This window comes from Desulfobacula sp. (genome assembly GCF_014237455.1).
Taxonomy (GTDB): Bacteria; Desulfobacterota; Desulfobacteria; order Desulfobacterales; family Desulfobacteraceae; genus Desulfobacula.
Window position 1 is genome coordinate 1 of the sequence record NZ_JABZFL010000029.1, and the last position, 57,671, is coordinate 57,671.

Annotated in this window: 50 protein-coding genes (1 of these 50 running past the window's edge); 23 read left to right on the top strand and 27 right to left on the bottom strand. The window is 42.0% G+C overall.

What is annotated here, in order from left to right:
- The first annotated feature begins 180 nt into the window (after positions 1 to 180).
- Together HGJ91_RS04030 and HGJ91_RS04035 are read left to right on the top strand one after the other, a co-directional pair.
- Complete coding sequence (locus HGJ91_RS04030; RefSeq protein ID WP_291346415.1) at positions 181 to 582, top strand: hypothetical protein; 402 nt, start codon at positions 181 to 183, stop codon at positions 580 to 582.
- Between the two features lie 13 nt (positions 583 to 595).
- Positions 596 to 769, top strand: coding sequence for a hypothetical protein (locus HGJ91_RS04035; RefSeq protein ID WP_291346416.1), 174 nt, complete (start codon positions 596 to 598; stop codon positions 767 to 769).
- Positions 770 to 866: 97 nt separating this feature from the next.
- On the opposite strand, the gene HGJ91_RS04040 is transcribed toward HGJ91_RS04035, so the two are convergent.
- Both HGJ91_RS04040 and HGJ91_RS04045 read right to left on the bottom strand, forming a co-directional pair.
- Entirely contained in the window at positions 867 to 1,217 is a 351-nt protein-coding gene (locus HGJ91_RS04040) for an AzlD domain-containing protein (RefSeq protein WP_291346417.1), read from the bottom strand.
- Between the two features lie 2 nt (positions 1,218 to 1,219).
- Positions 1,220 to 1,981, bottom strand: coding sequence for an AzlC family ABC transporter permease (locus tag HGJ91_RS04045; RefSeq protein WP_291346418.1), 762 nt, complete (start codon positions 1,979 to 1,981; stop codon positions 1,220 to 1,222).
- Positions 1,982 to 2,165: 184 nt separating this feature from the next.
- Between HGJ91_RS04045 and HGJ91_RS04050 the strand changes: the two genes are divergently transcribed.
- The 11 genes from HGJ91_RS04050 to HGJ91_RS04100 all read left to right on the top strand — a co-directional run bounded on the left by HGJ91_RS04050 (position 2,166) and on the right by HGJ91_RS04100 (position 14,299).
- Positions 2,166 to 2,720 carry an XRE family transcriptional regulator gene (locus HGJ91_RS04050; protein WP_291346419.1) on the top strand — a complete coding sequence of 185 codons (555 nt, stop codon included), beginning with the start codon at positions 2,166 to 2,168 and terminating at the stop codon, positions 2,718 to 2,720.
- Entirely contained in the window at positions 2,656 to 3,441 is a 786-nt protein-coding gene (locus HGJ91_RS04055) for an SDR family oxidoreductase (protein WP_291346420.1), read from the top strand. The genes HGJ91_RS04050 and HGJ91_RS04055 overlap by 65 nt, the downstream gene beginning before the upstream one ends.
- Positions 3,442 to 3,510: 69 nt before the next feature.
- Positions 3,511 to 4,764: a cysteine desulfurase-like protein gene (locus HGJ91_RS04060; RefSeq protein ID WP_291346421.1), complete on the top strand. Its 1,254-nt coding sequence runs from the start codon at positions 3,511 to 3,513 to the stop codon at positions 4,762 to 4,764.
- Positions 4,765 to 4,871: 107 nt separating this feature from the next.
- Positions 4,872 to 5,090, top strand: a complete 219-nt coding sequence (locus tag HGJ91_RS04065) for a cupin domain-containing protein (protein ID WP_291346422.1) — start codon at positions 4,872 to 4,874, stop codon at positions 5,088 to 5,090.
- A gap of 117 nt (positions 5,091 to 5,207) precedes the next feature.
- A complete protein-coding gene (locus HGJ91_RS04070) occupies positions 5,208 to 7,160 on the top strand; it encodes an aldehyde ferredoxin oxidoreductase N-terminal domain-containing protein (protein WP_291346423.1) in 1,953 nt (650 codons plus the stop codon).
- 81 nt (positions 7,161 to 7,241) lie between these two features.
- Positions 7,242 to 7,919, top strand: a complete 678-nt coding sequence (locus tag HGJ91_RS04075; RefSeq protein WP_291346424.1) for a YkgJ family cysteine cluster protein — start codon at positions 7,242 to 7,244, stop codon at positions 7,917 to 7,919.
- Between the two features lie 163 nt (positions 7,920 to 8,082).
- Positions 8,083 to 11,286: a carbamoyl-phosphate synthase large subunit gene (gene carB / locus HGJ91_RS04080; protein WP_291346425.1), complete on the top strand. Its 3,204-nt coding sequence runs from the start codon at positions 8,083 to 8,085 to the stop codon at positions 11,284 to 11,286.
- Between the two features lie 94 nt (positions 11,287 to 11,380).
- Positions 11,381 to 12,385: an MDR family oxidoreductase gene (locus tag HGJ91_RS04085; protein ID WP_291346426.1), complete on the top strand. Its 1,005-nt coding sequence runs from the start codon at positions 11,381 to 11,383 to the stop codon at positions 12,383 to 12,385.
- A gap of 86 nt (positions 12,386 to 12,471) precedes the next feature.
- Complete coding sequence (locus HGJ91_RS04090) at positions 12,472 to 12,927, top strand: MaoC/PaaZ C-terminal domain-containing protein (RefSeq protein WP_291346427.1); 456 nt, start codon at positions 12,472 to 12,474, stop codon at positions 12,925 to 12,927.
- 174 nt (positions 12,928 to 13,101) lie between these two features.
- The gene (locus HGJ91_RS04095; RefSeq protein ID WP_291346428.1) at positions 13,102 to 13,761 is read left to right on the top strand and encodes a phenylalanine--tRNA ligase beta subunit-related protein; all 660 of its coding nucleotides are present in this window, start codon (positions 13,102 to 13,104) and stop codon (positions 13,759 to 13,761) included.
- On the top strand, positions 13,754 to 14,299 hold the full coding sequence (locus HGJ91_RS04100; RefSeq protein WP_291346466.1) for a YkgJ family cysteine cluster protein: 546 nt from the start codon (positions 13,754 to 13,756) through the stop codon (positions 14,297 to 14,299). The genes HGJ91_RS04095 and HGJ91_RS04100 overlap by 8 nt, the downstream gene beginning before the upstream one ends.
- Positions 14,300 to 14,354: 55 nt before the next feature.
- Here HGJ91_RS04100 and HGJ91_RS04105 read toward each other — a convergent pair whose 3' ends face one another.
- Together HGJ91_RS04105 and HGJ91_RS04110 are read right to left on the bottom strand one after the other, a co-directional pair.
- Complete coding sequence (locus tag HGJ91_RS04105; RefSeq protein ID WP_291346429.1) at positions 14,355 to 16,007, bottom strand: AMP-binding protein; 1,653 nt, start codon at positions 16,005 to 16,007, stop codon at positions 14,355 to 14,357.
- A 15-nt stretch (positions 16,008 to 16,022) separates the two neighbouring features.
- Positions 16,023 to 16,592 carry a cupin domain-containing protein gene (locus tag HGJ91_RS04110; protein WP_291346430.1) on the bottom strand — a complete coding sequence of 190 codons (570 nt, stop codon included), beginning with the start codon at positions 16,590 to 16,592 and terminating at the stop codon, positions 16,023 to 16,025.
- 106 nt (positions 16,593 to 16,698) lie between these two features.
- Here HGJ91_RS04110 and HGJ91_RS04115 point away from each other — a divergent pair, with 106 nt between their 5' ends.
- Complete coding sequence (locus HGJ91_RS04115; RefSeq protein ID WP_291346431.1) at positions 16,699 to 17,445, top strand: Mut7-C RNAse domain-containing protein; 747 nt, start codon at positions 16,699 to 16,701, stop codon at positions 17,443 to 17,445.
- A gap of 63 nt (positions 17,446 to 17,508) precedes the next feature.
- Here the strand turns inward: HGJ91_RS04115 and HGJ91_RS04120 are convergent, their stop codons facing one another.
- On the bottom strand, positions 17,509 to 18,597 hold the full coding sequence (locus HGJ91_RS04120) for a hypothetical protein (RefSeq protein WP_291346432.1): 1,089 nt from the start codon (positions 18,595 to 18,597) through the stop codon (positions 17,509 to 17,511).
- A gap of 121 nt (positions 18,598 to 18,718) precedes the next feature.
- Between HGJ91_RS04120 and nfo the strand changes: the two genes are divergently transcribed.
- From nfo to HGJ91_RS04160, 8 genes are all read left to right on the top strand, one after another.
- Positions 18,719 to 19,561 carry a deoxyribonuclease IV gene (gene nfo / locus HGJ91_RS04125; protein WP_291346433.1) on the top strand — a complete coding sequence of 281 codons (843 nt, stop codon included), beginning with the start codon at positions 18,719 to 18,721 and terminating at the stop codon, positions 19,559 to 19,561.
- Between the two features lie 296 nt (positions 19,562 to 19,857).
- Positions 19,858 to 19,992, top strand: coding sequence for a hypothetical protein (locus HGJ91_RS04130; protein WP_291346434.1), 135 nt, complete (start codon positions 19,858 to 19,860; stop codon positions 19,990 to 19,992).
- A 15-nt stretch (positions 19,993 to 20,007) separates the two neighbouring features.
- Positions 20,008 to 21,204: an FAD-dependent oxidoreductase gene (locus tag HGJ91_RS04135; RefSeq protein WP_291346435.1), complete on the top strand. Its 1,197-nt coding sequence runs from the start codon at positions 20,008 to 20,010 to the stop codon at positions 21,202 to 21,204.
- A 119-nt stretch (positions 21,205 to 21,323) separates the two neighbouring features.
- Positions 21,324 to 22,229 carry a dihydroorotate dehydrogenase gene (locus tag HGJ91_RS04140; RefSeq protein WP_291346436.1) on the top strand — a complete coding sequence of 302 codons (906 nt, stop codon included), beginning with the start codon at positions 21,324 to 21,326 and terminating at the stop codon, positions 22,227 to 22,229.
- On the top strand, positions 22,229 to 23,041 hold the full coding sequence (locus HGJ91_RS04145) for a dihydroorotate dehydrogenase electron transfer subunit (protein ID WP_291346437.1): 813 nt from the start codon (positions 22,229 to 22,231) through the stop codon (positions 23,039 to 23,041). The genes HGJ91_RS04140 and HGJ91_RS04145 overlap by 1 nt, the downstream gene beginning before the upstream one ends.
- A 24-nt stretch (positions 23,042 to 23,065) precedes the next feature.
- Complete coding sequence (gene pyrE / locus HGJ91_RS04150; RefSeq protein WP_291346438.1) at positions 23,066 to 23,734, top strand: orotate phosphoribosyltransferase; 669 nt, start codon at positions 23,066 to 23,068, stop codon at positions 23,732 to 23,734.
- Positions 23,735 to 23,736: 2 nt separating this feature from the next.
- Positions 23,737 to 25,608: an SLC13 family permease gene (locus tag HGJ91_RS04155; RefSeq protein ID WP_291346439.1), complete on the top strand. Its 1,872-nt coding sequence runs from the start codon at positions 23,737 to 23,739 to the stop codon at positions 25,606 to 25,608.
- Positions 25,609 to 25,636: 28 nt separating this feature from the next.
- Entirely contained in the window at positions 25,637 to 26,782 is a 1,146-nt protein-coding gene (locus HGJ91_RS04160; protein WP_291346440.1) for a M20 family metallopeptidase, read from the top strand.
- A gap of 33 nt (positions 26,783 to 26,815) precedes the next feature.
- Here HGJ91_RS04160 and HGJ91_RS04165 read toward each other — a convergent pair whose 3' ends face one another.
- The 8 genes from HGJ91_RS04165 to ilvY all read right to left on the bottom strand — a co-directional run bounded on the left by HGJ91_RS04165 (position 26,816) and on the right by ilvY (position 35,833).
- The gene (locus HGJ91_RS04165; RefSeq protein WP_291346441.1) at positions 26,816 to 27,397 is read right to left on the bottom strand and encodes a hypothetical protein; all 582 of its coding nucleotides are present in this window, start codon (positions 27,395 to 27,397) and stop codon (positions 26,816 to 26,818) included.
- Positions 27,398 to 27,525: 128 nt separating this feature from the next.
- Entirely contained in the window at positions 27,526 to 29,115 is a 1,590-nt protein-coding gene (locus HGJ91_RS04170; protein ID WP_291346442.1) for a multiheme c-type cytochrome, read from the bottom strand.
- A 96-nt stretch (positions 29,116 to 29,211) separates the two neighbouring features.
- Positions 29,212 to 30,402 (bottom strand): NrfD/PsrC family molybdoenzyme membrane anchor subunit, encoded by a 1,191-nt coding sequence (gene nrfD, locus HGJ91_RS04175; protein WP_291346443.1) that lies wholly within the window; start codon positions 30,400 to 30,402, stop codon positions 29,212 to 29,214.
- A complete protein-coding gene (locus tag HGJ91_RS04180; protein ID WP_291346444.1) occupies positions 30,402 to 31,178 on the bottom strand; it encodes a 4Fe-4S dicluster domain-containing protein in 777 nt (258 codons plus the stop codon). The genes nrfD and HGJ91_RS04180 overlap by 1 nt, the downstream gene beginning before the upstream one ends.
- Positions 31,175 to 31,711 carry a hypothetical protein gene (locus tag HGJ91_RS04185; RefSeq protein WP_291346445.1) on the bottom strand — a complete coding sequence of 179 codons (537 nt, stop codon included), beginning with the start codon at positions 31,709 to 31,711 and terminating at the stop codon, positions 31,175 to 31,177. The genes HGJ91_RS04180 and HGJ91_RS04185 overlap by 4 nt, the downstream gene beginning before the upstream one ends.
- Before the next feature lie 178 nt (positions 31,712 to 31,889).
- On the bottom strand, positions 31,890 to 32,414 hold the full coding sequence (locus HGJ91_RS04190; protein ID WP_291346446.1) for an NUDIX hydrolase: 525 nt from the start codon (positions 32,412 to 32,414) through the stop codon (positions 31,890 to 31,892).
- Positions 32,415 to 32,420: 6 nt separating this feature from the next.
- Positions 32,421 to 34,961 (bottom strand): ATP-dependent helicase HrpB, encoded by a 2,541-nt coding sequence (gene hrpB, locus HGJ91_RS04195; protein ID WP_291346447.1) that lies wholly within the window; start codon positions 34,959 to 34,961, stop codon positions 32,421 to 32,423.
- Complete coding sequence (gene ilvY, locus HGJ91_RS04200) at positions 34,958 to 35,833, bottom strand: HTH-type transcriptional activator IlvY (protein ID WP_291346448.1); 876 nt, start codon at positions 35,831 to 35,833, stop codon at positions 34,958 to 34,960. The genes hrpB and ilvY overlap by 4 nt, the downstream gene beginning before the upstream one ends.
- Before the next feature lie 143 nt (positions 35,834 to 35,976).
- Between ilvY and ilvC the strand changes: the two genes are divergently transcribed.
- Positions 35,977 to 37,449: a ketol-acid reductoisomerase gene (gene ilvC, locus HGJ91_RS04205; RefSeq protein ID WP_291346449.1), complete on the top strand. Its 1,473-nt coding sequence runs from the start codon at positions 35,977 to 35,979 to the stop codon at positions 37,447 to 37,449.
- A 41-nt stretch (positions 37,450 to 37,490) separates the two neighbouring features.
- On the opposite strand, the gene HGJ91_RS04210 is transcribed toward ilvC, so the two are convergent.
- From HGJ91_RS04210 to HGJ91_RS04275, 14 genes are all read right to left on the bottom strand, one after another.
- Entirely contained in the window at positions 37,491 to 38,732 is a 1,242-nt protein-coding gene (locus HGJ91_RS04210) for an MFS transporter (protein WP_291346450.1), read from the bottom strand.
- Positions 38,733 to 38,778: 46 nt separating this feature from the next.
- Positions 38,779 to 39,846, bottom strand: coding sequence for a DUF362 domain-containing protein (locus HGJ91_RS04215; protein WP_291346451.1), 1,068 nt, complete (start codon positions 39,844 to 39,846; stop codon positions 38,779 to 38,781).
- Positions 39,847 to 39,861: 15 nt separating this feature from the next.
- Positions 39,862 to 40,065, bottom strand: coding sequence for a hypothetical protein (locus HGJ91_RS04220; protein ID WP_291346452.1), 204 nt, complete (start codon positions 40,063 to 40,065; stop codon positions 39,862 to 39,864).
- A 15-nt stretch (positions 40,066 to 40,080) separates the two neighbouring features.
- On the bottom strand, positions 40,081 to 40,383 hold the full coding sequence (locus HGJ91_RS04225) for a type II toxin-antitoxin system ParD family antitoxin (RefSeq protein WP_291346453.1): 303 nt from the start codon (positions 40,381 to 40,383) through the stop codon (positions 40,081 to 40,083).
- A gap of 93 nt (positions 40,384 to 40,476) precedes the next feature.
- Positions 40,477 to 41,859: a hypothetical protein gene (locus HGJ91_RS04230; RefSeq protein ID WP_291346454.1), complete on the bottom strand. Its 1,383-nt coding sequence runs from the start codon at positions 41,857 to 41,859 to the stop codon at positions 40,477 to 40,479.
- Positions 41,856 to 45,746, bottom strand: coding sequence for an N-6 DNA methylase (locus HGJ91_RS04235; RefSeq protein WP_291346455.1), 3,891 nt, complete (start codon positions 45,744 to 45,746; stop codon positions 41,856 to 41,858). The genes HGJ91_RS04230 and HGJ91_RS04235 overlap by 4 nt, the downstream gene beginning before the upstream one ends.
- Positions 45,747 to 45,767: 21 nt before the next feature.
- The gene (locus HGJ91_RS04240; protein WP_291346456.1) at positions 45,768 to 49,184 is read right to left on the bottom strand and encodes a helicase-related protein; all 3,417 of its coding nucleotides are present in this window, start codon (positions 49,182 to 49,184) and stop codon (positions 45,768 to 45,770) included.
- Positions 49,185 to 49,386: 202 nt separating this feature from the next.
- A complete protein-coding gene (locus HGJ91_RS04245) occupies positions 49,387 to 50,934 on the bottom strand; it encodes a UvrD-helicase domain-containing protein (protein ID WP_291346457.1) in 1,548 nt (515 codons plus the stop codon).
- Positions 50,921 to 52,804: an AAA family ATPase gene (locus HGJ91_RS04250; RefSeq protein WP_291346458.1), complete on the bottom strand. Its 1,884-nt coding sequence runs from the start codon at positions 52,802 to 52,804 to the stop codon at positions 50,921 to 50,923. The genes HGJ91_RS04245 and HGJ91_RS04250 overlap by 14 nt, the downstream gene beginning before the upstream one ends.
- A gap of 44 nt (positions 52,805 to 52,848) precedes the next feature.
- Positions 52,849 to 53,217 carry a hypothetical protein gene (locus HGJ91_RS04255; RefSeq protein WP_291346459.1) on the bottom strand — a complete coding sequence of 123 codons (369 nt, stop codon included), beginning with the start codon at positions 53,215 to 53,217 and terminating at the stop codon, positions 52,849 to 52,851.
- Positions 53,218 to 53,250: 33 nt separating this feature from the next.
- The gene (locus HGJ91_RS04260; RefSeq protein WP_291346460.1) at positions 53,251 to 53,916 is read right to left on the bottom strand and encodes a competence protein CoiA family protein; all 666 of its coding nucleotides are present in this window, start codon (positions 53,914 to 53,916) and stop codon (positions 53,251 to 53,253) included.
- Between the two features lie 211 nt (positions 53,917 to 54,127).
- Positions 54,128 to 56,236 (bottom strand): (Fe-S)-binding protein, encoded by a 2,109-nt coding sequence (locus HGJ91_RS04265; RefSeq protein ID WP_291346461.1) that lies wholly within the window; start codon positions 56,234 to 56,236, stop codon positions 54,128 to 54,130.
- 12 nt (positions 56,237 to 56,248) lie between these two features.
- Positions 56,249 to 57,208: an electron transfer flavoprotein subunit alpha/FixB family protein gene (locus HGJ91_RS04270; RefSeq protein ID WP_291346462.1), complete on the bottom strand. Its 960-nt coding sequence runs from the start codon at positions 57,206 to 57,208 to the stop codon at positions 56,249 to 56,251.
- 44 nt (positions 57,209 to 57,252) lie between these two features.
- On the bottom strand, positions 57,253 to 57,671 hold the 3' portion of the coding sequence (locus HGJ91_RS04275) for an electron transfer flavoprotein subunit beta/FixA family protein (RefSeq protein WP_291346463.1). It continues 364 nt past the right edge of the window; only the last 419 of its 783 coding nucleotides appear in the window; its start codon lies off the right edge, out of view; it ends in the stop codon at positions 57,253 to 57,255.

Here is a 57,671-nt window from a genome sequence, read left to right on the forward strand (position 1 = left end):
TCGGAAGATGCTCAAATCGGAATCAAGGCTTTTTTAGAAAAGGAACCATCAGTGAAATGGAAAGACCGATAACTAGATTCAGGAAACAGCACCGGGAATAGAACACAATGAGTCGAATGAACCGGCCAAAGCGGTTATCTGGAGAGAAATACTGGAGAATTACAAGCAGTGTGAGTTGAGATGAGAAGAAATTTTTTTTTAATTATTACCTTGGTAATTACTGCAATAATTACTCTTGTTGACAGTCATGCAAAGGAAATCCAAAATAAAGGGTTTGATCGTGTCAGAATTGAGTTACTGAGGGCGCGCATTATGGATCAGACCTTTAAAGATATCAATAGTATCCTTGTTACTAAAAAGGGAAAAATCCTTATCGAGGAATATTTCAACGGAGAAGGCCCTGACACCTTGCACGACATAAGGTCGGCAGGCAAGAGCATAACCTCTGCTCTGGTTGGCATTGCAATCGACAAAGGTTTTATCCCAGGCGTTGATGAAAAACTTCTTTCCTATTTTCCCGGGATCGAGTGCCAAAACGGTTGGAAATACTCAGTGGCAACCGAAAAGGGCAACACAGTATAGAATTGCTAAAGATATGGGGTTTACGCTTGAGGCTATGCGCCTTCCTCTTGAAGCGCTGGGGTATGAGGTAATTGGAGAATTGCCTGTTTTCAGTATTTTTGACAGAGCGAAAGTAAAAGATGATAACGAGATTTTGATTAAAGCCACAAAATTGGGTTCAGAACTTGCTGAAGCTCTTTTGCGATAATTTTATTTTAATATTAATTAAATTTTTCAAAATATTACAGCTAACAAATCAACGGCTTTGGGGTCGCCAGGACCGGATAGCCTGGACAATTATCCAATTACCAGCCCATGGCAAAGGCCCATTGAGCCCCCAGAAAAACAGCCATGCTCACCACGATGGTCAACAACAAATTTTTAAACAGCCCGCCAACGGCACAAGCCGTAATCGCACCAATGAGATAGGGATTGTTCAGTTTAAGATTGAGCGTTTCTCCGGTTGGCATGAGCACAGAGGGAACAATAATGGCTGTCAGCACCACTGGTGGAACATATCTTAACCCCCGTTCAAACAGTTCAGGGAATCGCAATCGCCCGGAAAGCGGAAACATGATATAGCGTATGCCAAAGGTCACCAGCGCCATCCCTGCAACCATGTAAATTTCATACAGTTGAATACCTGTTTCAAACATCTTTAAATCCGCTCCTTTTTTTCTGAGAATACTTTTTCACAAATAACTCCTGCTGCAACCCCGGCAAGGGCAGCCATCATCAACCCAAGTTTATGGGGAAGTCCTCCGGCCAGGATGGAAACTGTTCCCGCCGTAATCACAGACGCCCACATGGGTTTTGAAACAAGATATGGGATGACAATGCCGATAAAGGTGGCGGGCATGGCAAAGTCAAGCCCCCACTGGGATATCCCTGGGAATGCCTTGCCGGCCGTAAGCCCGATAAAGGTGCATAAATTCCAATTGCCATACATAAACACCATGGAACCCAGGTTGTAGTAATGCTTGCCTGGGACCCCATCATTTTTGCTGTATCGGCTGACGGCCACGGCAAAGGTTTCATCTGTCAAGCCAAAGGCCAGCACCATCTTCCAGAGCGGGTTCAAATTTTTGTAAAAGAAAACCATGGTGGCGCCATAGAGCATATGGCGCAGGTTCACCACAAAGGTGGTCAGCACAATCATGGGCCATGCCACGCCCGCAGTCACCAGGCTGACACAGACAAACTGTGAGGCCCCGGCAAAAACGAACAGGGACATTCCCATGGTGGCACCAAAGGAAAGTCCGGCCGTGGCCGCCAATGTGCCAAAGATGATGCCAAAGGGGATGGCGCCGACAATTAAAGGAAAGGTATCCTTTGCCCCTTCAAAGAACAGGGACACCGGGGAATTATTTTTTGGGGAGATTGCAATTCCTCTTTTCTGTCTGGAATGATTAACTGGCATTTAATAAAACCCCTGATAAATCCATGGCCGTATAAACAAGCAGCAAGAATAAAAACAGATTGATACCCTTTCTGAAGGGTTCATTTTTCACCTCTTGAATAAATTACATACTTGTTGTACTGTTTAACAAACTTTTGGTCGCTATGATAACTATTGTGCAATATATTGTCAAGGAGCTTATTATATGGAACAGTCGATTGATGTTGTTGCAAGTAATCTGAAAACCATCAGAGAGTCCAGGAAAATTAGTCTGGACAGGCTATCAGAGCTGACAGGGGTCAGTAAAAGCATGCTTAGACAGATTGAGATCGGCAAATCAAGCCCAACCATCGGAACCATCTGGAAAATTGCCAACGGACTTAAGGTTTCTTTTACAAGCCTGCTTAGAAAACCGGTGGTAGAGGCAAAAGTACGATCATTCAGGGAAGGAAAGCCCCTGACAGCTGAGTCGGAACATTACCGGGTTTATCCTTTAATCCCATTTGAACCCGAACAATCCTATGAAACCTATTTTTTTGAAATGGACCCGGACACTGTTTTTTCAGGAGAGCCCCATGAAGGCAATGTTTATGAATATGTCTTTGTGATAAAAGGTCAGCTTGAAATTAATGTTGATGGTAAAACTTTTAGCATCAATGAAAATGAGTTCCTCCAATTTCAGGCGAATTGCCCCCATGACTATAAATGTATCGGCAAAAAAATGGTGTCCGCCATCATGCAGATCAGTTATCTTTCTTAACCCCTTAATCATGCCTTGTTTGTCTGCAAGGCATCTTTATGAGAAGTTTGGGTTTAATCTGGTTAAAGAACACCCTGGTGAACAATGGGGTACAACGGTTACGAAACAATGGAAGGAAAACGATTTTGATGCAGATGGAAGTGTCTGCAATGTCACCCATCTTGCCGATATGGAAACCCTCCTGGAAACGGTTAAAAAAAAATGGTCGTCCCTTGATATTTTAATCAATAATGCAGGAACAAATATCAGAAAAAAGTTTCATGAATACACACCGGAAGAATTCAATTTGATCCTTACCCTGAATATGAATTCAGCCTTCCATTTGTGCCGCTTGTTTTATGAGCTTTTAAAAAAGTCAGAAGCGGCTTCGGTTGTTAATATTATATCGGTTGCCGGTTTATCCCATTTAAGAACGGGTGCGCCCTATGGAATGAGCAAGGCGGCTTTAAATCAGATGACGCGCAACCTGGCCTGCGAATGGGCAAAAAATCAGATCCGGGTCAATGCCGTTGCACCGTGGTATACAAGAACACCTCTGGCAGAACAGGTGTTGAGTGATGCCGCGTATCTGGAATCTGTTTTAAGCAGAACCCCCATGGGAAGAATCGCAGAACCCGCTGAAATTGCAGCGTCTGCAGCATTTTTGTGTATGGAAGCCTCTTCTTATATTACAGGTCAGTGCCTTGCTGTTGATGGTGGTTTTTCTGTTTATGGTTTTTGACATTATTTTTATGGTGTAAAACAGGTTTGTACAATTATAGAGTAACTGATAAAAAAATGGAGGAGCGTGATGAACAGGTTGTTTGAAAAGATGCTCAGTCGAAGAGATGATTTTCCATCATTGAAACAAGAGATTAATGGATACCCTCTGGCATACTTTGACGGTCCCGGCGGCACCCAGGTTCCGCAATCCGTGATTAATGCCGTTTCAGACTATTATTATACCAGTAACGCCAATTTTCATGGGAACTTTATCACGTCCCGGCGCACCGACCAAGTCGTGGAAGGTACCCGGAAAAAAATAGCAGCCTTTCTGGGTGCAGACGGCCCGGAAAATATCTCCTATGGCCATAATATGACCACTCTGAATTTCTCCTTAAGCCGGGCGTTTGGGAGCTGGTTAAACCCAGGAGATGAAATTGTCATTACCCAGCTGGATCATGAAGCAAACCGGGGTCCCTGGCTGGCGTTACGCGAAAATGGAATTGTTGTCAGAGAGGTCGCTTTATTGCCGGACGGGTTGCTGGATTATAATGATTTTGAAAACAAAATAAATGAGAAAACACGGCTGGTCGCCATGGGATACTCTTCCAATGTTACCGGTACGATTAATAATGTGCCGCTGGTTAGAAAAATGACATATAAAACCGGTGCAATGTTATTGGTTGATGCGGTCCATTATGTACCCCATTTCCCATTGGATGTCACCGCACTGGGGGTTGATTTTTTATTATGCTCTGCTTACAAATTTTATGGGCCCCATATTGGAATTCTTTATTCAAATGGAGAAAACCTGAATCGATTGCCAACTTTCAATTTAAGAACACAATTACAGCATGCCCCCTATTGTATCGAAACCGGCACGTTGAATCATGCAGCGATTGCAGGGGTTAATGCTGCCATTGATTATATTGAAACCTTTGGAGAAGGCGACTCAGCCAGAAGCAGAATGGTGAGTGCCATGAAGGAAATAAATCGATATGAAGATGCCGTGTACAAAAATATTTTCAAAAAATTAAAGACCATTGAAACCTTAACCATAATAGGGCCTTCTGATATAAAAGTAAAAAAAGCCCCTACAATCTCTTTTGATATAGCAGGAATAAACCCTTCGGATGTGTGTAACTATTTAGGGGAACAAGGGATTTGTGCCTGGAATGGTCACTTTTACGGTATCCGCCCCACTGAAATCTTCGGGTATCTGGAAAAAGGCGGCCTCACCAGGGTGGGGGTTTCTGTTTACAATACAATGGAGGAAGTTGACCGGTTAATTGCTGCCGTCACAACACTTATCAGTGGAAGACAAGGCCCATTACGTGATTGAGGACAGCCACCAGTCGGAAAACAGATTTTATTTATAAGCTCGAGGCCCAAGCGGCTTAATATGCAAATTCATCGGACAATTTTTAGACGAAGGGGGAGAACCTTATTATGGTTTGCATGCAAATAGATCAGGGAAAGGAAGATACGGGACATGAGCACTCATTTGACCAGTGCGGAATTGTTATGGAAGGCACAATAGAAATGTTTGTAGGCCAGGAGTGCCGATTATTAAAAACAAATGAGTGCTATTTTATACCTGCGGGCAAGCACCATGGTTGGAAAACCTTTGACAAAACAGTCAAGCTTCTGGATATATCCCTGAAATAGCGCAAAGGATAAGATTATAACCCACTATTGATATCATGGCGAGGCATTACCCTATGGCTATTTTTGGAAATAATAATTTTTTAAGGTATTTTACACTCAAATAAATAGGAGGAGAATGTGGCTGACAATTTTAAAAAAGACACTCTGGATTCTCTAAGTCACGGTTGGTTGGGTAAAATTCTAAAGATTGATCTTTCTTTAGAAACCATCACAGAGATTGACACTCAACCGTATGCGAATCGATTTTTAGGGGGGCGAGGAATCGCCACCCGCCTTTACTGGGAATATGTCCCTGTCACTGTCAAGGCTTTTGACCCGGGAAATCATTTGATTTTTATGACAGGTCCATTAACCGCAACAGGTGCTCAAGGCGCATCCCGGTTTGAGGTTGTGGGAAAATCGCCTATGTTGATGCCGGAAGGCTTTTGCTACGGCAATATGGGCGGATATTGGGGGGCTGCATTAAAAAGAGCTGGTTTTGATGGATTAATGGTATCCGGAAAGGCAAATCGACCTGTTTATTTATTCATCTCCGATGGGAATGCAACGCTTCAAGAAGCGGATAAAATTCATCTTGAGGGAGTTACGCAAGTCGGGGAGTACTTACAACAAAAACACGGCAAAAAAACACATTTTATCACAACGGGTCCGGCCGGGATGAATCTATGCCGCAATGCCAACCTGATGACTGATAATGAAGGTAGTTCAACCGGAGGTTTTGGAGCGGTTTTAGGTGCTAAAAATTTAAAAGCCATTGCTGTGAAAGGAACTCAATCTCCTCTGGTAAGTGATCCGGAGGCTTTAAATGAGCTCAATCGTTTAACAATAAGATTGAATAAACGTGACACCTCATTCAATCCATACCCACCGGATCAGATTTCCCGCACAGGCAAGGCATCTTGTTTTCAGTGCGGTTTGGACTGTATCATGCGATCCACCTATAGAACCAAATCGAATAAAGAGGTTGTTAGAAAGTGCCAGGCCATGTTTGTATACTTTCCCTGGGTGATGGGGCGACCGGGGGAACCCGCTGAAACTGCTTCAGATGCAACAGGGCTTTGCAACAATTTATCCTTATGCACCATGGAGATGGCCAATATCGTTCAGTGGATCAGTGCGGGTTATGACGCAGGATATTTGAATGACTCTCAAACCGGCCTTGAAATTGACAAACTGGGGACGTGGGAGTTTTTTGAAGATCTCTGCAATATGATCGCTTATCGTCAGGGATTTGGTAATCTTCTGGCTGAAGGGCTCTTGAGAGTGGGAGAAACCATGGGGCCAGAAGCCAAAAAACTTTTTGCCAATGAAGTCTCCGATGTGGGTGACGGCGCTACCTATTCGGCAAGAGAATATTTGATGAACGGTTTGTTGTATGCCTTTGAACCCCGGCAACCTATTGCCATGTTACATGAGGTCAGCAGAGCTATTGGCATGTGGGTCATGAACCTGCAATATCCTGGAGCAACACCGGTTTCTGCGGATGTATATCGAAAAGCAGTAGCCAAATTCTGGGGTCATGATAAGGCCTGGGATCTGAATACTCATGAAGGCAAAGCCATGGCAGCCTCACGCATCATAGACCGCACCTATGTTAAGGACAGTCTGGGGCTGTGTGATTCCTGCTGGCCATTGATGTTTTCGCACCATACGGAAGATAAGGTGGGTGATTCAACCTTAGAGTCCCGCACATTCAATGCAGTAACCGGAAAAGAGCTGGATGAGAATGCGCTTCTTAAATTCGGTGAAATCATTTTCAATCAACAACGTGCCATCCTGTTTCGCGAAGGTTGGAACCCCGAAAAAGATGACACCGTTGCAGAATTCAATTTCACTGATCCGGTTCAAAGCGTTTTTATGAACACAGATGTGCTTGTGCCCGGTAAAGGGGATACCGTTTTAAACCGTAAAGGCCAAACCCTGGACCGTGAAGTCTTCAAAAAAATGCGGGATGAGTTCTATCAAATAAGAGGGTGGAATCCTGAAACCGGTTATCCCAGGACGGAAAAACTTCATGAACTTGGACTTTCAGATCTGTTGAATGTGAGCGGATTACTAAAAAAAGGGTGAGGAAAAAACTCTATACAGGAATAAAGAATAGAGATATAATTATTATTTTTGAAAATTATTCTTCACCGGAAAATGGATCATATGACGCGTCAAAATGAATGTAAGCGGTGCGGCACCTGCTGCGAAAAGGGCGGTCCTGCATTACACACCCAGGACTTACCCTTAATAGAAAAAGGGGTTCTATCCTTTGAAAAATTCATTACCATCAGGAAAGGTGAACTTATCCATGATCCGGTCTCAAATTCCATTGAGCCTGTAAAAACAGAGTTCTTAAAAATCCGCGGGATAAAGGATTCATGGACCTGTATCTTTTACGATAAAACCCGGAATGGATGCACCATATACGATCATCGCCCCCTTGCCTGCAAGATTCTTAAGTGCTGGGATACAGATGATATTCTCGGACTTGCCGGCAGAGATCTCCTTTCAAGGCTTGATATTGTAAAAAAAGGCAATCCGTTGAGAGAACGACTAATTGAGCATGAAGAGCTATTTCCATGCCCCGACCTAAAAACAATCTCCCGGACAATTTCCCGTTCATCCAAGAAAACAGTCAAAAAGCTTGAACGAATCATCAATAAAGATCTTGCCTATCGTATCCGGGCAATCGATGAATTTAATCTTTCGGTTTCACAAGAGCTGTTCTATTTTGGTCGACCACTTTTCCAGCTGCTTACACACCTTGGGTTTACCGCCAGAGAAACTTCCTCAGGAATCAAACTGCGGTTTCCCCAAGCCCCTTCCAGTTCTGCAAAGTGACTTTATAAAGGAGCAACAAATCAGTTGGCCTATGTTTTAAAGATTTGAAGAAAAGGGGTCAAATCTTATTACATTTACTAAGTTTTAATATTTTGCTAATGTGCCGCCAGCTATCACAGATGAACCGTGAAAAAGATTTAAAAAAGGAAAGGAAAACAGGAGTATGCCAAAACGAAGCGATTTTAAAAAAGTGCTGATCATTGGTTCAGGCCCCATTGTTATCGGGCAGGCCGGGGAATTTGATTATTCCGGGTCCCAGGCATGTAAGGCGTTGAGAAGTCTGGGTTACCAGATCGTGTTGGTCAATTCAAATCCAGCCACAATCATGACCGATCCGATTTATGCGGATGCAACGTATATTGAGCCGCTGAATGTAAAAACCATTACCCAGATTATTGAAAAAGAACGACCAGATGCAATTTTACCAAATTTGGGTGGTCAAACCGGTCTTAATCTAACCTCTTCGCTCCATGAAGAAGGAATTCTTGAAAAATTCAGCGTGAAAGTAATCGGCGTTCAGGTAGACGTGATAAAGCGTGGTGAAGATCGTATTTCTTTTAAAGAAACCATGGATCAGGTGGGTGTTGAAATGCCGAAAAGCAAACCTGCCCACACCCTGAAAGAAGCAGTGGAAATTGCAGAAAATATGGGATTCCCCCTTGTGATTCGACCGGCATACACCATGGGCGGTACTGGTGGCGGCCATGTTTATAATATGGAGGAATTTAGAACCATTGCCCAGCGCGGACTTCAGGTCAGTCGTGTGCATCAGATCCTGGTTGAAGAATCGGTGATCGGCTGGGAAGAGCTTGAACTTGAAGTGGTAAGAGATTCAAAAGGGCAAAAAGTCACAGTTTGCTTTATTGAAAATGTGGATGCCATGGGTGTTCATACCGGCGACTCATTTTGTGTTGCACCGATGTTAACTATCAGCCAGGAACTACAGGACCGACTCCAAAAATACTCCTATGATATTGTGGATGCCATCGGCGTTATCGGTGGGACCAATGTTCAATTTGCGCATAATCCGGAAACCGACCGTGTGGTGGTAATTGAAATCAACCCGAGAACATCGAGATCATCTGCACTGGCATCTAAAGCCACAGGGTTTCCTATTGCCCTGATTTCTTCACTGCTGGCTTGCGGGTTAACCCTGGATGAGATTCCATACTGGCGGGATGGAACTCTGGAAAAATATACACCAAGCGGCGACTATGTTGTGGTTAAATTCGCCAGATGGGCGTTTGAAAAATTCAAAGGTGTTGAAGATAAACTGGGTACTCAAATGCGCGCTGTGGGCGAAGTAATGAGCATCGGTAAAACTTATAAGGAAGCGTTTCATAAAGCGATCCGAAGCCTGGAAAACAGTCGTCACGGACTCGGTTTTGCAAACGATTTCAATAAGAAAACCTTAGATGAGCTTATGAGGCTTTTAGTAGAAGCCACCAGCGAACGTCAATACATCCTTTATGAGGCTATGCGGAAAGGAGCAGATCTTGATGAACTCCACCAACGCACCCATATTAAAATGTGGTTCTTAGAGCAGATGAAGGGACTTGTTGAAACAGAAGAAAAAGTGCTCGCCTGCAAAGGAAAAGAAATACCATCTGATGTGCTCATTCAAGCAAAAAAAGAGGGTTTTTCCGATCGTTATCTAAGTCAAATTCTGGATACTTCCGAAAAATCAATTCGAGATATGAGACTTGGCCTTGGGCTCGCTCAAGCCTGGGATGCGGTACCCGTAAGTGGTGTTGAAGATGCTGCCTATTACTACTCTACTTATAATGCTAAAGATAAAGTTTCTATCACTGATAACAAAAAAATTATTGTTTTAGGTGGTGGACCCTACAGAATTGGCCAGGGAATCGAATTTGACTATTGTTGTGTTCATGCGGCCTTTACTTTAAAAGAGGCCGGTTATGAAACAATTATGATCAACTGTAATCCTGAAACCGTTTCCACCGATTATGACACTTCAGACAAACTCTACTTTGAGCCTCTCACTTTAGAGGATGTGCTCAGCATTTATGAAAAAGAAAAACCAGAAGGCGTCCTGATTCAATTTGGCGGCCAGACACCGTTAAATATTGCCAACGAACTCAAAGAAGCTGGTGTTAATATTATCGGGACCACTCCGGAAACCATTGATTTAGCCGAAGATCGAGAGCATTTCCGTGACATGATGACAGAGCTTGGCATCCCAATGCCGGCGTCAGGTATTGCCCGGAGCGCTGAAGAAGCCATTGAAATCGCTACTGATATCGGATACCCGATTATTATCCGCCCCTCATATGTTTTGGGTGGAAGGGGGATGGAAATCGTTTTTAATGAAACATCACTTCGGCACTATGTAACCCAAGCCGAAGAAATCAGCCCTAAAATGCCGATTCTGGTCGACCGCTTTCTGGAAAATGCAATCGAAGCTGAGGCAGATGCACTATCAGACGGAACATCTGCATACGTCCCATCCATTATGCAGCATGTGGAATTTGCCGGTATCCATTCGGGTGATTCCGCCTGTGTGATTCCACCGGTAATGATTTCTGAAAAACATATGGATACCATTAATGAATATACACGAAAAATAGCCATCCAATTTGGTGTTGTGGGGTTGTTGAATATTCAATATGCCATTGGCAGTGATGACAAGGTTTATATTTTAGAAGCCAACCCGAGAGCATCCAGAACGGTTCCATTGGTTTCAAAAGTATGTGGATTTTCTATGGCTCGCATCGCCACAGAACTGGCTCTTGGAAAAAAATTAGAAGATATGAATTTGAAAAAACGGGAATACCCTCATTTTGGTGTCAAAGAATCAATCTTCCCATTCAATATGTTTCCGGAAGTTGACCCGCTGCTGGGACCTGAAATGCGATCCACAGGTGAAGTTCTTGCCATGGCTGATTCATTTCCCCAAGCCTTTTTCAAAGCACAAGAAGCAGTACAGCAACCCCTACCCACTTCCGGCACCGTACTGATCACGGTTGCAGAAAGAGATAAAGAAAAAATACTCGAAGCAGCTCAGGAATTTATCAACATCGCTTTTGCAATCCGCGCCACTGACGGTACTGCAAAATTCTTAAAAGCAAACGACATCCCATGTGAAACCGTCTTAAAAATTCACGAGGGACGACCTAACATTGTGGATGAAATCAAAAACGGCTCTATCGAGCTTTTGATCAACACCCCTCACGGATCAAAATCCGAACACGATGATTCCGAAATCCGTAAAGCCGCTATCCGCCACAACGTTCCCTACATCACAACAACCGCCGCCGCCATGGCCGCTGCCGTCGGCATTAAACTATACCTGAAAGAAGGTACTGACATCAAATCGCTGCAAGAGCGACACGCGGTTATTTGCTAAATAAATTAAGATAAATTCAACTCTGGAAGCATCAATCCGGATGGAAGATAGGAACGACATTGGGAAAAATTTGGATTTAGGAGGAGTACACAGCATGACAAATGAAGGTACCTTTAAAGCGCTTGTGGTAGAGAAAGGTGATGGCCAACTGGTGGCGACGGTGAAACATCTGACGGTTGCGGATCTGCCCCGGGAAGATGTGCTGATCCAAGTAGACTATTCCACCTTGAATTATAAAGAAGGTCTGGGATTTGCAAACCGCAATAAAATATTTCGCATCTTTCCGATAGTACCAGGTGTTGACCTGGCAGGAACTGTGGTTGAATCAGAATCTCCCAATTTCAAGCCCGGCGACCAGGTCATATTAAATGGATGGAGTGTGGGTGAGAGATATTGGGGTGGCTATGCGCAGATGGCCAGGATTAAATCTGATTTCCTAATCCCCCTCCCCAAAGGTATGGATACCAGGAAGGCCATGGCCATCGGTACTGCCGGCTACACGGCTATGCTCTTAACTATGACCCTGGAAGAAGCCGGGGTAAAACCGGACAGCGGTCCAATCATCGTCACCGGTGCCGCTGGCGGGGTGGGAAGCAACGCGGTAGCCATTCTTGCCAAGCTCGGATATGAAGTAACCACCCTCACCAAAGCGGGACAGGAATTCACCCACGATTTTTTGAGGCAAATCGGAGCCAAGGAGTTTGCCGGCGGTAAAGAATGGTCACAGATGCCGACACCTCTTGAAACTCAGAAATGGGCCGGCGCAGTTGATACAGTCGGCAGTAACGTACTCGCACGGGTCCTTTCCGAAATGAAATATGCCGGATGTGTGGCGGCCTGTGGGCTGGCAGGAGGGTACGACCTGCCCATTACAGTAATGCCATTTATTCTGAGGGGTGTTAGCCTGAGAGGGGTTGATTCGGTATCGTGCCCCAAGCAGAGAAGAATAGCAGCCTGGGATCGATTGGTGACTGATATCCCCGACGCAGCACTGGACAAAATCAATAAAATAATAAACCTTGATGAAGTACCCCGGTACGCCAATGAAATCCTGGCGGGCAACATCACCGGCCACATTGTGGTCGATGTCAATGCCTGATACAGTTGGAATATCGATAACGAGGCAATACATACTTCCCTGTAGGGAAATTAAGAAAAAATAATATTAAGAGGAGTAATCATCTTATGGGTAAAATAACAGCAGGTACAAAAATTCCTTGTCGGGTATGCAGAACACTTGATGTGGGGGACTTCTCCATACTGCATCAACTCACCTGGTTCAATATGGCAGTTCACAGCAATTCCGAGTATGCCAAGAGAACATGGTTCAAGGAACGCTCTCTGGCAGGCCCGATCATCTTTGCCGTAGCCGACGGTCTGGTCCACCATGCGGACAATATCGCTGAACTTCTGGCCCAGGACGGGTATGAAATTTATGCTTACATTGGCGTAGACAATATGAAGATCACCTCTCCAGTGCTATTTGGGGATACACTCAAGGCTGATGCCGAAGTGGTTGATATTCGTCCCACCAAAAACCCGGAAAGATTTTTGTTCATATACAAAAATAAAACCTATAACCAGCGTGATCAGCAGGTGATCGAATACCAGACTAGCATGATAGTCACTAAGAAAGAATAAGCAAGTGCCCTGGCGGGACCGTTCTGTCCGCGAACGGTTCGAACGGAGGCGAGCTAATTTAAGGACTATACATTATGACAAGTGAACCAGGATTTTTAAAGGAGTAACAGGATTTTTCAGATTGAAATTACTAAACAGTGGCACGATACTTTTCCTGAGGGTCATGTTGGCGTATTGATCATTGATAATGTGGATAATGCCAGGCGCATAACTCTTCTGGATCAGAGGAAAAAACGAATTGAATCAAGTCTTCGTGAAAAGTTCGCGGAGTTTTCTCGAACAGACTTCATCGAGATGGAGGTTTTGAAGGCCTATCGAAATTACTATAAAAAATTCAAAAAAACGTATCATGTACAGCTTCAGTTAGAGTCAGTTGTGCAAAAGGGTAAGTCTCTGCCGAATGTAAGTCCGCTAGTTGATGCGAATTTTGCCGCTGAGTTGGAAACACTTGTACTAACCGCCGGACATGATGTAGATTTGCTTGAACCCCCATTAACCATTGATGCTACACAAGGGGATGAAGTGTTTATTCAGATGAATGGTTCAGTCCGATCTCTGAAGCCAAATGATATGATGATGTCAGACGGTAAGGGAGTTATATGCACTATTATCTATGGTCAGGATAAGCGTACGCCAATTTCCCCGGACACCCGTCGTGCGCTTTACGTGGCATACGGGCCTCCGGGAGTACCAGTGGCGGTGGTCCAGCAGCAACTCGATACAATCCGAGAGAACGTACTACTCTTTGCGCCGGAAGCTAAGGTTAAAATGGTTAAGATATACTCTGCATTAAAAGAGGAGAAGAAAAATACCAGCGTTAAGCGACATATATAAAACCTTTGAGGCAAAAACCCGTGGGTATAAAAAAGATGCGGCCTGCGAGAAGGGGTGCGGATTCTGTTGCAAAGAGGCCGGAAGAATTGATATTACCACCCTTGAAGGGCTGGTCATCAGAAAGGCCATGAAAGGGTTTGCAAGGTCCCGGCAGAAAAGCCTGACCAAGCTTTTTCAGCAGGAAATCAAGAAAAGGGAAAACAAGGTCATGGCCCCCTGTCCGTTTTTAATGAAGAACAATGCCTGCATGATTTATGAGGTCAGGCCATTTTCCTGCCGTAGGATCTATTCCGCCCATGTATGCTCCCGGGAAAATCCACCTGTGGTGAACCGCCAGGTCATGGAAGCAGCAGATCGATCCATAAAGGAATTACAACGATTGGACATTATCGGATATACGGGCCATTTGTCCTATATTCTTTACATGCTTTCCTCTCCGGCTTTTTTGAACACCTATAAAAAAGGGGAGTTCAAGCCGGAAGAGATCATGGAATTTGGAAAAGCCCATAAAATTGCTATTAATAAAATGATGGTGTAACGTGTAACCTCGGACCCTGGTTGACCATCAAGGACCAAATCATTTGATCTCACCATTAGCGCCGATCCAGCCAGATATCTAAAGACATCTGTGTGAGTTTGTATTTCTGGATCTTGCCTGATGCAGTCATGGGGTAATCTTCAAGAAAATGGACATATCTGGGAATTTTGTACCGGCTGATTTTGCCCCGGCAAAAATCACTGACATCACTGGGCTCAATTTGGGCGTCTTCTTTTAGTATGATAAAGGCACCCACTTCCTCTCCATATTTTTTGCTGGGAACGGCAGCCACCTGGATATCCCGAATCTCATCCATGCGATAAAGAAATTCCTCGATTTCTCTTGGGTAGATATTTTCACCCCCACGGATAATCATATCCTTATGACGACCGGTGATGGAGAGATTGCCATGTCTGTCCATGATACCCAGGTCCCCGGAGTGGAGCCAGCCCTCTGAATCTATGGTTTCTTTTGTGGCATCCGGGTTATTGTAATATCCCTTCATGACATTGTACCCCCGGCAGCAGACTTCTCCTTGAGTGCCATGTTCAAGTGTCTGTCCGGTCTCGGGGTTCACAATTTTGAGTTCAATATGGGGAAGGGCACGGCCAACGGTTTCCACCCGGAGGCGGATATCATCACCAATGCGAGTATAGGTCATGACAGGGGACGCTTCTGTTAGTCCATAGCAGATGGTGACATCTTTCATGTTCATCTGGTCGATGACTTGTTCCATGACATGTACCGGGCAATTGGACCCGGCCATTATACCGGTGCGCAAAGAGGAAAAATCAAATTTAGCAAACATGGGATGCTCAAGGATAGCAATGAACATGGTGGGCACCCCATAAAGGGCTGTGCATTTTTCCTGCTCTACTGAAGCCATGACCAGCAGGGGATCAAACCCTTCCAGAATAACCATGCAGCTAGCATGGTTCACAGCGGCCAATACCCCCAGGACACAGCCAAAACAATGGAAGAGTGGTACTGGAAGGCATACCCGATCGTTTTCAGTGAAATTCTGGTTTGCACCTATCCAATATCCGTTATTGCCAATATTGTAATGGGTAAGCATGACTCCCTTGGGGAATCCGGTTGTACCGGATGTATATTGCATATTGACCACATCATGTGGATTTAAATCGTCCTGCCGGGCTTGAAAGTCAGCATCGGGAACCATCACACCCAGGGCACGAATTTCCGGTATGCTGTACATGCCCCTGTGTTTTTCAGGGCCTAAAAATCCCACCCTTTTTAAATGAGGAAAATTCGGACTCGATAACGACCCTCTCTGGCAGGTTTTTAATTCCGGTACCAGATCATAAATTGTGTTGACATAATCGGTGTCCTGGAACCCGTCAATCAAAAAGATGTTTTCTGTCTCCGACTGGGTGAGCAGGTATTCAAGTTCAGCTGCCTTATAGTTTGTGTTTACGGTCAAAAGAATGGCCCCGATTTTGGCGGTGGCAAATTGAAGGGTGACCCAGAAGGGGATATTGGTGGCCCATACAGCCACTTTCTCACCTTTTTGAATGCCCAGTGCCATCAACCCTTTGGCTGTTTCATTCACTACGTTGGAAAATTGTTTGTAGGTCAGCCTGAAGTCCCGGTCAACATATACAATAGCCGGATGATCCGGAAATTTTTCCACGGCCCGGTCCAGGATCTGGCCCAGGGTCCGCTCTCTTAATCCTTGCTCTGTATCCATCTTTTACTCGCTTATTTATTCAGGTATATAGATGACAGCGTGAATTTCGGCTTTTTCCTGGCCGACACAAGACACATAATGGGGGACAATGGAGTTGTAGTAGACAGAGTCTCCGGTATCCAATATATGGGTTTCATTACCGTATATCACTTCTATACTGCCCTTAATCACCGCAATAAATTCTTCTCCTTCGTGGGAAGAAAGGGCTTTTTCACTGGCGGACTCGGGCAGAATTTCGACAAAAAACGGTTCCATGTGGCGGTCGGCCTTACCTTGTCCCAGTGAATAAAAATTCAGTGCAGTGGTTTTGTTTTTTCCACCAAGAACTGAAAATTTTGAGGCTCTATTCGCCTTGCGGACAATATAAGGGTCAGATGTTTCCTGGTCATCCAAAAAGGTACCCAGTCTCACCCCCAGTGCCCTGGCAATTTTCATTAAAGGCCCCAAGGGGGGGTAAACATCCTCTTTGAGCATGGTGTCAATAAAGCTTGAGTCAAGACCTGTTGTATCAGCAAGCCCATGGACATCCATCTGTCGTTTTTCCATATATGTTTTGATTCGTTTGTTCACTTTTACAGTCTGCATCGTTTCTCCACGCAAAATTAAAAAAAATAGATATAATATATGGTGTAGCGTTTGTCAAAATAATCATAATAAAAAACTGTTTTTTTACAAGGCTTTGACAAGAACTATGAAAATTTTTATACAATTTGACAGGCAATTTGAATTTTTTTTAACCAAGAAGAAAATCAGCCGGGGATTTGAATTTTTTTTAGATAGAAACGCCTCGGTCAAGGATATCATTGAATCATTTGGTGTCCCGCATACAGAAATCGGCAATCTTTATTTTAATCATCAAAAAATTGATTTTTCATTTATCCCCGGCACCCATGGGATCTTGGATGTCCATGGCATAACGCCCCCTTTCAATGTCCAGTTGTCTTCAAATTTACGACCCAAACCGTTTAATACGATTAAGTTTATTGCAGATGTCAATGTGATCCGGTTAGGAAAGCTTATGATCTTATTGGGATTTGATGTTGATCTCTCATCATCTAATTCTGACAATATGATAGCCCAGATAGCCAAATCTCAGAGTCGAATCGTCTTGACCCGTGATACCGCTCTTTTAAAAAGAAATAAAATCGTTTATGCAAGGAGGATCCGGGCAAACATGCCCTGGGAGCAGCTTGTTGAAACAATTACTTTTTTTGGATTGGAAGGGATGATCTCTTTTTTTTCAAGATGTACGGCGTGTAATATCAAGCTTGCAGAGGTCGAAAAAAAAGAGGTGCTTCATCTTTTGGAACCAAAAACAAAACGTTATTTTCATACTTTTTTTCAATGCCCCCAATGTAAAAAAGTTTTTTGGAAGGGTTCCCATTACGATAATATATGCCAAAAGATATCATCCATAGGAATTTCAATAAATCATTGAAAAAAAATTTTGTTTGATTATCCAAAGACTAGATTCATATTTACAAAATTTGCATAGAAAAAATCACTTGCGTGAATGTTTCATAACAAGATCAATAATCACAGCACATTCCAGCCCGAATGGCAGATAACCGGCATACCCCAGCACCGGCATTTCAAACAGATGAAACACCTGTACATAAGGGATAGTGTATTGCCACCTGGCCAGGCTGTAGAAATTAAACATTTCCCAGAAAAAACCGCAGATCAATGCGGCGGTGGCATAGGCTGCCACCATTGTATAATCCCCTTTTTTTACACCTTCCAGGATATGAGGGGGATCAAATAAAATCCAGCATCCCAAAAAAATAAAAAAAGGACAAATCCATACCAAAAAAAAGAGTGGATCCGGGAACACACCAATAAAGAGAAGAAGAACAGAAGATAAAATCAACAAAAATAAGGCGCCATGTCTCGAATTAAGTCTTTTAATACCAGGCATATTCTTAAAACCGTTTTTAAACCGGTCAAAGGTTAAAAGGTATTCTTTCATACTTTCGACTGCCGGCAGCACCGTGGAAAAACTTAAAGTGGCCAGAAAAAAATACTTGCCGGCCGAATACTGGCTTCCGGAATAATACCAGTTCCCGACAAACCGATTTAAATATTCAAACATCCACCAGAATACAGCACTAATAATAAACAAGCCTATGAATTTATATGGAAAATTCACCAAAAGGCATTGATGCTTAGACCGAAAGGTCAATGCATTAACATAGACTATCCAACAGAACCATATGGGGAAAAAAGTATGGGCCTGATAAGTCGAAAACCAGTCAAACCGGGTCCAGGCCAATATCCAGAAACAGGCAAGACCTGCAAATGAACCATATCCCCACCAGGGCAATTGTCCGGCTGTCAAGGGGGTTGTTCTGCCCGTATAGGTCAGGCCTTTTTTAAAAACCGGCAGGACTGTAACGACTACAAATAGAAATATCGCAATGAAAACAGGTCCGGAAAAGGGCGCATGGGAAGTGATGACAGATTTTGGTGGAAATACAAGATATGGCAGAACATTATGCCCGGAAAAGAGGACCCCTAAAAGCGGCAATGCCAGAATTAATCCCATTGGGATGATGAAAATTAAAATAATCAAAACAATTGTAACACCCACCACCACCTATTGGTGGATTTTTATTCCTTTCCATTGATATAATGATGCATAATCTTATCGTAAAATACACAGGTAGACAACACAAACCTAATTTCAGTAGAATGATAGAGAAAGGAAAAAAATGAAGTATATCGGAGCCCATGTCAGTATCAGCGGAGGTGCAGAAAAAGCCCCTCAAAATGCGGAAAAAATTGGCGCAAAAGCCTTTGCCATGTTCACCAGGAACCAGAGACGGTGGGCATCAAAATCCCTGACTGACAAAACCATTGCCCAATTCAAGGAGAACTGCAAGAGCACCGGTTACGATCCCAGGCACATCATCCCCCATGACGGTTACCTGATCAATCTCGGGCACCCGGAAGCAGAAGCTCTTGAAAAATCAAGGATTGCCTTTCTTGACGAGATGCAGCGCTGCGAACAACTGGGTCTTCGATACCTGAACTTGCACCCGGGAAGTCACCTGAACAAAATAGATCCCGATCACTGCCTGAAACGGATCGCTGAATCCATCAACCTGGCCCTGGACCAGACAGCCGGCATCACGGCAGTCATCGAAAACACCGCCGGCCAGGGAACCAATATGGGACATCGATTCGAACACCTGGCCCGGATCATTGGGAATGTTCAGGACAAGAGCCGCATAGGGGTCTGCCTGGACACCTGTCATATCTATTCTGCCGGGTACGATATCAAGACAGCCAAGGCCTTTGAAGACACTCTCCAGAAATTTGACAATCTCGTGGGTATCAGCTACCTGAAAGCCATGCACCTGAACGATTCGAAAAAACCTTTTGGAAGCCGGGTGGACAGACACGAGAGCATTGGAAAAGGATCTCTGGGGCTTGAGCCTTTCAAATTCATCATGAACGACCCGCGCTTCGACCATATTCCCATGGTTCTTGAAACACCGGATCACTCCATCTGGGAAGAGGAGATCAGACTCCTCTATGACCTGATTGAATAAAAATATAAAAAATGCTAACGCCAATTTCATCAAAAAAAATAGATCGGAACAAATTGGCCGCCCTGGCAAGTAGCATCTTTCTGTACCATTTAATAGTAAAACGTGTTAGCATCATTCGGTTCCTCTTTGGCATGAAACCGAAGAAGAAAACGATCTTTGTTAAAAAGTAGACACTTTGTTACTCGTATGTATAATCAATAACGGTTTGTATTCAATCAGAAAATGTATCGGATAAAAACCAGTATATTTTCAATGTTGGGCTTTCTTATCTTCTACCCAAACACAGGAGAATTATAATGAACGAAAAAAAGAATTTTATTGTCATTGGATGCGGCGGGGCCGGCGGGCCGGCTGCTATTCTTACCAGCAACATAAATCCGGACGTTGATGTGACAGTGATAAGGGCGGAACCCAATTTCATTGTCAGATGAGCGCTTCCCCACGTTGTGGCCGGTCTGGCCACCAGTGACTCCATAGTTGCCCCGGATGCCATGCTGGAAAATGCAGGTATAACTGTTATCAAAGAGAGGGTGACAGGTGTTGACAGCAAGGAGAAAAATGTGACCCTGGAAGGGGGCAAGGTGCTTTCATTTGACAAGCTTCTCCTTGCCAACGGCGCTGACCCTGTCATACCTCCGCTGCCAGGCAAGGATCTCCAGGGTGTTTTCACATTACGAAGCACACCGGATGCCGAAGCAATGATACAGTTTATTGATGAGAGGAAGATAAACAGCCTTACAGTGGTTGGGGCAGGCTTTATAGGTCTTGAGGTGGGCACCCTGCTGAAGCAGACCCATCCGGGTCTCAAGGTGACGGTGGTGGAACTTCTGGATCATCCCCTCCCGTATATGCTTGATGCCGATATGGCCTCAAAGGTTGCTTCTTATCTTGCAGAACAGGGAATCGAGCTGCACACAGGCGTCAGGGTTACGGGACTTTCCGGAAAAGATGGATATATAAACGGCGTTGAGCTTGATTCAGGCGATGTAACAGATTCGGATATGGTCCTTCTGTCAGTTGGGGCCAAAAGTAACTTTGACCTTGCAAAGCAGGCCGGACTTGATATTGGAGAATTCGGCATAAAGGTAAACCAGTACATGGAGACATCTCACCCGGATATCTTTGCCGCAGGTGACAATGTGGAAAACAAATGCCTTATTACCGGCAAAAATATACCCGGGCAACTCAGGGGTGCTGCAGTTTGTCAGGGACGTCTTGTTGCCAAACGGCTGAACGGCGCTGCCATCCCTTTTACAGGGCCGCTAAACAGCTCCTGTGTCAAGCTGTTTGATCTCTGTGCAGCAAGCGTTGGCCTTACAGAGAAGCTTGCCAAAAAACATGGCATCAAGACAGCCTGTTTCACAGTTGACTCCCGCAGTAAGCATGGCATGATCAAGGGAATGAAGCCATGGACTCTGAAGGTGGTTTTCAACACGGAGAATAGAAAAGTTATAGGAAGCCAGATCGTGAGCATGAGCGAGTCCCCGGCAAAGGAGATTGATGTCATGAATTTGGCCATAAAAATGGGCGCAGTCCCTGAGGATCTTTTGACCATCAACTGTGCCGGACACCCGGATCTTTCTTCAGAACCCAGTTTGGAACCCATATCCATCATAGGGGTCCAGGCATCAGGAAAGATTTGATTGCTGCATTTTTTAATGAAAGGATTGCTGTTCAAAAAAACAATTCTTCATTGTTTCAAATTGTCATAGTATGTTAATAAATGGCAGTAAAAATTAATTTATAAAAACGGACATGCATAATGACAATCCAGTTTCTTGGGAAGACATTGAAAAACCCCATGGTTCTTGCTTCAGGGATTCTTGGGAACAGCAGGGACATCCTTGAAAGAGTCCATGAAAACGGCTGCGGCCTTGTGACCATGAAATCCATCGGCCCTGAACCCAGGGACGGACATAAAAACCCCACGGTGATTGATCTGGGTCACGGCATGATCAATGCCGTAGGACTGCCGTCTCCCGGGTATTTGAACATGGAAAATGAGTGGGAGGACCTTGAAAAAAGAGAGTTTCCCTTAATTGCAAGCGTTTATGGCGGGTCTGTTAAAGAATACCGGATGGTGGCAGAATTTGTATCTTCCAAAAACCCGGATTTTATCGAAATTAATATTTCCTGTCCCAACTCTGAAAAGCATGGCATGATCTTCGGGATCAACCCGCAATCTTCCCATGATGTTGTGTCTGCTGTTAAAAAAGTCATCAATGTTCCGCTCATTGTAAAACTGACCCCCCAGGCCCCGGATATCGGTGACGTTGCCAGGGCCTGTGAAGATGCAGGGGCCGATGCCATCTGCGCCATCAACACGGTGGGCCCGGGAATGGTGATTGATATTGAGTCCAAAATGCCGGTGCTGGCCTTTAAAAAAGGGGGGCTTTCCGGCCCCATGATAAAGCCTGTTGCCGTCCGGTGTGTGTTTGATATTTATAAAGCAGTAAAAATTCCCATCATCGGGCTTGGCGGCATTACCACAGGAGAAGACGCCATTGAAATGATCATGGCAGGGGCAAGTCTTGCGGGCATCGGAAGTGCTGTCCGGTACCGCGGGATTGATGTGTTTCAAAAAGTCACCCGGGAAATGGAAGCCTGGCTTTCAGATCATCATTACAGTCATGAAGATATTATAGGAGCAGCCCATAAGGAAGGATGATGAAACCCATTACCGATCAAAGACATATCATGCTCAGGGTTGCGGAAAAACAGATTGAAAGCCAGGAGTTTGCCACCCTGTTTTTTAATTATGCCCTGCCCTTCAAACCCGGTCAGTTCATCATGGTCTGGATTCCGGATATTGATGAAAAACCCTATACCATTTCCTATCATTCAAAAGACAGGTTTGCCATCACCATTGAGGCCAAAGGCATTTTCTCCCAAAAAGCCATTACCCTGGAAAAAGATGATCTGGTTGGCATCCGGGGGCCTTTTGGCAACGGGTTTAATATTAAATCAGACGATACGGTGGCAGTTGTTGCCGGTGGCTGCGGCATGGCGCCATTGGCCACATTGGTGGAAAAGCTTAATAAAAATACAACTTTTATCCACGGGGCAAAATCCAAAGAATATATCTTATACCCGGACCGGTTTGACCTTGACCGACTCTTTTGCACGGATGACGGAAGTTTCGGCCGCAAAGGATTTGTCACAGAACTCCTGGAAAATGAAATTGCTTCAGGCAAAAGCTTTGACAGAGTCTATACCTGCGGGCCTGAAATCATGATGTACCATATTTTCAACATCTGTGAGAAGCACCACATTCCCTGCCAGGTGTCTCTGGAACGCTACATGAGGTGCGGATTCGGAGTTTGCGGGGCCTGTGTCTGCGGCAAACAGGTGGTCTGCAAAGACGGCCCGGTCTTTGATTCTTCCGCCCTTCGTGGTATAAAAGACTTTAATACAAAAGCCCTGTTAAAATCCGGCAAAGATGTCAATCTTGCCCAGTATTTTTCCTGGCGTTGTAAATAGACATATTGTAAAGGATTGTTGTAAATGACATACAAAGAAGAATTTATTGAATTTTTAATTGACTGCAATGCCTTAAAATTTGGCAAGTTTGAATTAAAAAGCGGCAGGATTGCCCCTTACTTTATCAATACCGGCATGTTTGACACCGGCCTTAAAATTAAAAAACTCGGCACCTGTTATGCTAAAGCCATACAGGAACATTTCCCCGGCAACTTCGACGGAATCTACGGCCCTGCTTACAAAGGAATCCCCTTATGTATCTGTGCAGCCCTGGCACTCTCTGACATGGGTATGGATAAAGGGTATGTATTCAATCGAAAAGAAGCCAAAACTTATGCTGACAAAAGCCTTGTTGTGGGCATGCCCCTGACATCCGAATCCAGACTGATCCTTGTGGACGATGTCATTACTTCCGGAAAAGCCATCAGGGAATCTCTTGAAGTCCTTAAGTCCTGTGACAACCCGACGGTCACCGGTATTATCATCAGTGTCAACCGACAGGAAAAAGGAAAAACCGATAAAAATGCACTAAAGGAAGTTGAGGAAACCCTTGGCATTCCCATTCATTCCATTGTCACCATCACAGAAATTAAAAAATATCTTCACAATAAAAAAATAAATAACCGAGTTGTTCTGGATGATGGCATGCTTGCAAAAATTGATACCTATCTTGAAGAATATGGTGCACCATAAAAATGATTCCCCCCCTTGAAATGACCTCGGATATGATGATTGTATTCGGGTTTTTAATTTTTGTAACAATTTTATTTGTTTTTGAAATTGTAAGAGTTGATATGGTCGGGCTTCTAATGATGGTACTCCTGCCCTTATCCGGTGTGATAACAGGGTCCCAGGCCATCAGTGGATTAAGTTCCAATGCTGTTGTCTCTATCATTGCCGTTATCATCATCGGGGACGGCCTTGATAAAACAGGCGTCATGAATATCTTTGCCAGGCAGATCATAAAATTTGCCGGGAAAAGTGAAGTCCGAATCATGGCCTCGATTGCCGGAACCGTGGCATTTATCTCCAGTTTTATGCAGAATATTGGTGCGGCAGCCCTGTTTTTACCGGCAACCAACAGAATCTGCCGGCAACTGAATGTATCCATTTCAAGAATCCTGATTCCCATGGGGTTCTGTGCTGTTATCGGGGGATGTATCACCTTGGTGGGATCAAGCCCTTTAATCCTGTTAAACGATCTGATGGCATCCTGGTGGTCCAACAATCAAGCCATTTTAGGGGATAAACCCTTTGAGGCCTTTGGCCTTTTCAGTGTCACCCCCATCGGTATAGCCCTTGTTATAACGGCGGTTCTATATTTCATTCTTTTTGGAAAATTCATATTACCGGAAGTAAAATCAAAAACTGACCCTGACTGTCTGCTGAACCAAGATCTTGAATGCACCTATGGCGAAGAAATTCACAATGCCTATGAACTGAATATTCCGTTAAATTTTGAAACAAAACGACTGGATGAATTAAAAATCCGGCCATTGTATCATTCAACGGTTATCTGCATCTGCAAACAGGGTAAGCGAGATGGGAGAATCAAAGTTACTGTTCCTGCCAGGTCAGATATTGTTGAACCCGGAGATACCATCGGTGTCATCAGTAATAAGGAACATATAAAAAAACTTGCCCAGGATATGGGGTGGGAACTTTGTAACGAACTCAACAAGCTGAATGAAATATTATCCCCTGACAACTCCGGCATCACTGAAGCCATTATAAGGCCCCGGTCTGAACTGGTGGGGAAAACACTGCACCAGATCTATTTCAGGAAAAAATACCAGGTCAACCCTTTGGCTTTATTCAAAGGGAATAAGGTTTTTTATGAAGATATCTCTGAAACTAAAATTCAAACCGGAGACGCATTCCTTCTTTTTGGCCAATGGGAAAAATTTCATTTATTGAAACAAAAAAAAGATTTTGCTTTTACCGAGCATATCCCGGGAGAGATCATGCACCCTGAAAAAGCAGGGTTTGCCATTGGCAGCCTGGTCCTGGCCCTTGTCCTGGCCCTTGGGTTAAACGTCCAATTGTCCATATCATTACTGGCAGGTGCTGTCACTATGATTCTCACCAGGGTTCTGAGCATTGACGAGGCATATCGCGGTGTTGACTGGATGACGGTTTTTCTGCTGGCCGGCCTGATACCTTTAGGGCTTGCCTTTGAAAAAACAGGCGCAGCACTTTATTTATCCACAGCCATTGCCAACCTCATGCAGGGGGCACTGACGCCTCTTGTTCTGTTTTTACTCATCGGATTTTTAACATCCTTTTTTACTCTGGTAACATCAAATGTCGGTGCCACTGTACTCATGATTCCCCTGGCCATGAACATGGCTGTCCAATGTAATGCTGATCCGAGAATGGCAGCATTGCTGGTTGCTGTAGCCGCATCAAACACCTTTATTCTTCCCACCCACCAGGTCAATGCGTTAATCATGAGACCGGGCGGGTACAAGGTAATTGATTATGTCAGGGCCGGCAGCGGGATGACACTCCTGTACATTGGCGTGGTCATGACCATTATGTATTTTTTCTATGGTATCTCAGGCTGAAACCCCTTTTAAAAAGATTGAATCGATTATGAAACACTATATTAAAACCCGACACGAAAAATTTATTACAGATTTTGAAACCATCGTTAATATTGACAGCAGCAGCGACAATAAAGACGGAATCGAAAGAGTCGCCCGCTTTTTTGAAAATCGATTCAAAAATATCGGCCTTGATACCAAAATTTTATTTTTAGGTGAGGAAAAAGTTCCCTGCCTTTATGCGGAACATCGGCCTTCCAAAAAACCTTTTGATATCATGTTCCTGGGGCATATGGATACGGTATTCCCCACCGGCGAAGTTGAAAAGCGCCCTTTTTCAATCAAAGATAACAAGGCCTTCGGCCCCGGAGTCTGCGACATGAAAGGGGGGTTGCTTGTGGTGCTGCATGTTCTTGAAACCCTTAAACATGAGGGTATTCTTGATTCACTATCCGTCTGCGTGGCGTTTAATGGCGATGAAGAGACAGGATCAAACGCCTCAAAAGAATGGATCATGTCGACGGCTGAAAAAAGCCGGCGAACCTTTGTGTTTGAGCCCTGCCGGCCGGGATATCGGTTTGTTCTTCAACGGAAAGGCGGGGGCTGGTTCCAGGTAATTGTAAAAGGACAGGAAGCCCATGCCGGAGCTGATCCGGAAAAAGGAATCAATGCCGTGGTCGAACTTGCCCATCAGATTGTCAAAATTAATCAGCTGAATCAGAATAAAGTAGAAACCACGGCCCAGACAACCGTTATCAAAGGCGGGGATAAGGTTAATATTATCCCCAACAGGGCCGAAGCATGGGTTGATGTACGAATTTTAAAACTTGAAGAAAAAGAACGCATTGAAACCTTTTTTAAAACCCTGGCAAAACATCCCTATTTAAAAGGCTCTGAAATAACGATTCAAGGCGGCATCAACAGACCACCCATGGAATCGGGGGATGCAACCCGCAAGCTCTGGGAGCTGGTTCAATCAACAGGGAAAAAAATCGGCTTGCCCATGGAATGGATTTCAACAGGCGGTTGTTCCGACGGCAATTACACGTCTGCTGCCGGCACCCCCACCATTGACGGGATGGGCATTGTGGGAGCAAATTCTCACAGGACAGATGAATATGCCGAACTTGGCAGTATTGATAATATGGTACTTCTTGTGGCACAGGTCTGTAGGGCCATTGGAGAGAAAGGCTAATTGAGATGATAAAACCGTGCCGGTTCTGTCAGGTTATGTATCCTTGAAAAGTTTTAGAATCGGGTCTGAACTGATAATATAATAGACCTGGCCTGTGGCGGGCTCTTTTACCGTCTCCATGATGTTAATGTCACTGATAAATTTCACCGTTGCAAGAATATTCAGTTGTTTCTTGTTCTGCCTTGCCGTATCAAATTCTATGGAGGTTATTTTCCCTTTTTTTGTATAGGCCCAGTAAACTACTTTATCGTGGGCCAGAACCGTTGGGTCATCAAAATTCATATAAAGATCACCGACCAGATCCTGAATTTTCTGCTGTGATGCAGCTTCAAGCTGCTCATAGATGACAAGAACCCGATGACTTGTTTTCTGTGCCACAACATATAAATTTTTATCCTTGAACTTAAATGTGTCCGGGGACGCAGCATCAACTGGATTGGCTGCAGCAGTCTCCATCTGCCCCTGATTCAACGCTGCCCCTAAAATATATCCGTGCCGTTCTATTTTTAACTTTTCAACCTGCTCAAACAGGCTGCCCAGATCATTGGCAAGAGCCAGGCCTGAGAATAAAAACAATACTAGTATACAGATTGGCCAAACAATTTTTTTGTACATTTTTTTACTTTTTCCCACTTTTAATATTCTTTTACTTTTTCCCCACTTTTTTTTACATTAAGGGGACGGATAAAAAAAATCCGGCAGGACAGCATGTCATGCCATCCTGCCGGAGATAATAATCTTTGTTACTGGTTATATCTTAATTTATTTTCTTCTTCGATTAACTTCATGGTTGCCGCACTGCCGCCGGTTTCTATCCATAAATGTTCCGGTTTGGCCAGAAGCTCCTTAATATGCTGGCGATATTTTTCACCCTTACCTGCATGGTCGGCCAGTTCCTGAACTTCGGGCAGAAATTCATGGTAAAAATTTCTGGCAATTTCATACATGCCGTGCCAATGGGTATAATCCGGTGCAAACATAGCCGCCGCCATTCTGGCACGTCTGCCTTCATGGTGCCATATTTCAAACCAAGTATACCCGATTTTATGCTGGAATCCCGTGTTTTCCCAGATCCCGTCTTTTTTCAGCATTTTGACCAGGGCCAGGCCTGGTTTGGCAAATTTCTCATTGTAGAGATTCACCAGATCATCCAGCTGGGAATAAAAATCTCTTACCTGGTTGACACCATGACAGGATTTGCAGACTTCCTGCATGGTAGCACGTCTTTCCTGCCAGGAAACAACAGTCTTGATGGTTTTTTCTGCGATCACTTTTTTGAGTTTATCACCTTCCCGGACATAACTCTTAGCTTTGGCTGTCTGACCGGGGCGAGGTGCAATATCACCGGTGATATCTGCCACCGTACCATCTGTAAATGTCGCACGGTTTAATTTTGCAGAAACAGGGGCTCTCAAATTCCATGAAAGCCTGTCACCCACATTATGGCTGTTTTTAGCAACAGCACCATTGAGCTTAATATACGATCCCATGTGGCAGGTGGAACATACCGGTGCGGTATGGTAATCATCTCCCAATACCCAGGAACCGTCTTTCATGATATTCATGCCATTCGGGGATGCCCCCTTATCAGCAGAATAATAGGCAATACCATGTTTGGATTCTTCATAGATCTCTTTTTGTGGATGATCCGGTCCTAAATGGCATTTGCCGCAGTTTTCAGGCTGTCTTGCTCTGGATGCAGAAAAAGAATGCTTGGAATGACAGGCATTACAGACACCCTTGCTCCCGTCAGGATTAATTCGGCCAATACCGGAATTGGGCCAGGTATTGTAATCCATCTGGGGTGCATCGGTTTTGGATCGCATGGGTTTCCCATCCTTATCACGTTTCAGCGATACCACTGATCCATGGCACTGCCAGCAGCCGCTGGCCATATTCCCTTTGTTGGTTGGCATACCGCCGACCACTTCCGCCAGCATATTATCAAGAGATGCCATGATTTCACCGGCAGTAGCATGATGCGATATGGCCATTTCCTTTGCCTCGGGTTCATGGCATTTTGCGCAGTCATTGGGTGAAAGAATGGCCTTGATAAAGGCGCCTTCATGGTTGTAACCCATTTCATCACCTTTTTCTGCCGCATGGCAGTTGTAACACCCGACCTGACCTTCTTTGGCTGCTGCATGGGCACTTCTTTCCCACTGGAGGACCAGGGACTTGTTCTCTTTTAGATGACAGGTGATGCATTTTTTGTTCATTTCGATGTTTTTCGGATTTTTTACATCAAAGGACGCTTCAGTCAAAGCAAAAGCTGCCCCTGTTGTAAAAACAAATACAATCATAAAAATCAGTAATGACCTTAAAACAGTCATATTCAATCCCTCCCAAAATTTAAGTTAGAATGCAAAAATATAAAGTCTTGCCTGCACCACCTCCTTTCATGATTTATCTTAAATTTTTGTTAAAGTTTATTTTACGTTTGTCTCATTGTCTGGTGTCCAGAATGGAAAGATCCTGCTCAACACAAAAAGGATGATAAACGGAATGGCCATGACAATGATCACCGCCAGTATCCCCTCCTTGTCAAACCACTCAGGATGAAATTCAGTATAACCCCTTGCACTCTTACTCATCAGCTGACCACCGATCACAACGTTCCATCGCATGATCAATACCTGCAGCAAAAGGATGGCCGAGACAACGGCTGCAGTAAAATTATAAATATGCTTATTTATGGTAAAAATACCCATCACGCCCAGAACAAACAAAGGGATCACCGAGCAGATCTTGACCTGCCATAACCAGAATGAACTTGCCAGGGGACCGTTTAAAAGTCCTTCAACCATATGGTGATACCCGGATTTTAAGTACGAATGGGAAAACACCTCCAGCATCTCAAAGGTGAAGGCCATAATAAAAAAGAGCGTCAGCGTTTTAATACACGTTTTGATACAATCATGATCAATGGATCGCCCCTTTACCTTGCGGATAACAATGTAGGCCAGGATAATGGCGGATATTCCCGATACACAGGCAGAAAACAAAAAGATCACCGGCATCAGCGGGGTTGACCATGTGGGGTTGGCTTTAACCCCGCCAAAAATAAAGCCCACATATCCGTGAAGGACGACCGCAATAGGAATGCCGATACCTACCAGAAACCGGATGATTTTTCGGTCAAGCTTACGGGCATCTTCTGAAACATCAATGCTGTCAAAGGTCAAAGCCCGGTACAAAAGCTGGAGCCAGCCTTTTGAAGTGGCCCTTAATTCCACCAGATCTTCTCTGTACACAAACAAAATAATAAAGACAACAACTCCCATGGACACGGCATAGATATATCCAAACCCTGCCATAGCTGAAGAGGGGCTGGGGGTTAAAAGCATATTAAAATTTCGTTCGGGCCGCCCCAGATGGAGCAAAAGCGGCAGGGTGGCAATGGCCAGAAAAGCCAGAGCAAACAAAAGAGAAAACCTTGCAACCGGGCGCAGGCTTTTGACATCAAAAAGATAATAAAGGGCTGCAATGATAAAGGCTCCGTCCACAAGGCCAGTGATATATGGATATAGGACAATCATCATACTCCAATGGACATGAAGATCATTGGGGAAGACATAATTGGAAACTAACATGGCTGCCGAGCTGTGGGCTGCATCCATCAGATCACCTCCCTTCTGGCACCTTTGTAATAGAGTGCGGGAAAGGTCCCCATCTCTTTTTTAAGAACCGTCAGAACACCGGGGCCTTTTAATATTTTATAGACTTCAGATGTTTCATCCTTCATGGAACCAAATTTTCTGGCCCCTGTGGGACAGACCTCAACACAGGCCGGCAACAGTCCTTTTCTGACCCTGTGGTAACACCAGGTACATTTTTCGGCTACCTTTGTCACGGGATTTAAGAACCGGGCTGAATAGGGGCAGGCCTGAATGCAATAAGCACACCCCACACATCGTTTTTCATCCACAAGGATAAAACCGTCAGGCGATATAAAGGTGGCTCCCACCGGGCATACCTGGACGCAGGGAGCTTCCTTGCACATATTACAAAGCTTGGGCACAAAAAAGGTGTCCCTTATTTTTTCGTCAATGTCTGTTCTGGGATGCTGATATCCGTCCAGGCCGCCATGGGGGCTGTCTACATAAATCTGATCGCTGAATCCCTTGACATACCGCTCAACCCAGGTCCGGTAATTCCCATCGGGAACATTGTACTCCCGCTTGTCTGCAACGCAGCAGGACCCGCAGCCGATACATCGGGTAACATCCACGATAAAGGCAAATTCCTGATGAAGAATATCATAGTCTTTCCCCTTGATGCCCGGAATCTCTTCAGGAATTTCAAGACTGTCACCCCCCATTGGCCAGACCAGATATAACGAACCCGCAATGGTTCCGTTTAACACTTTTTTAACAAACGACCGTCGATCCATCATGATCCTGCCTCCATCAATCCTGTTATCTGTTTTGCCCGGATAATATATTTTAAAGGCGCATGAACATAATGGCATTGATTGCAATTGTGGGTAATTTTAACAGTCTGATCCTTGAGATGATTCGGCATGGCAACTGTCTTGATAACTTCTTCATGTCTAGCCTTGATCTCAGTGTTATGACACCGCAGGCAGAGGGTGGTAATCTCTTTTTCTTTTTTAACGGGCAGTGTTCCGATCTTCTTGTCATCCGCTATATGATCGGCATAAGTTCCATGACAAAATTCACAGGATATGGTCTGATGGCGACCTTTTTTATGAAACTTTGCTTCATGGGAATGACATTTGAAACAAGACGTGTTGGTTCCATGGCGGATGGGGACAAGGGCTGCTTCTGTGATGGCATCCGCCCTGTAAGGACCGTAATCACCAAAAGAATCAGGGAGCAGCAATTGTTTAAATAAAAGCCCTCCCCCGGCCAGCACACCAATACTTAAGACCACGATCAAAAGACGCAACCGATAGCTTAAATCCACAACGACCTCCTGTGTTTTTTCGTACAGCTCTTTATATAGTTGTTTACAGCCGTGAGCTTTGGAACTTTAAATCGTATTACAATATGTTTTCATGCGCAAATTTTGAACAGCGCACTAAGAAACGTTTGTGTAACAATCGTAACATTATCATTACAAAAAGGTTGCAGGCAAGTTTTTTTTAAAAAATTTTAAAGGGAAATTTCCCCTTTTTCCTATCTGAAAAATAATGCTTTAGGGTTTGTTTGATGACTTCAAAGGCAATATCATCCCAGGGGATATCTTTTTCGTCGAACAACCGGACATCTGTGCTTTCATTTGTAGGGCCGAATTTATCAGAAATCAGGTTTGCCCTGAACATGAAATAAATCTGATCAACAAAAACAATGTTAAAAAGCCGGTAGGGTTCAATGTTTTGAACATCCGCCATTGTTTCTTCCCTGGTTTCACGAACAGCACCATCCTGAACCGACTCTCCGTTTTCAAGGTACCCTGCCGGCAGGGTCCATTTACCTTTTCTTGGCTCAATATTTCTTTTGCACAGCAACACCTGTCCGTTTAATTCGGGAATACATCCCACTACCATTTTGGGATTGCTATAATGAACCAGGCCGCAGTTTGTACATACGGACCGGGCATGATCATCATCGGGCGGAATTTTCAATTCTGTAAGAGACCCGCACGTCGTGCAAAATTTAATGTCCATAATTAATTATCTCTCCTTTGGTTTTACCCGGTTTGTCGGTCTGGCACCAAGGGGATCATCAGGCCAGAAATGTTTTGGATACCTGCCCATCAGATCTTTTTTTACATATTTATAAGTGTTCTTCCAGAAATTTTCAAGATCCCTGGTTATCTGAACCGGTCGTCCAGCGGGTGACAACAGATGAAGGGTAATCGGAATGGTGTGATCCGCAATTTTCGGAGTTGCAGTCAGGCCAAACATTTCCTGTAGCCGGACTTCAAGGACTGGTGAATCAAGAAGACCGTTTTCACTGCTGTACTTTAATGGCTTTCTAGAGCCGCTGGGGACTTTGATATGGGTTGGTGCATTTTTCTCTATGATCTGCTGCTCTTCCCAGGTCAGCAGAGACAAAAAAGCTGCTTCAAAATCAATCCTTTCAAGCTGTTTTAAGGAAACAACGCCAATCAGAAAAGGTTTCAGCCAAATAGTCAACTCCTCTTCAAGAGCCTTGTCTGAAAGATCCGGCAGGTCCGGAAATCTGCCTGTGTTCTTAAGAAACACTGCGCGTTCTTTCATGCTCTTCAGCCTTTTGGTCCAGGGAAGCCAGGAAAGTCCCCTTCGCTGGATTTCCTTAATCAGGATAGTACCGGCCATATCTGGATCAATGTCTGATATAGTGCGCCGATGAACCACAAGCTTTTCAAAGACAGTGTCTTCTCTTGCCCGGACACCACCCATTTTTTTATCCCATGAAACCGTCTGAACTGTTTTAAATCGTTCGCAAAAATCCAGTTCAAAGTCCTGCTTTGAATAGGGCGCGCCAAGAAAAATCTTTGCATTTTGTGGATTCCCGTCAAGATGAACTGCAACAATATATTCGCTTAAGGAAACACTATTTGTTCCTGTAAAAAATGCCCCCTTCCCCGAGGCTGTTAAAAACGTATTGTTCCTGTTGTCCCTTTTCCTGGCGATCCGATCAGGATATGCATGGGCAAGCAACACACCCGTTTTTTCAATATCTGTCCCCGTCGGCTTTACGCCAAAATCTCTTGCTATCTTTTGCCCGGATTCTATAATCCTGTGAATGGCCCCTTCATTTATCTTGAATTCTTTTTTCCATACCTTTTTCTTACTTGTAAACGTTTCAATGATCTCAAGGCGAAGCCGGATATCAGGATCAGCCGCTTTGGGGTCAAACCGGATAAAATCCCGCTCATTGAGAAAAGCTGCGATCCTGCAGGCCAAAAGGCCCTGGCCTTTTTCATCTGCCTTGATGACCATATGGGCAAGCCGGGGATGAAGGCCGGCAGAAGACATTTTTTTACCATGAAATGTAATACGTCCCTGTTCATCAAGGGCACCCAGGGTTTTAAGAAGATTTTGGGCCTGTTCAAAGGATGTTGGTTCCGGTGGGTCAAGCCATTTTAATTGCCCGGGATCTGATATCCCCCAGGCCGCCAGTTCCAAAGCAAATCCAGTCAAATCAATACTTAAAATTTCTGGCTTTGTATAGGCTTTCAACAATCGATGATCATATTCAGACCATAACCTGTAACACTTCCCCGGTTCTGTCCGGCCTGCCCGCCCCCTTCTCTGATCAGCAGAGGCTTTTGAAACCGGGAGAGTCTCAAGGTGGGTCATTCCTGTTTGAGGAGAAAACCTTGGAACACGCATGAGGCCTGCATCAACCACAACGCTGACACCCTCAATGGTGATAGAGGTCTCTGCAATGGATGTGGCAATCACAATTTTTTGCTTACCTGGGTTTGAGGGGCGAAAGGCTCTGGCCTGATCTTTCTGAGACAGATTCCCGTACAAAGGAAACACATGGATCGCTGATTCAAGGTCTTTTTCAAGAATTGAATATAAGATTTTAATTTCCTTTACACCGGGCAAAAAGACCAGCATATCCCCGCCGGTTTCTGACAGGGCACGCCTTATAACCGAAGCGCAGGCAGTTTCAATGGGAACGCCCCTTTTTTTCCTGTCTAAAGGAGAAACATAAATCGTTTCTACAGAAAAACTTTTTCCCTTTGAAACAATAACAGGTGCATTATCCATGAGCTTTGATACAGCAAAAACATCCATTGTGGCAGACATGACAAGAATGCGTAAATCATCGCGCAATGCTTCAAGCGTCTCCAGACAGAGGGCAAGACCGAGATCACTGTGGATATTTCTCTCATGGAACTCATCAAATATCACCAGCCCGACATCTTCCAGAGACGGATCATTCTGAATTTTCCGGGTAAAAATTCCTTCGGTGATCACTTCTATTCGACTACCCGAACCGATCTTCCTGTCCAACCGGATCTGATACCCAATGGTCTGCCCCACTTTCTCTTTCAGAAGATCTGCCATATGGGCAGCACAGGACTTGGCTGCCAGCCGTCTTGGCTCAAGCAGAATAATTTTTTTATTCGCAAGCCAGGGTTCATCCAGGAGGGCCAAAGGAACCCGGGTGGTTTTACCTGCACCGGGCGGGGCCTGAATCACAGCGCATCTGGAGGCCTCAAGAGCTTTTACGATATCGGGGATATGTTTTTGAATTGGAAGGGTCTGATTCATCCGTCACCAGCAATGCTCCATAATGCCTTGACTCTGGGATTGGCAAGATTCTTTTTCCGGGTACAAAGGCCGATGATAAAGGGTGGCAGTTCCGGAGCCCCGTCCAGAATCTTTACCTGATTAAAGAAAGGGCTCTTTTCCAGCACCATTCTGGGAACAAGTCCAATGCCGCAGCCAAGGCTCACCATGACAATGATGGCCTCGTTTCCTGCCACCTGGGAGTAAATTTTTGGAATAAAATTTTCCTCTGAAAACCACTGGTCAATGCGGTCCCTGCTCAACCCGTGATCCGGTATGATCAAAGGGGTCTGCTCCCAGTCAACCCCGTCTGCTGTTTCTATAATGATCTCAGGATATTGCAACGGCGCAATAAAAACCAGAGGCGTCTGAAAGATGGTTTTAAAAACAAGATCTTTGGGCACAACATCCGGCAAGGCGGCAATAACCATGTCTGCATCCTGGCTTGAAAGCTTAATCAAGGCTTTGGCCGGATCACCGGTTTCAAGGTGTATCCGCACACCGGGATGGGCCTTTCGATATTTTTCCATCATGTCAGGAAGGATGCCGTAGGCTGCGGTAACAGAGCAATATAACGAGAGCTCACCCTGAAGGATATTATCAGAAGACAGCTCGTCATGGAGCCTGTCCCATCGCTGGAGAACATCATCTGCATATTTTTTGAATGCAATCCCGGCCGGGGTCAGCTCCACAGACCGGTTATCCCGGACAAAAAGTTTTTCATCTAGGTCTGTTTCGAGTCGCTGGATCACCCGTGTCAATGCAGATGGTGTGATATAACAGGCCTGGCTGGTCCTTGCAAAATGCAATGTTCCGGCAAGATGCCTGAAAAGCTTTAAATTTCGAATGTCCATCTCTCAATACCTAACAGTATGTTTCAAATTATGCAACATAATATTGCAAATGCTTCATTTGACGCAACAATAAAATTGATGATAATTATACAACCGGTTCAATTCATATTAATGTTCAATTTTTCATAAAAGAGGAGCACACCATGGGCCAAAATTATTTTAATACCCTGCCATTAAGACAACAGCTAAAAGAGCTTTCCCAATGCCGTTTTGTAGCGTCATCCGAATTCAACAGCGTTGAAGCGTTAAACAACAAAAAAATAGTCATCATCGGATGCGGTGCCCAGGGATTTAACCAGGGGTTAAATTTGCGCGACAGCGGTCTTTCTGTGTCCTATGCCCTTCGGGATGCCGCCATTGAAGAAAAACGGCAGTCCTGGAAAAATGCCACGGAAAATGGATTTTATGTGGGAACCTATGAAGAATTGATCCCCACAGCAGATCTGTTGATCAACCTGACCCCGGACAAACAGCACACCAATGTGATTGAAGCTGTCATGCCGCTGATGAAACAGGATGCGTGTCTCTCATATTCCCATGGATTTAATATTGTAGAAGAAGGCATACAGATCAGAAAAGATATCACCGTTATCATGGTGGCACCAAAGTCCCCTGGAACAGAAGTCCGGGAAGAATATAAGCGGGGATTCGGAGTACCGACACTGATTGCCGTTCACAAGGAGAATGATCCGAGAGGAGAGGGAATGGAACTTGCCAAAGCTTATGCCGCAGGAACTGGCGGAGACCGGGCAGGCGTCCTTCATTCTTCTTTTACAGCTGAAGTAAAATCTGATCTCATGGGGGAACAGACCATTCTCTGCGGTGTTCTCCAGACAGGGTCTCTGCTCTGTTATGACAAAATGATTGAAAAAGGAATTGATCCCCAATATGCCTCAAAACTGGTTCAACATGGATGGGAAACCATTACCGAAGCCTTAAAACACGGCGGTGTCACCCATATGATGGACCGGCTTGACAACCCGTCAAAACTTATTGCCCATGAACTTTGCGAAGAATTGAAAACCCTTCTTAAACCCATGTTTAACCAGCACATGGACGATATCATGTCAGGAAAATTTTCCCAAACCATGATGGAAGACTGGGCAAATGATGATGCCGACCTGCTCAAGTGGCGAGATGAAACCGCCCAAACCGCGTTTGAACAATCAACATCAACCGATCAAAACATCCCGGAACAGGCGTATTTTGACAATGGGATTCTCATGGTTGCCTTTGTCAAAGCAGGCGTGGAACTTGCCTTTGACACCATGGTCGCAACCGGTATCGGTGAAGAATCCGCCTACTATGAATCGCTTCATGAACTTCCCCTGATTGCAAATCTTGTTGCAAGGAAAAAACTGTATGAAATGAATGTGGTCATCTCAGATACAGCCGAGTACGGATGTTATCTTTTCAACCATAAAGCCATTCCATTGCTCGCAGATTTCATGAAAAAACTCGATGCCGACGTCATCGGTAAAGGGCTTGATTTTGAAAACAGTGGTGTGGACAATGTCAAACTCATCAAGTTCAATGAAGCCATCCGTTCCACTGGTGTTGAACGTATTGGGAAAAAACTGCGCACATACATGGAAGCCATGAAACCCATTTATTAAGCCTGTTTTTATACCGGATCATACAAAAATACATAGGTTTATTATAAATTTTCAGACGGTTTTTTCAAATAAAATGAAAAAATCATTCCCACAAAAGAGATGCCTCCGGCGATAAGAAACGGAAGTGTAAAAGAGTTGCTGATATCCGCAAGATATCCTCCCAGAGCCGGACCTATAGATTGCCCGATGCCAAAGAAAAGGGTTATAAACCCCAGCCCGGCAGGCGCCAGCCGGGGACCCACAAGATCTCCGGCTGCGGCTGCCATAATGGTCGGAATGCTCCATGCGGTTAAGCCAAAAAGAACAGCAGACAAATAAAATCCGGCTTCAGACTTGAATACCGCATAGACGATATAGGAAAGTCCAAGGACAAGATAGGCCAGTGCGGCACCTTTACCCCGGCCGATCCGATCTGATATGCTTCCCCAGATCACACCGCAAAAAATGCTTAATCCGCCGACTGTGGCCCATAAACCACCTGCCCATGCCGCTGTGTAGCCCATCTCCTTTACCAGATAAGCAGCAAAAAAAACAATATAAATAATATAGGACAGGCCGTAAAAAAAATAAACAACTCCCAGGTACCAAAGTGCCTTCATCCTGTATACTTTACCCCAATCCAGAGAAGAGACTTTATTCTTTGCCGATGAATTTTGGAGGTCGCCTTTTTCTTCCTGCCCTACCGGAAGTAATCCTTTGTCCTCGGGATGATTCCGTAAAAATAAAAATACAATAATTGCCACCAGTAGAACAATGCTTCCCAGAATGTACCATGAATACCGCCAGCCATCTGCTCCATATGAAGTCAGAATAAAGGGTACGATGATCCCTGATAAAAACGTCCCCAATCCAATGCCGCCTGAAACAATCCCGGTGGCAAATCCGCGTTTGTTAACAGCGAACCATGCCGACCCTAGAGCCATGGCAGGTACAAAAGCAGCACCATTCCCCAGGCCCGTTAACAACCGCATGGAAAAAGCGAAACCAAATGATTTGGCCAGGCCCGTCAGTATCATGGTGACACCCATGAGGAGTAAAGCAAATGTAATGACTGTTCTTGGGCCGAACCTGGCCGCCAGGAATCCGCCTATGATGGCCATGGAGAGATAACCGATAAAATTTCCCGTCCCCAAAAGCCCCAGCTGGGTATAATCGAAATTTAGCCCGTCCTTCATGGCCGGCAGTAAAATTGTATAGGCCATTCGTCCAAAACCATGAGCAGCAACTGTTGTAACCAGTCCCATGAAAATCACAATCCATCCGTAATGTATCTTCTTTTCCATATACTTTTCCTTTAACTGATCCTCCCAAAGGAGCCCGTTATTAACCTCATTTCAGAGTCATCGCCTTTTCAAGACAGATCTCCTGACAGCAAAAACAAGTAATACAGATGTCGACATCCGCCACAGGAAAGTTTTCTTTCATTGTGAGAGCAGATACAGGACAATGATCTATACAGTCACCGCATGCCGTGCACAGTTCCGGATCGGCCTGGGGCCTGACCAGCGTCTTGGTTTTCATAAATTCCTGAATCTCCGGGTTACCGAAAATAGCCTCACCGCCTAAGGGCGGAAGCTTGAAATCAGACAAAATTCGCATTTCCCCCTCTATTTGAACCATTTGGGAATCAAACTCCCCAAGCCCCATAGCCTTTGCTTTTTGAAGAAACCGAAGGCGGGCAGGATCAAGTCCCATCATTCTCGCAACAACCCCATCCATAGCCACGCCATTATCGGCAGCCAGAATCAGGCCGATCTCCCTTAACTCCGGTGAGGCCGGACCATTTCCCTCCATGCCCACCACTGCATCCATGATAAAAAAATCCGGAACCCGCAGGCGAAAAACCTCTACGATAACATCATGAAACCGCTCCGGCGTACCGGCAATCTGATGCAGCCGTGCTTTCTGTGCACCGGGCAGGATCCCATAACTGTTTTTAATAGCCCCGGTCATAACGGTAAGGCCATGGGTTTTAAATTTGGGCAGGCTGATAAGAACATCAGCATCTAATATTTCTTTAGAAATTCCCACTTCGGGCATGAAATCAGGATTAAAGGCAACGTGTTGCGTTATGTTGCCCAGGTTCCTGTAATAGCCCTTTGCCGCATCCATCAATCCGGTTTTTTCAAAGCTGTTCTCATTGTCGCCATAGTTAAACAGACCCGGATTATCACCCACCACAATCTCAGCCGGGGACATCTCCTCAACTTTTTCAACAACAGCCCGTAATAAAGGCGGGTGCGTCACAATGTGCTCTTCTGCTGTGGACGCCCGGAGCACATTAGGCTTAATCACAACTTTTTTTTGGGCAATCTCCCGGGGAAAAATCTCAAAGGCTCGATCCACTGCATCCCGGCAGTTATCGTAAGATGCCGGATGTATCATGACACGATGCATATCTTCTCCTTTCCGTTAATGCATGTTCTCCTGGTCTTGGGTAGCAGATTTCTGCTTATTTTCCGTGCTGATTCCTTTAATTTCCGCAGATGTTATTACAATATCCGGAATTTTAACCCCGAGCGAATTGAGCTCTTTTTTTGTAAACGATGATTTAAACCCAGAGTCAAGCATATCCTGAATAGTTGTTCCAATTGCTTCTTTTATTGATTTTCTCATTCGATATCCTCCAACTCAAATAATACTTTTTGTGATATTGCCTTCTTTCTTTGCCCGTTTCTGGTGTAGCTCCTCGATGGTTTTAAAGGCTGTATTAAACGGAACGGGTTCACCGCTTTGCTCTGAATGTGCCAGACGTTCCCGGATTAAAGAGATTCTTGCTTTGTGCTCTTCTTCTCTTTTCTGCCATATTCTCATGGCTTCCCTTATTAGTTCACTCGTTGAACCATAAGAGCCTGAGCGAACCTCTTTTTTGATAGAAGCCAGCATATCGGGCGGCAAAGTGATTGTAATTCTTTCAGCTTTTTCTTGTTGCATATATGATCCTCCATTAAAGTATGATTTAAGTATTGTCCCCCAAATTTCACAGAATCGGTTTTAAGATTTCAGGGATTTTTTTGGAAAAGCTGTTCATCTAAGCAAATCTTTTAATATTTCCAGATCGCTGATTGCATTTTTTAATTCTTCAGAGTGAATATTTTTTGTATTAATATGGCACAATGGATTGAGTATATGCTGTCTGTCAGAGTTTAATTTTTGCAGAATCGTTTTTGCTTCACTGTCGGTTTTTGATATTGCCCGTTCAATTAAGCCCGCAAGATTTAGCTCTTCGCAGTTTTTATTACGCTGCTCTTTTGGTGTAAGATAATTTTTTATGGTTTTTTCAAACCCTTTTCTCAATAATAAAGCACAGGCATCATACTCTTTTTGTGCATAAAAAACCTTTGCCCTTTCAATTTCAGATCTGCCCTGTTTTAGAATCAGACCCGGAATTTCATCATTATCATCAAGGTAAAATTCATATTTTTTCCAGTTGAGCTTATCTTTGTAAATTTCATAAAGCTCCTTGTCGTGGGTAAAGAAGAATATCTGAAACTCTGAAAACTCATTTTTTAATATTTCAAGAAGTTTTAATCTGTTTTCCATATCAAGACTGATAAGAAGGTCGTCAAGCACAAGAATTTTAAGGCTGTCTGTTTCCAGTACATCAAGAAGTTTTTTTATTGCGACCATATAAATAGAGATTGCAAGAGCAGAAAGCCGGGCTTCATTGAGAAAGGTATGATATTTTTCAATTGAATACTCTTTATAATAAAGGATAAGATTGATAACAGGTGTAGCTGTTGCTGTGTTTTTATCTATTTTGGTTTTATACTCAAATTTCTCAATATTAAAATCTGCTTTAAAATAACTCTCCAGGTATTTATTTATCTTTTTGAGAAAATCTTTTTCCAGAATACTCTCCAACAGTTTAAAATATTCAGTCAAGTCTTCTATTTCAGCAAGAATAGTTTTTTGACCTTCCTGCTCCACAGGATAGTTGTCCAACAATTTTCTAAACATATAATAGAGATTAATCCTATCCTGGTTTACATCCGGAGCATAATGAACTGACAATAATTTTTTATAATCCAGCATGGGTTTAAATATTGAAAGCCCTGAAATAAAACCGACATGGTCCGGCATCCCTTCCAGATCAGAAGAAATAATCAACTCCTGACCGTTATTAAAGCCAAATTCGACCAGAACTTCATCATCTTGTGCAAAAATATTTTTATTTTTTCCAAAATCAGTAAAACTCTTTTCTGCAAGCAATTCCAATGCGTTATAAACAGAGCTTTTCCCGCTGCCGTTTTCTCCATACACAAGCAGATTCTCTCCATTTACAGGCAAATCAAACTCTCCATGGAAAAATTTATAATTGAAAAATCTTATTTTTTCAATCCGTACAGCTTTTCCGTATTTTTCTACTGGCTCTTCTACTTTCAGGCTATCTAATCTGCCATCACTCATTTTGTCTCTCCATTAATAATTTTTACCACTTTGACATTCCTGCGATGTATCAACCCCCGAAAAATCGTTTTGTCATTTCGGCAAAATGTATGAAGCTTTTCAATGTATTCTTTCTTAAATTCATCGCTGTCATCCTTTTTAAAGGGCTTTAGCACATCATTTACTCTGTCTGTGATGTAGCAGTTGGCTTTTTTCATATCCTCTTCAAAATAGAGGTCATAAACCATACCGTCAATGACAGACTCAAAAGTATCAGCTTCAGTTTTCATATTGTTTTCTTTGGCAAACAAGATGCAGTCAACAAGGATTTCAAAGGGGAGTCGTTTTTTTTGTGAGGGTTTATGTACCAATAAAGGCTCTAGTGCTTGGACGCTAATTATCGCATCACCAGTACCTGTTTTGGGAGAATTATCAATTAGTTCTTTAATGTGTAATTTTGAGTTCAAAAGAGCTGTTAAATACTTAACATCTTTCCCTGTAGCAATAACGGTACTATCCAAGCATAACTCACCTTGCTGGGAATAGGAAAAACGAATAACAGAACCAATTCGTTTCCAGACAATCTTTTCTTTCTCGAATTCTTCAATATAAGCACAGTTTCTTAAATTATACGGTGTAACCCCTTTATCATATCGTTTTTCAATATTGGCCCAGTAATTATCCAAATGGTTTTTGATGGCAGGATAATCATCTATATTAATTGGCGGGACATTCCCATAACCATTATGTGAATTTATTAACCACAAATCAGCAAATTCTGCCTTATATCGTTTTATATCCCGGCCTCTTAAAATAGGTTTTAATATTTCAGCAGATTTAGGGTCTTTTGCTATAAATTCATCTTTTTTCGCACCATCTATGATAAACGCTTTATTAAAACCCGTTTTAATACCAAAATGGATTAATATATCCCACTCTTTAAGCGGAGTGCCGATCTCTTCAATTCTTTCTTGAATCTTATATTCTGCTTTACTTGAGATTATCCAGCTCTCTTCGGAAAGGTTTATAAGTTCTACACCGTTTACTTTTAAATAGTGGTCAATATCAATTTTGGAATTGAAATCTTTACCAATTGTGCAGGCAATTGCGGTTCTTTGATTTTGAGATATTTGTTTTTCTTTTTTTGCAAATATCAAAATATTAGTATCTACAGTTGCTGAGTCAAAAATCTTATAACCGCCAAAATCTATCAACTTAAGAGGGATTGTAGATTCTGTAAAATATTTTCGTGTTTTTTTACCATAATTTGCCCGCATCCACTTGTTTGAAGTTATGAAGGCCAAAATCCCACCATCCCGCAAAACCTGATTTCCTTTTTCATAAAAAAGGGAGTAAATATCACCGGTTTTTACAAAGGTTTTATATTTTTGAGACTCCCAGTCTTTTTGGCACTGCTGCCCGCTGAACTTTTGAATCTGCACATATGGAGGGTTCCCAATCACAATATCAAACCCATCCTTAATATCAAACATCCATTCAGGGTCAAAAAAGGGTGAAACACCATTTTGGTCGTAAGGGTCCCATTTTGCCAGTTGCTCGGCAGATTCAACAGGCAAATTTCTTTTTTTTAAAATATCTGCTATTTCATTTCTGAGTTCTTCATCTTTTTTACGATATTTTACCTTGGTTGCTTTGGTTTTGGCTCCAAAGAGTTTATGCCGGATTGCTTTTAACTCAGCTTCTTTCTTTTTTACTTCTTCTGTGAGAAAAAGTTCTTCATCTTTTTCAATCCCAATGAGCGTATTGGCAGTCACAAATCTGGTTTCAAGGTTTGGCAGCGGTCTTATCCCAAAATTATCCTTCTCTTTGTTAACCTTCTGCTCAACAACAAGGGAAATAAAAAACCTCAATTTTGAAATCTGGGCTGCAATGGGCTGAATATCAACGCCATAAATACAATTTTCTACCAAAAAAAGTTTACGGGCATAATCGGGATTATTTATTGATAAATCAAAAGCATCATTAATATCATCCAGAAGATTTTTTCTCTCTTCTTTGTCTTTTATGATAAAAACATCGTCACTCTCCTGTTTTGCTTTTTCAAGTTGCAAATCCTGCCAATAGCCATTTTCAGGGTCAACCTTTTGCAGGATATGCACCATTTTTTGCAGGATACCCATGGGAAAAGCTCCGCTGCCACAGGCAGGGTCAAGGATTTTACAATTATCAAGGGACTGTATAATCTCTTTTGACAGACTTATGTTATCGTTAAAGGGATTAACAGGGTCAAAAGAGACAAGTTTATGCAATTTCCCGTCTAATTCTTTTTCCTCCATATTCCAATTGAAAACACTGTTTTTAAGATGAGCGATCAGGCTTTCATCCACCATATAATTGACTATCTCTCTTGGTGTATAAAAAGAGCCTGTCTGTTTCCGAGCAGTTGTTTTTGTTTCTGGATTATAACTTGCCAAAAGATTTTCAAAAACTTTCCCCAAAAGTTCTGGGTCAAGGGCAACATCCTCTTCAATGGGTGTGTTTTCTGCAATAGTGAATTTATAGGATTTGAGAATATTGATTAAGCCTTTAACCGCTGACTCTTTTGTGCCTTTATTTTTTGCACCTAAATCAGAGCTTAAATCGGTTTTTTCTTCCCTGCCGAAAAAAAGATAATCAGGAACAATCAGGTTATTAACCTCTCCATTTGTTTTGCTCATATTATCAGAAAAACCGTCTATATAAATTTTGTTCTCTTTATCATCAAGACACTCAAAAAGACCGCCGTTCAAGAATGGAACAACCCTGTTGACCATCTCAAGAAATGCATCCGGGTCTTTAAAAGAATTTTTGTAACGCATCAGGTAGTCAACACCACGATGTTTGCCGTAACTTTCATCTCCCCTGAAACCCCGCTCTCTGCTATCAACGCTATCCGGTTTTACTGGACAGTTAAGCGTGGCAAAAAAGAGGTTCTGCAAGATAGCCTTGTAATAAATACTTTTTTTACTGTCGTCTTTGTTTGTTTTATCAAACAAGGTGTGTTTTTCATGAAAAGGGGATATTTTCTTTAAAATATTTTTTTGCAAAGCTTCTAAATCAAACAATTCTTCCGGTATCAATTTCTTCTCTTTAATGAACCAGACAAACAGCAGCCGGGTAAGAAGGCGGATAATATTTTTGGCATTATGCTCCTTGACCTTTGACTCTATCTTAAACAGACCACCGCTGTCAGTTTCGGATAAAACGCCAGGGAAAGAAACTTTTTTGATTGCCCAAAAATACCAATTTGAAAGTTCAGTATAGAATTTTTTATTAAGAAGGCTGACACTGAAAACTTTCTGCCAGTATTGATAAAGCCCTTCAAAAGAATTGATTCCTTTTTTGCCTGACCGGGTAATTTTTAATTCTTCAAGTATTTTTAGATGACCGGTATGCGGGTTTTTGATTTCAACATCACGCAAGATAGAAACTTTGCCTGCCTTCTCACCTTCACGCCATTCCTGTTTATATTTCAGCCTTTCAGCACTGGCAAGGGATATATGATTTTCATACCTGAAAACAACGACAACCGGAGTATAGTGAAATTCCCGATTAAAGGCTCTGGTGACTTCTGCAAGCTGGGTACGGGTTGGCAAAAGACTATTTTCCCTGTCTGTCAGAGTAACACCGAAAATAAGAATCCCATCGTAATCTTTTCCCCGTTTTTTTATTTCGGGAATATTCTCACTTTTTATGCCTTCAAAAGCTTTGTCATCAACCATACCAAGAATATAGACATCGCCCATAAGTTGATATGCGGGGTTAGTATCCTTATATGTTTTTGATAAAATATCCTGTGGTTTCAGCGGCTTTTCATCAATATAATTAACAGGAATATTCAAAGAATTAAAAAGGGTTTGGAGTCCTTTATAAAAATTATCTTGTTTTTTAAAATAATCTAAATTCATCTTTTCCTCATTCACAATTCATTATTCACAATTAACCAAAAACCATGTGATCAGATCGAAATTTTGTAATTTATACTTATCACTTACGCTTGTATTTTTCTTTACCCGCTCTACTGCCGAGCTGTCACCTGTCTTCAATTTAGCGAGAATATCTTTGGTTTCTGCTCCTGCCCGTTTTTTAATGGAGCCATCCTTTTGGATCTCCTCTTCACTTGATTGTGAATCAAGCCACTTTCTCATGGAAGTTACAAGCTCTTTTATTGCGGACTCTTCTCCTCTTTCGATTTTTTCCGGGACAAATCGTGATTCTCCCTTATGCTGAGAAAGTGCATCTAAAACCTCTTTTTGATTCAACAGCACTTGTTTTCCGTTTTTATTTATGTAGATGAGGTCATAGGTTTGATATTCATGGTCTAATACTTTTGAAGGTTTGGACGGATATCCAAGTAGGGCTATCATTCCCGTCTCCGGGCAGATAGATTTATTGGCTTCAAAACCGGTATAAACACCTTTGGGCATATTTTTGTAATACTTTTCATCTTTTTGAAGTTCTTCAAGCAGGTCTTGACGAAAATCTTCAAGGGACAAATTATCAAAACCAAGACCTGCATCATTTTTTTCAATTTCATCCCATGAGGTTTGCATCTGGGATAGCATTCTTCTGTTCAGTTTATCTTCAAAGTCATCATCTGATGCCATCTCTTTAAAACTGTCTGAAAATTCAAGATTAACCTCTGAACCTGCAAGTTTCATCATTGTCATGCGCTCTTCAATTCTGCCTTTAAGATTTAGATAGGAATTTATGTTATCTGAAGGCCAATAATTTATCCCATAAATTTTTTTATTTGGAGAACCAAGCCGATCAATACGACCAAATCTTTGAATAACTCTGACGGGATTCCAGTGTATGTCATAATTAATAACCATGTCACAATCCTGTAGATTCTGACCTTCACTTAAAACATCGGTGGCAATAAGGATATCTATAGGGTTTTTTATTTTAGAATGAACTTTTTTATCATTTTCGGCCACCCATTCTACCCACTGCTTGTATTGTTCGTTTAATGGAAGATTTTTCCCGTTTGGAGTAAAATCCCACTCTTTTTCATTAAATAATTTAGTGAAAGGAGCAAATCTTTCCAGAATAGGTTCAAACAATTTTGTTTCATGTTGTGTGCCATCTGTTTTAGATACATCACCGCTGACAACAGCCATTTGAGTAAAACCTCTTTGTTTAAGCTGATCAAACAGATAAAATGCTGTATCTTTATATACGGTAAAAATCACAACTTTTGGGTTGTCATTATTATTACCCGATTTTCTTTTTTCTTTAATTTCTTCAATCAGCGATTGAAGTTTATCATCTTTACTTTTATGATTTTTATCATATGCAACTTCATTCTTTATGGATTTCCCAAATTTTTTCAGATTGTTAATTAATGATTCAAGCGCTTCAATATCTTTTTTAAGATCCTTTTTATAGTTATCAATATTACCTGCTTTATCAATATCAGATAATAGAACCTTTCTTTTTTTACCAAGGGTTAAATTATCAACCAGGTCATCAGCAATATCTTCAAATTCGTTATCTTCTAAAATATCCAGCTCTAACTCATGGGCAATATCCCGATCTTGTTTCTTTTCTAAATATATATTTATTTTATCTAAAGCATTTTGGTGATGATCAAGTATTTTTTGAGTAGTTGAATAAAATGAAAACCATGAAGATTCAAGCCGTTTTACAAGTAAAATATATAACATTTTTACGAGAAAACGATCTCTTTGTCTTTCATCATGCAGCTTATCCACATCTTCTGTCTGCTCAATATAAAATGAAGGCTGGTATCCTGAAAGCATAGGGGGAAAATGATCAAAAAGTTCTTCAAAACTTTCAAAATTCCCTATCTGTCTTGGGGTAACAAATATATTTTTTGGTTTTTGTTTCTTTGGAAAATGCAGCCCTGCTTTCTGTGCTTCAATCATTTGTCTTGTTCTGGCTACTGTAAGTGAATCGGTAAGTTTAAAGAAATCAGCTGGCAACATTTTGATAAAATCTGTTATTTTAGGACTGTCGTCATCACGCCATTTTTTAAACGCTTTTTGTGCTCTGTTAAAAAGATGGTCTATATTTCTTATGGAATGAGATTCATGAAAACCATCCCTGTTACCTTGTTTGATAAGTTTAAACTGATTCCTGATATCAAGAAGCGTATTATTTATCGGAGTTGCAGATAACATTAAGACTTTAACGTCATCATTTTTCTTTAATATCTCATTTACAAAAAATTGATATCTGTTTGATTTCCCGTTTCTTAAATTATGACTTTCATCAATAATAAACAGTTTTGGTTTGTCGTTAATGAATAAGGTGTCTGCTCTTTCAATCCTGTAAGCTTCTTTATCCATTCTTTCAAGAATCATATCTGTATGAAAACGAATAAAAAATTCAAGGTTATCTTTTTCAAATTTTGAATTTTGATGGCGGGAATACCTGTTCCAGTTATATTGAAGTTTTTTAGGACAAATCAAAATAATTTCACGTCCCTGTAATTGAAAAAACTTCATAATAGCAAGAGCAGTCCATGTTTTTCCAAGCCCAACCGCATCTGCTAAAATCGCTCCATCATATTTTTGAAGCATCTTTATTAAACTTAGAACCCCTTTTTGTTGAAAATCATACAAAGTATTATATATGATTGTATTTTCCAATCTGCCAACCTGCCGGTTAAATTCAGGATTGTCCTGCTCTGAAAGGAGCTGATTGCCAAAAAGTTCAAAAAGTACTTTATAATAAAGCTGTTCTGGGGTGTATTTGATAAATATTTGTTCTATGGCCTCAATCAGGTACTCTTTAAATGGAGTTGTATGTTTCTTCCCGGTTTCATCAATGATTGTTTTTGTTTTATGTGCTTCTTTACTTTTCCATAAATCATTAAACCATTTCCTTAGTTCCTGATACTGGTTGTTATTGCCAGTCTCAGCTATATTAAGTTCGATATTGTTTGTTTTCTTTAAACCCATACCTGCTTCTGTTAAGTTAGAACTTCCGGAAACAAAGTACTTGTGTCTGTCATCTTTTTCAGGATTGAAAAGGTATATTTTTGCATGGCAAAAATTGGGCTCAAGTGTTTTGGCCAAAATTTTTTCTTGCTTTAAAAATTCCACGGCTTCTCTTGCTACAGCAGAAAGTTCTAAAGCTGCTTCTATTGTGATATTTTCATTCAGCAAGTCAATTGTGCGATCGTGTATCATATCAATATTAACGATATCTCCAAGAACCATTCTAAGGTTTTTAATTTTATCGTTTATCTGTCTGGAAAGATATGCAAGGGCTCCAATAGTGAAATAACCGGTAACGATATCAATCTTACCGGATTCGGTGTATTCCCTGAGCCACTCGTAAACTTTTGGGTTTTCATTTTTATTGTCTAAAATCATTTTTCTCTCTTTAATTTATTTTGGATTTAATTTTAATTTATACACATAATGAGTCAGTAGAAAAAGCCCCGACAATATTTTTTATTAAAATTCTATCCAAAATTTAGCTAACCCCCAAATAAGCGGTTCATCCGCTTCATTTGTCTCGTTGAAATTAAGTGCGGGAATCCCGCAATTTGCGACTATCTTCTTAAGCATAATTTTACATTGTTTTTTCTATTTTAAATTCCAAATTCCTTATTTTTTCTAAATCCTTAACTGTCAATTTTTCAAGGCAAGAAATGCAGAGAAGCTTTCGAGCTCTACTAAATGCAACGAAACCTAATCTTGTAGTGTCACTTTCTTCTTTTACCTTTTCAAAATTTAGCCAATCAAATAATTGCTTCTTTTTATTAACACAAACCAAAACCGAAGTTGCTTCTAACCCCTTTGAGGAATGAATAGTCGAATAATATTTATCATTTGAATTATATGATTTAAGTTCGGCTCTCCTAAGTTCTTTCAACGTGGTTTTTAAATCTGTATTTTTATCTATTGATTTCCAATCATTTGGAAATTTATATCCAAATGATTCCGTAAACTGTTTTTTGATTGTTAAAGATGTATCTTCAATACCATTAGTCTTAATCAATCTGTATGAATTAATACAGAATGTTCTAAATGAAAGCAATTTGTCTTCTTGTGAACTTTTTCCTATTAATTCAATCGCTTGTTTCTGTGTCATACCTAAAACACCTAATACATAGCGTTTAATTTCAGACATCAAGGAGGAATTTTTATGTTTGCCTTTATCTATCATGGCAATCTTCAAATCTGTTCTTATATCATCCCAGAATTTCCATTCTTGTGATAAATGTAAATACTGAATTTTTTTTGGTTCCAGTAAAATACCCAATTCATTTTTAATATTATAAAATTTCTGACTTATTTCTTTTTTATCTGTTCCATCAATAAAATAAATAGGATAGTCATCTTCAATTTTTGAAATTTGTTGATACCCGATATAATCGGTGTAGCGACTTATTAATTTTGTAATAGATGGGGTTGATCTATTATTGTCTTTAATTTCTATTAGGCTTGTAGGGTATTTTGCTTTTAATTTTAGAATTGGTGAATCATCTAATTTTTCAACCTTAAATCCCTTTTTAATCCTAATTTGACTTTGTCCATAACTAAACTTAAAAATAGATTGTAAAGGGTCTCCAACACTATAAAATTTAGTCTTCCCTTTTTGTATTATTTCCTGCAATACATAATGTATATATGAATGCATATCTTGGTATTCATCAACAAACAGATGACTAACTCTTTTTGCAACATTATTACATAATCTTTTCTCTTCGATTAAATCTTGTGAAAGTTGTAATACTTTATCATAAGTTATGATGCCATGCTTCGCAAACATGCTAACTTTTATAAATTCAAATTTCTTCTCTTTTTGTTTAACTATGCTGTCAATATAATTTTTATTGATATCAATCTCTCTGAAAAGATGACTGTATGGTTCAATAATAAATTGAATTAAAAAGCTATGAGAGGTCCCAATAAATATATTTTTAGGAATATTTATCTCTTTTTCTAATCTTTCTTTAATTTCCTCTGTAGCTGCGTTTGTATATGTAATAATTGCACAAATTCTATGTGGATTGTTTTTAACCTCAGGCACAACTTCTAAAATTTCACCAATCATATTATGAGTTTTTCCTGCCCCGGGTCCAGCAATAACTATTTGCAAATTATTTTTTGTCATCCGATTTCTCTAATGGGAAAATATGTTTAAATCCATCAAGTATATACTTAGGAATAGTAAAATCAGCTTTTTTTGATTTGGCTTTCCTTTGAAGAGTATATTTTAAATCTGTCGCAAAGTCTGCTTTATAAGATTCAATCAATTCGAAATACTCTTCTACCTCTATTTCAATATTTTTGTATTTTCTATGAAATTCTTTTGCTTTATTTCTACGAGTAGAGAATAAGGTTAATAATAAAAAATTTTTGCCTTTATCATTTAAATTGGAATTAATTAATTCTTTTTCAAATGTATCCGTTTCGTGTGTAATAGAAATCAAAATATTATTATCATTATATTTATCCTTTAAATCTGGTGCTCTCATTTGAGTTTGTTTCTCTGAATCACTATCTGTTAAAACTAAACATTTTTTGAAATATCCATTTTTTATTATTTCTAAAAAGTGACTAAATGCTACTCCATTAACATTAACCACAGAGCAACCTATCTTTTCTAAACTAATTCCGTTGGAATATTGTTCGAATAATTGTGGTACTAAAATTTGCTCTGATATGCCTTCAACTAAGATAATATTACGGGCAAAAAACATTGTCGATTTCGTTGAATCAAGATATCTTTCTAAATATCGGACATGTTTTTTTGATTTAGATTTAAGGTTGCCATTTTTAAACCGCTCAAAGCCATCAAGTATGTAATGGCACTTAACATTGTTTTCTTCGTTAAAAAATATAACTGTATTGTTAAGAGATAACTTATTTATTATATGAGTTGAATGAGAGGTAATAATAAGTTGTAATTTTTGGGAAACTTCTTCTTCGATATTTTTTGCTAAATGTTCTTGTAAATGTGGATGCAAATGAGCCTCTGGTTCTTCAATTCCAATAAGTCTGTAATATACACCATCTTTTTTTGCATTTATCAAATGAGAAAGGATAAGAGATATAAAAAGTAAATTGTTACGACCTGTTCCATTCCGCTCAATTGTTAAAGGAGAATCGCCATACAACAGACTAAGTTTCTTTAAAATATCGTATTCTTCAAGATTTGAGAATTGAAATTCAATTTTGTTTTGATTCTCTTTTTCAACTAATGATGTTTTTGCTAAATATTTCGAAATCTGATTTTCAATATTTTTAAGTTCACTATTCGCTTTTACTGTGGTGTCTAATTCTCCAATAGCATCGAGGATATCTTGGTATTTACCATCTTCTCTATTGGTTAACACCTTATATAGCATGCGATAATTGCCATTTGCAGTTAATTCTTTTTTTACATCCCTAATAGCATCTAAAAATTCATATTTTAACATTTTCAAGAAATAGAAATCAATTTGCTTTGTTTGGTTTAATCCGCCATAAATAGTGTAGTTATATTTGCTGATAGGAAAATTTATGTTTTTTATTAAATCTTCTTTTGATAGTTGTCTTTCGTTGTTTAAAGTATTTAATCTATCTCTTTCTTTTTGTATCCAATCCTTTAATTCTACTTTAGGATGAAAAAGATATGTAATTTTTACTCTATCAAGTTTTTTATTAATTGCCCAATCTGCTACTACACTCTCTTGATCTTCATTAAATCCAACCAATTCAGCTATTACTTCAACTGACGGAATCTCTATGTCTGAAATAGGAATTTTGTCGTTTATTAATTCTTTTTTAAAATTTTCAATCGCTTGATAATTAATATCATCAATTTCCAAATTACGTTTCTTGAAGAATGTAATATCTTGACTAAAAATCAAACCTAAAGCATTCAAAAAGTTTGTCTTTCCTATATTGTTTTCTCCAATTATTAAAGTGAATGGTTTTAATTCCACTTCTAAATTTTTGAAATTTCTATAATTCTTAATTATTAACTTTTCAATATGCATGAGTTTTCCCTTTTAATGGGTGACCCTAGTCTTTCCCATTGTGTTTAGATATTTTCGGCAAATGACTTTGCGAGTTGAGAGGGAGTTGGAGGATATAAGTTATACCAATCATATTCATAGACTTTTTCACGCTCACGATCCATTAAATTGGGATCGACCGGAATGTCTTTGCCAGGGGTCCCACGACCTTTCCCTACGACAATAGAAGTCAGGGCTGGTAGTTTATTGTCACTGCAAAAATATGCTATATGACCAAGTATTCTATCGAGAACCCCAGCTGCCTCTTTTTTGTACATTAACTGAGACAAACCTTTGTATGTAAGTGTTTGGCGATTCATTGCTGCGCTTATTAAAATTTGCCAAGCTTGTAATGCACGATCTGGATGTTTAGAAGAAGGATTAAATTTTCCCATATTTTATCTCCGTTGTTATGCCCATTGTTTGATTCATTCGTCTTCATCCAATTTAGAAACACTGATTTCAGTACCTTTCAGACAATCATCAATAAAAACAGACTTAGGCAGCGGGCCAACAGCACCGATCTTGTTCGTGCTATCAAAAAACACCAATCTCCAAATAATGTCTTTACCGAAATCGAGATAAACTTTAACTTTTGATTCTCCCCAATTATGAAGAAGTTTGCCACGACTTAACCAAGATATCTGATAGGCTAACGGATCTTTTTGGATGGGACCACTAAGCCCCATATTGAAATAACTTTCATCTAAACTGCCTCGCGTTCCATTTACAACCCAAACCATTTTTCCGTAGAACTCTTCACGTGAGCAACGCTCCTCATATTTGATTGGGGAGTGCTGAAATTCAATTACTAATCCGTGCGAGTTCTTAACGTCTGCAATGTGTTTTTCACCAGTTATAGGATCTATATGTGTTACTTCCTGCCACTCAACAGGGAAATGTCCTTTCCAATCCCTATGCCATTCGGTTTCTGACTCCCACCAAGGGTCGCACACTTCTTTTGTTTTATGAGCCCAATGCCATACTTTGACCCTTCCGCATCTGGCTATCATTTCAGCGCCGCAATGAGGACAAAGGCCTTTAAGCTTTGGCAGCGCTTCTGACTTATGTTCATTAACAATAGAAAATTTCATTATTTATCGAATCCTGATTTAACAAGTAATTAAGCGGTTGTTAGCATATCATTCATTCCGGAGCGGTAGTAACAAATGGATATCATGATGGAGAAAATACCTCAACAATTAATGAAAAACAAAATTTCAACTGAAAATAATAATCTCTTTAGAAGGGGGGAAGAAGACAGGCCCCCGGATACAGGATTTAAATCCGGGGGTGTTGCTTGGCTCACGCCATATTATTTGCCACAAGTTCGGCGATATCCTGTGTCTTGATATCCTCGTCTTTGTCCAGCTCTTTCATACCGTCTTCGATCATGGTTAAGCAGAACGGGCAAGCCACGGCTACCGTCGCCACTTCTTGACCTGCGATTTCTTCTGATCGTTCCACGTTGATTCTTTTACCAATGGTCTCCTCCATCCACATTCTTCCGCCGCCGGCACCACAGCAGAAACTTTCCTGTCCATGCCGGTCAAGTTCTTTGAGTCCGTCTTTTGATATGGCCTCTAAAATTGATCTGGGTTGATCATAAATTGAATTGTACCGCCCCAGATAGCAGGGATCATGGTAGGTCAGAGCGCCTTCCAAAGATTTGGTTAAAGTAATCTTACCGGATTTTATGAGCTGGTCGATGAAGTCGGTATGATGGATCACTTCATAATTTCCGCCCATTTGCGGGTATTCATGCTTCAGCGCATTAAGGCAATGGGGGCAGGCTGCGATAATTTTTTTAACCTTGTAATTATTCAGGGTTTCAATGTTTTCCTGGGCCATCATCTGGTACATCATCTCATTACCGACACGTCTGGCAAAGTCGCCGGTGCATTTTTCTTCCTTACCCAGGATGGCAAAGCTGATATTGGCTTTTTGAAGGATTTTGACCAGGCTTTTGGATACTTTTTTGCTTCGATCATCAAATGACCCGGCACAGCCAACCCAGAGTAAATAGTCAACATCTGCGTCATCCGCCATTGTTTTAACGTCCAGGCCGTCTGCCCACTCGGCGCGTTTGTCATACCCGATGCCCCAGGGATTGCCGTTGCGCTCAAGGCCTTTAAGGGCCACATTCAACTCCTGGGGGTAGACGCCGGCCATCAAGGACTGTCCCTGTCTCATGGCCATGATGCGGGGAACATGCTCAATGGTCACGGGGCAGACTTGTTCACAGGCCCGACAGGTGGTACAGGCCCAGAGTGTGTCTTCGGAGATCACATCACCAATGAGCGGCTTTTTGCTGTTAAGCTCAGCCATTTGGGCTTTAATTTCTTCATTTTGTTCGGGATCGCCGTCCTCTTTTATAGTGGCGGCTAACTTAGCTCTTTTAATAAGGTTGTCTGCATTATCGAAGAGTTCAGCTTTCAGTGTATCATTGAAGTCATGCAGGTTTAACGGTTTGTCAGTGGTATAAGTGGGGCAGACCTCTTTACATCGGCCGCACTCGGTACAGGTGTAAAGATCCAGACCCTGTTTCCAGTTAAGCTGATGGATATGGTTGATCCCCAGGGATTCATCTTCCCAGACGGATTCATCTTCCAAATCCAGAAGTTTGGTCTTTTCATGGGGATATCCCAGATTCTTTAAAAACACATTGGGAAGTGCTGTAATGACATGAAAGTGTTTTCCCAGGGGCAGAAAATTAAGAAAAGTCAACTGGGTAATGATGTGCAGCCAGAACATAGTGGTCAGGATAAGCCTGTTGGCATCGGCACTGAAACCGGATATGAGGCTTGCTGCTCCCACGGAAACAGGTGTCCAGAGGAACTCGGAACCATATTGGGGGTTATTAAAAAAATGAAGATGATCAGGGTTATTATGCAGCATAATCAAGTTATACCGGGCGCCATCAAGTAAGAGATCGGAAATCATCAAAACCCCGATCATGCCTAAAACAAAATAGGCTTCCCATGTATTATGCAACCGTGTGGGTTTAAGAACGGCCCGGCGAAAGATGGCGTAAACAGCCATCAGCAAAACAATGCCTTCCATGACGTCTTTTAAGGCGATATACAGATACCCCAGTATGGAACCGTCTCCAAATAAAGGCAGCTGAAATCCTTTTACAAAGCCCTCTCCATATAAATTCAGGCTGCGGATTAACAGGATACAAAATCCCCAAAAAATGAAAGCGTGCATGATCCCTGCGGCCCACTCTTTTTTCCTTCCCACCAGTCGCTTCTGAGCCAGTGCGATAATCACGACATTCTTAATTCGGTCCATGATATGATTGACCCGATCCGTGGGTTCAAGTGCCATCAGCAATTGAATTTTTTGAACCATTGTGCGGCCAAAAATCGCCAGCCCGACAATCAGCAGTAAAGACATAAAAAGTGGGTTCATGGGTACCTCTTCCTAACTTCTAATTTTATTAATCTCTTCACGGAGAATCGGAACCACTTCAAAGAGGTCTCCGACAATACCATAGTCAGCCACGTTAAAGATGGGTGCTTCAGGATCTTTATTAACCGCCAGAATCGTTTTTGAACCGTTCATTCCCGCAAGGTGCTGAATGGCTCCAGAGATACCGATTGCCATATAAAGGGTTGGCGCAACGATTTTACCGGTTTGCCCGACCTGCTTGTTATGTGCCATAAAACCGCCATCCACCATGGCGCGGGAAGAACCAAATCCTGCGGAAAGATCATTGGCCAGTTCTTTGACAAGATCTATACCGGCTTGATCCTTGGCACCCCGCCCTACTGAAATAACAACGTCGGCATCGGCAAGATCGATTTCTCCGCTGGCATCTGATACGAGTTCCTTGATCACGGTCTTTAAATCAGGTGCCGGGGCAGAAAGCTTGACCACATTTTCGGTTCCGCTTATGCCTTCGTCTGCCTCAAATGCGCCTGCTCTGACAACTGCTACAAGTCGTTCAGTATTTACTTTAACACGTTGCATTACTTTATTTGCAATGGCGGGTCTTGTTACTTCTATTTGATCTCCATCAAGCGTTACATCGGTAATTTCAGTTGCGCACGCGGCCTCTAATTGAGCGGCTACTCTCGGCGCCACCGCTTTACCGCTTTCGGAAAAACCAAACCAGATCAGGTTGGCTTCAAATTGATTGGCTGCGTCAACGACACAGGATGCAAAAGGTCCTGCTGAAAAAAGTTCAAGATTGGCATCATCGGCAATATACTGGGTATCTGATCCGGCATTTGCCAAATCTGACGCCAATAATTCGATATTGGATCCAATCGCCACGACAGCGGTCTGGGCGCCAATGGCTTTGGCTTTTGATAAAAGTTCAGCTGTGCTGCCTTTTAGTACACCTTGTTTGATATCTGCTATTACAAGTACTTTAGCCATAATATTGTTTTCCTTATTTAAAATCGGGTAATATGCGATTAGTATTATAAAACCTTTGCTTCATTGGCCAGAAGATCGACGACCCTGGCTGTGATTTCAGCTGCATCGCCTTCAAATTTCTGTCCGGCCTGGCGTGATTCCGAAGCCATAAATTCAGCAACTTCCGACTTAAGCGCAGCACCTCCGACTTCATCGAGCGAAGTCCCTAATGCTGCCAGATCCATTACTTCGATCTTCTTTTTCTTGGCCATCATGATGCCGCGCATTGCGGGCAGTCGAGGTTCATTAATACTATCACTAACCGTTACCACGGCAGGTAATTCAACTTCAACAATTTCTGTTCCGGCATCTCCCAGCCGGGAAACTTTAACATGCTGGTCGTCCACGACTTCGATGTCAATTACATTACTGACGCATGGTATTCCCAAACCCTCTGCTAAAATAATCCCGGTCTGGCCGCTGT

Excerpts from the sequence above, each read along its gene's own strand:
- HGJ91_RS04030 (WP_291346415.1), top strand. The coding sequence starts at position 181 with ATGAGAAGAAATTTTTTTTTAATTATTACCTTGGTAATTACTGCAATA.
- HGJ91_RS04035 (WP_291346416.1), top strand. The coding sequence starts at position 596 with ATGGGGTTTACGCTTGAGGCTATGCGCCTTCCTCTTGAAGCGCTGGGG.
- HGJ91_RS04040 (WP_291346417.1), bottom strand. The coding sequence starts at position 1,217 with ATGTTTGAAACAGGTATTCAACTGTATGAAATTTACATGGTTGCAGGG.
- HGJ91_RS04045 (WP_291346418.1), bottom strand. The coding sequence starts at position 1,981 with ATGCCAGTTAATCATTCCAGACAGAAAAGAGGAATTGCAATCTCCCCA.
- HGJ91_RS04050 (WP_291346419.1), top strand. The coding sequence starts at position 2,166 with ATGGAACAGTCGATTGATGTTGTTGCAAGTAATCTGAAAACCATCAGA.
- HGJ91_RS04055 (WP_291346420.1), top strand. The coding sequence starts at position 2,656 with ATGACTATAAATGTATCGGCAAAAAAATGGTGTCCGCCATCATGCAGA.
- HGJ91_RS04060 (WP_291346421.1), top strand. The coding sequence starts at position 3,511 with ATGAACAGGTTGTTTGAAAAGATGCTCAGTCGAAGAGATGATTTTCCA.
- HGJ91_RS04065 (WP_291346422.1), top strand. The coding sequence starts at position 4,872 with ATGGTTTGCATGCAAATAGATCAGGGAAAGGAAGATACGGGACATGAG.
- HGJ91_RS04075 (WP_291346424.1), top strand. The coding sequence starts at position 7,242 with ATGACGCGTCAAAATGAATGTAAGCGGTGCGGCACCTGCTGCGAAAAG.
- carB (WP_291346425.1), top strand. The coding sequence starts at position 8,083 with ATGCCAAAACGAAGCGATTTTAAAAAAGTGCTGATCATTGGTTCAGGC.
- HGJ91_RS04085 (WP_291346426.1), top strand. The coding sequence starts at position 11,381 with ATGACAAATGAAGGTACCTTTAAAGCGCTTGTGGTAGAGAAAGGTGAT.
- HGJ91_RS04090 (WP_291346427.1), top strand. The coding sequence starts at position 12,472 with ATGGGTAAAATAACAGCAGGTACAAAAATTCCTTGTCGGGTATGCAGA.
- HGJ91_RS04105 (WP_291346429.1), bottom strand. The coding sequence starts at position 16,007 with ATGGATACAGAGCAAGGATTAAGAGAGCGGACCCTGGGCCAGATCCTG.
- HGJ91_RS04110 (WP_291346430.1), bottom strand. The coding sequence starts at position 16,592 with ATGCAGACTGTAAAAGTGAACAAACGAATCAAAACATATATGGAAAAA.
- HGJ91_RS04115 (WP_291346431.1), top strand. The coding sequence starts at position 16,699 with ATGAAAATTTTTATACAATTTGACAGGCAATTTGAATTTTTTTTAACC.
- nfo (WP_291346433.1), top strand. The coding sequence starts at position 18,719 with ATGAAGTATATCGGAGCCCATGTCAGTATCAGCGGAGGTGCAGAAAAA.
- HGJ91_RS04130 (WP_291346434.1), top strand. The coding sequence starts at position 19,858 with ATGAACGAAAAAAAGAATTTTATTGTCATTGGATGCGGCGGGGCCGGC.
- HGJ91_RS04140 (WP_291346436.1), top strand. The coding sequence starts at position 21,324 with ATGACAATCCAGTTTCTTGGGAAGACATTGAAAAACCCCATGGTTCTT.
- HGJ91_RS04145 (WP_291346437.1), top strand. The coding sequence starts at position 22,229 with ATGAAACCCATTACCGATCAAAGACATATCATGCTCAGGGTTGCGGAA.
- pyrE (WP_291346438.1), top strand. The coding sequence starts at position 23,066 with ATGACATACAAAGAAGAATTTATTGAATTTTTAATTGACTGCAATGCC.
- HGJ91_RS04155 (WP_291346439.1), top strand. The coding sequence starts at position 23,737 with ATGATTCCCCCCCTTGAAATGACCTCGGATATGATGATTGTATTCGGG.
- HGJ91_RS04160 (WP_291346440.1), top strand. The coding sequence starts at position 25,637 with ATGAAACACTATATTAAAACCCGACACGAAAAATTTATTACAGATTTT.
- HGJ91_RS04165 (WP_291346441.1), bottom strand. The coding sequence starts at position 27,397 with ATGTACAAAAAAATTGTTTGGCCAATCTGTATACTAGTATTGTTTTTA.
- HGJ91_RS04170 (WP_291346442.1), bottom strand. The coding sequence starts at position 29,115 with ATGACTGTTTTAAGGTCATTACTGATTTTTATGATTGTATTTGTTTTT.
- nrfD (WP_291346443.1), bottom strand. The coding sequence starts at position 30,402 with ATGGATGCAGCCCACAGCTCGGCAGCCATGTTAGTTTCCAATTATGTC.
- HGJ91_RS04180 (WP_291346444.1), bottom strand. The coding sequence starts at position 31,178 with ATGATGGATCGACGGTCGTTTGTTAAAAAAGTGTTAAACGGAACCATT.
- HGJ91_RS04190 (WP_291346446.1), bottom strand. The coding sequence starts at position 32,414 with ATGGACATTAAATTTTGCACGACGTGCGGGTCTCTTACAGAATTGAAA.
- hrpB (WP_291346447.1), bottom strand. The coding sequence starts at position 34,961 with ATGAATCAGACCCTTCCAATTCAAAAACATATCCCCGATATCGTAAAA.
- ilvY (WP_291346448.1), bottom strand. The coding sequence starts at position 35,833 with ATGGACATTCGAAATTTAAAGCTTTTCAGGCATCTTGCCGGAACATTG.
- ilvC (WP_291346449.1), top strand. The coding sequence starts at position 35,977 with ATGGGCCAAAATTATTTTAATACCCTGCCATTAAGACAACAGCTAAAA.
- HGJ91_RS04210 (WP_291346450.1), bottom strand. The coding sequence starts at position 38,732 with ATGGAAAAGAAGATACATTACGGATGGATTGTGATTTTCATGGGACTG.
- HGJ91_RS04215 (WP_291346451.1), bottom strand. The coding sequence starts at position 39,846 with ATGCATCGTGTCATGATACATCCGGCATCTTACGATAACTGCCGGGAT.
- HGJ91_RS04220 (WP_291346452.1), bottom strand. The coding sequence starts at position 40,065 with ATGAGAAAATCAATAAAAGAAGCAATTGGAACAACTATTCAGGATATG.
- HGJ91_RS04225 (WP_291346453.1), bottom strand. The coding sequence starts at position 40,383 with ATGCAACAAGAAAAAGCTGAAAGAATTACAATCACTTTGCCGCCCGAT.
- HGJ91_RS04230 (WP_291346454.1), bottom strand. The coding sequence starts at position 41,859 with ATGAGTGATGGCAGATTAGATAGCCTGAAAGTAGAAGAGCCAGTAGAA.
- HGJ91_RS04235 (WP_291346455.1), bottom strand. The coding sequence starts at position 45,746 with ATGAATTTAGATTATTTTAAAAAACAAGATAATTTTTATAAAGGACTC.
- HGJ91_RS04240 (WP_291346456.1), bottom strand. The coding sequence starts at position 49,184 with ATGATTTTAGACAATAAAAATGAAAACCCAAAAGTTTACGAGTGGCTC.
- HGJ91_RS04245 (WP_291346457.1), bottom strand. The coding sequence starts at position 50,934 with ATGACAAAAAATAATTTGCAAATAGTTATTGCTGGACCCGGGGCAGGA.
- HGJ91_RS04250 (WP_291346458.1), bottom strand. The coding sequence starts at position 52,804 with ATGCATATTGAAAAGTTAATAATTAAGAATTATAGAAATTTCAAAAAT.
- HGJ91_RS04255 (WP_291346459.1), bottom strand. The coding sequence starts at position 53,217 with ATGGGAAAATTTAATCCTTCTTCTAAACATCCAGATCGTGCATTACAA.
- HGJ91_RS04260 (WP_291346460.1), bottom strand. The coding sequence starts at position 53,916 with ATGAAATTTTCTATTGTTAATGAACATAAGTCAGAAGCGCTGCCAAAG.
- HGJ91_RS04265 (WP_291346461.1), bottom strand. The coding sequence starts at position 56,236 with ATGAACCCACTTTTTATGTCTTTACTGCTGATTGTCGGGCTGGCGATT.
- HGJ91_RS04270 (WP_291346462.1), bottom strand. The coding sequence starts at position 57,208 with ATGGCTAAAGTACTTGTAATAGCAGATATCAAACAAGGTGTACTAAAA.